General features: G+C 71.8%; 55 protein-coding genes and 3 pseudogenes (1 of these 58 only partly in view). 23 read left to right on the top strand and 35 right to left on the bottom strand.

From position 1 onward, the window contains the following. Window positions 1-208: 208 nt before the first annotated feature. The gene (locus ABZ396_RS21345; RefSeq protein ID WP_358920462.1) at window positions 209-874 is read left to right on the top strand and encodes a TMEM175 family protein; all 666 of its coding nucleotides are present in this window, start codon (window positions 209-211) and stop codon (window positions 872-874) included. 48 nt (window positions 875-922) lie between these two features. On the opposite strand, the gene ABZ396_RS21350 is transcribed toward ABZ396_RS21345, so the two are convergent. The 9 genes and pseudogenes from ABZ396_RS21350 to ABZ396_RS21390 form a co-directional block, all read right to left on the bottom strand. After that, complete coding sequence (locus ABZ396_RS21350) at window positions 923-1180, bottom strand: hypothetical protein (protein WP_358920464.1); 258 nt, start codon at window positions 1178-1180, stop codon at window positions 923-925. 276 nt (window positions 1181-1456) lie between these two features. Then, window positions 1457-2257: a thioesterase family protein gene (locus tag ABZ396_RS21355; protein ID WP_358920587.1), complete on the bottom strand. Its 801-nt coding sequence runs from the start codon at window positions 2255-2257 to the stop codon at window positions 1457-1459. Between the two features lie 414 nt (window positions 2258-2671). Beyond that, window positions 2672-4504 carry an alkaline phosphatase family protein gene (locus ABZ396_RS21360; protein ID WP_358920465.1) on the bottom strand — a complete coding sequence of 611 codons (1833 nt, stop codon included), beginning with the start codon at window positions 4502-4504 and terminating at the stop codon, window positions 2672-2674. A 176-nt stretch (window positions 4505-4680) separates the two neighbouring features. Further along, on the bottom strand, window positions 4681-5916 hold the full coding sequence (gene efeB, locus ABZ396_RS21365; protein ID WP_358920467.1) for an iron uptake transporter deferrochelatase/peroxidase subunit: 1236 nt from the start codon (window positions 5914-5916) through the stop codon (window positions 4681-4683). Then, a complete protein-coding gene (locus ABZ396_RS21370) occupies window positions 5913-7109 on the bottom strand; it encodes an EfeM/EfeO family lipoprotein (protein ID WP_358920469.1) in 1197 nt (398 codons plus the stop codon). The genes efeB and ABZ396_RS21370 overlap by 4 nt, the downstream gene beginning before the upstream one ends. A gap of 129 nt (window positions 7110-7238) precedes the next feature. Continuing rightward, window positions 7239-7580 (bottom strand): annotated as a pseudogene (locus ABZ396_RS21375) (amidohydrolase); the annotation flags it as partial. A gap of 190 nt (window positions 7581-7770) precedes the next feature. Beyond that, complete coding sequence (locus ABZ396_RS21380) at window positions 7771-8250, bottom strand: MarR family transcriptional regulator (protein ID WP_358920471.1); 480 nt, start codon at window positions 8248-8250, stop codon at window positions 7771-7773. Between the two features lie 55 nt (window positions 8251-8305). Continuing rightward, window positions 8306-8740: a (2Fe-2S) ferredoxin domain-containing protein gene (locus tag ABZ396_RS21385; RefSeq protein WP_358920473.1), complete on the bottom strand. Its 435-nt coding sequence runs from the start codon at window positions 8738-8740 to the stop codon at window positions 8306-8308. Further along, the gene (locus ABZ396_RS21390) at window positions 8737-10713 is read right to left on the bottom strand and encodes a heavy metal translocating P-type ATPase (protein ID WP_358920474.1); all 1977 of its coding nucleotides are present in this window, start codon (window positions 10711-10713) and stop codon (window positions 8737-8739) included. The genes ABZ396_RS21385 and ABZ396_RS21390 overlap by 4 nt, the downstream gene beginning before the upstream one ends. Window positions 10714-10805: 92 nt before the next feature. Between ABZ396_RS21390 and ABZ396_RS21395 the strand changes: the two genes are divergently transcribed. The 3 genes and pseudogenes from ABZ396_RS21395 (at window position 10806) to ABZ396_RS21405 (ending at window position 12624) form a co-directional block, all read left to right on the top strand. After that, complete coding sequence (locus ABZ396_RS21395; protein ID WP_358920476.1) at window positions 10806-11192, top strand: metalloregulator ArsR/SmtB family transcription factor; 387 nt, start codon at window positions 10806-10808, stop codon at window positions 11190-11192. Between the two features lie 91 nt (window positions 11193-11283). Beyond that, window positions 11284-11551 (top strand): annotated as a pseudogene (locus ABZ396_RS21400) (acyl-CoA dehydrogenase family protein); the annotation flags it as partial. Next, complete coding sequence (locus ABZ396_RS21405; protein WP_358920478.1) at window positions 11548-12624, top strand: enoyl-CoA hydratase/isomerase family protein; 1077 nt, start codon at window positions 11548-11550, stop codon at window positions 12622-12624. The pseudogene ABZ396_RS21400 and the gene ABZ396_RS21405, both read left to right, overlap by 4 nt. A 107-nt stretch (window positions 12625-12731) precedes the next feature. On the opposite strand, the gene ABZ396_RS21410 is transcribed toward ABZ396_RS21405, so the two are convergent. Then, complete coding sequence (locus tag ABZ396_RS21410) at window positions 12732-12950, bottom strand: hypothetical protein (RefSeq protein ID WP_358920480.1); 219 nt, start codon at window positions 12948-12950, stop codon at window positions 12732-12734. A 110-nt stretch (window positions 12951-13060) separates the two neighbouring features. On the opposite strand from ABZ396_RS21410, the gene ABZ396_RS21415 reads away from it, so the two are divergent. Next, window positions 13061-13654: a dihydrofolate reductase family protein gene (locus tag ABZ396_RS21415; protein WP_358920482.1), complete on the top strand. Its 594-nt coding sequence runs from the start codon at window positions 13061-13063 to the stop codon at window positions 13652-13654. 260 nt (window positions 13655-13914) lie between these two features. On the opposite strand, the gene ABZ396_RS21420 is transcribed toward ABZ396_RS21415, so the two are convergent. Further along, window positions 13915-14082 carry a hypothetical protein gene (locus tag ABZ396_RS21420; RefSeq protein ID WP_358920484.1) on the bottom strand — a complete coding sequence of 56 codons (168 nt, stop codon included), beginning with the start codon at window positions 14080-14082 and terminating at the stop codon, window positions 13915-13917. Window positions 14083-14142: 60 nt separating this feature from the next. Between ABZ396_RS21420 and ABZ396_RS21425 the strand changes: the two genes are divergently transcribed. Together ABZ396_RS21425 and pgm are read left to right on the top strand one after the other, a co-directional pair. Next, the gene (locus ABZ396_RS21425; RefSeq protein WP_358920485.1) at window positions 14143-14301 is read left to right on the top strand and encodes a hypothetical protein; all 159 of its coding nucleotides are present in this window, start codon (window positions 14143-14145) and stop codon (window positions 14299-14301) included. 120 nt (window positions 14302-14421) lie between these two features. Then, window positions 14422-16062: a phosphoglucomutase (alpha-D-glucose-1,6-bisphosphate-dependent) gene (gene pgm / locus ABZ396_RS21430; RefSeq protein WP_358920487.1), complete on the top strand. Its 1641-nt coding sequence runs from the start codon at window positions 14422-14424 to the stop codon at window positions 16060-16062. 102 nt (window positions 16063-16164) lie between these two features. On the opposite strand, the gene ABZ396_RS21435 is transcribed toward pgm, so the two are convergent. From ABZ396_RS21435 to ABZ396_RS21450, 4 genes are all read right to left on the bottom strand, one after another. Further along, window positions 16165-17496, bottom strand: coding sequence for an RNA polymerase sigma factor (locus ABZ396_RS21435; RefSeq protein WP_358920489.1), 1332 nt, complete (start codon window positions 17494-17496; stop codon window positions 16165-16167). Next, the gene (locus tag ABZ396_RS21440; RefSeq protein ID WP_358920491.1) at window positions 17493-17834 is read right to left on the bottom strand and encodes a YciI family protein; all 342 of its coding nucleotides are present in this window, start codon (window positions 17832-17834) and stop codon (window positions 17493-17495) included. Before ABZ396_RS21440 ends, ABZ396_RS21435 begins: the two co-directional genes overlap by 4 nt. After that, a complete protein-coding gene (locus ABZ396_RS21445) occupies window positions 17831-18577 on the bottom strand; it encodes a nuclear transport factor 2 family protein (protein ID WP_358920493.1) in 747 nt (248 codons plus the stop codon). The genes ABZ396_RS21440 and ABZ396_RS21445 overlap by 4 nt, the downstream gene beginning before the upstream one ends. A gap of 111 nt (window positions 18578-18688) precedes the next feature. After that, a complete protein-coding gene (locus ABZ396_RS21450; RefSeq protein ID WP_358920495.1) occupies window positions 18689-20035 on the bottom strand; it encodes an FAD-binding protein in 1347 nt (448 codons plus the stop codon). A 179-nt stretch (window positions 20036-20214) separates the two neighbouring features. Between ABZ396_RS21450 and ABZ396_RS21455 the strand changes: the two genes are divergently transcribed. From ABZ396_RS21455 to hypE, 8 genes are all read left to right on the top strand, one after another. Next, on the top strand, window positions 20215-21411 hold the full coding sequence (locus ABZ396_RS21455) for an acyltransferase family protein (protein ID WP_358920497.1): 1197 nt from the start codon (window positions 20215-20217) through the stop codon (window positions 21409-21411). A gap of 20 nt (window positions 21412-21431) precedes the next feature. Beyond that, on the top strand, window positions 21432-23102 hold the full coding sequence (locus ABZ396_RS21460; RefSeq protein ID WP_358920499.1) for a hydrogenase maturation protein: 1671 nt from the start codon (window positions 21432-21434) through the stop codon (window positions 23100-23102). Further along, window positions 23099-23680, top strand: coding sequence for a hydrogenase maturation protease (locus ABZ396_RS21465; protein ID WP_358920501.1), 582 nt, complete (start codon window positions 23099-23101; stop codon window positions 23678-23680). The genes ABZ396_RS21460 and ABZ396_RS21465 overlap by 4 nt, the downstream gene beginning before the upstream one ends. A 64-nt stretch (window positions 23681-23744) precedes the next feature. Next, a complete protein-coding gene (gene hypB, locus ABZ396_RS21470; protein ID WP_358920503.1) occupies window positions 23745-24467 on the top strand; it encodes a hydrogenase nickel incorporation protein HypB in 723 nt (240 codons plus the stop codon). Then, complete coding sequence (gene hypF, locus ABZ396_RS21475; protein WP_358920505.1) at window positions 24464-26827, top strand: carbamoyltransferase HypF; 2364 nt, start codon at window positions 24464-24466, stop codon at window positions 26825-26827. Before hypB ends, hypF begins: the two co-directional genes overlap by 4 nt. A 3-nt stretch (window positions 26828-26830) precedes the next feature. Beyond that, entirely contained in the window at window positions 26831-27121 is a 291-nt protein-coding gene (locus tag ABZ396_RS21480; RefSeq protein WP_358920507.1) for a HypC/HybG/HupF family hydrogenase formation chaperone, read from the top strand. Beyond that, window positions 27118-28245, top strand: coding sequence for a hydrogenase formation protein HypD (hypD, locus tag ABZ396_RS21485; RefSeq protein WP_358920509.1), 1128 nt, complete (start codon window positions 27118-27120; stop codon window positions 28243-28245). Before ABZ396_RS21480 ends, hypD begins: the two co-directional genes overlap by 4 nt. A 67-nt stretch (window positions 28246-28312) precedes the next feature. Further along, window positions 28313-29302 carry a hydrogenase expression/formation protein HypE gene (gene hypE, locus ABZ396_RS21490; RefSeq protein WP_358920589.1) on the top strand — a complete coding sequence of 330 codons (990 nt, stop codon included), beginning with the start codon at window positions 28313-28315 and terminating at the stop codon, window positions 29300-29302. A gap of 65 nt (window positions 29303-29367) precedes the next feature. Here hypE and hypA read toward each other — a convergent pair whose 3' ends face one another. From hypA to ABZ396_RS21550, 12 genes are all read right to left on the bottom strand, one after another. After that, the gene (gene hypA / locus ABZ396_RS21495) at window positions 29368-29706 is read right to left on the bottom strand and encodes a hydrogenase maturation nickel metallochaperone HypA (protein ID WP_358920591.1); all 339 of its coding nucleotides are present in this window, start codon (window positions 29704-29706) and stop codon (window positions 29368-29370) included. A 7-nt stretch (window positions 29707-29713) separates the two neighbouring features. Continuing rightward, window positions 29714-29884, bottom strand: a complete 171-nt coding sequence (locus ABZ396_RS21500) for a hypothetical protein (RefSeq protein ID WP_358920511.1) — start codon at window positions 29882-29884, stop codon at window positions 29714-29716. A 32-nt stretch (window positions 29885-29916) separates the two neighbouring features. After that, window positions 29917-30123, bottom strand: a complete 207-nt coding sequence (locus ABZ396_RS21505; RefSeq protein ID WP_358920513.1) for a hypothetical protein — start codon at window positions 30121-30123, stop codon at window positions 29917-29919. Window positions 30124-30152: 29 nt separating this feature from the next. After that, complete coding sequence (locus ABZ396_RS21510; RefSeq protein WP_358920515.1) at window positions 30153-30749, bottom strand: DUF5947 family protein; 597 nt, start codon at window positions 30747-30749, stop codon at window positions 30153-30155. Continuing rightward, window positions 30746-31294: a NifU family protein gene (locus tag ABZ396_RS21515; protein WP_358920517.1), complete on the bottom strand. Its 549-nt coding sequence runs from the start codon at window positions 31292-31294 to the stop codon at window positions 30746-30748. The genes ABZ396_RS21510 and ABZ396_RS21515 overlap by 4 nt, the downstream gene beginning before the upstream one ends. Continuing rightward, entirely contained in the window at window positions 31287-33080 is a 1794-nt protein-coding gene (locus ABZ396_RS21520) for a nickel-dependent hydrogenase large subunit (RefSeq protein WP_358920519.1), read from the bottom strand. Before ABZ396_RS21520 ends, ABZ396_RS21515 begins: the two co-directional genes overlap by 8 nt. A 63-nt stretch (window positions 33081-33143) precedes the next feature. After that, entirely contained in the window at window positions 33144-34238 is a 1095-nt protein-coding gene (locus tag ABZ396_RS21525; protein ID WP_358920521.1) for a hydrogenase expression protein HypE, read from the bottom strand. A gap of 3 nt (window positions 34239-34241) precedes the next feature. Then, complete coding sequence (locus ABZ396_RS21530) at window positions 34242-35732, bottom strand: hypothetical protein (RefSeq protein ID WP_358920523.1); 1491 nt, start codon at window positions 35730-35732, stop codon at window positions 34242-34244. 122 nt (window positions 35733-35854) lie between these two features. After that, entirely contained in the window at window positions 35855-38038 is a 2184-nt protein-coding gene (locus tag ABZ396_RS21535) for a PQQ-binding-like beta-propeller repeat protein (RefSeq protein WP_358920524.1), read from the bottom strand. Between the two features lie 129 nt (window positions 38039-38167). After that, window positions 38168-38992, bottom strand: a complete 825-nt coding sequence (locus ABZ396_RS21540; protein ID WP_358920526.1) for a maleylpyruvate isomerase family mycothiol-dependent enzyme — start codon at window positions 38990-38992, stop codon at window positions 38168-38170. 267 nt (window positions 38993-39259) lie between these two features. Beyond that, the gene (locus tag ABZ396_RS21545) at window positions 39260-41617 is read right to left on the bottom strand and encodes an FUSC family protein (protein WP_358920528.1); all 2358 of its coding nucleotides are present in this window, start codon (window positions 41615-41617) and stop codon (window positions 39260-39262) included. A 53-nt stretch (window positions 41618-41670) separates the two neighbouring features. Then, window positions 41671-42453: a polysaccharide deacetylase family protein gene (locus ABZ396_RS21550; protein ID WP_358920530.1), complete on the bottom strand. Its 783-nt coding sequence runs from the start codon at window positions 42451-42453 to the stop codon at window positions 41671-41673. 235 nt (window positions 42454-42688) lie between these two features. Between ABZ396_RS21550 and ABZ396_RS21555 the strand changes: the two genes are divergently transcribed. After that, window positions 42689-43384: a TetR family transcriptional regulator gene (locus tag ABZ396_RS21555; RefSeq protein WP_358920593.1), complete on the top strand. Its 696-nt coding sequence runs from the start codon at window positions 42689-42691 to the stop codon at window positions 43382-43384. A gap of 141 nt (window positions 43385-43525) precedes the next feature. Here ABZ396_RS21555 and ABZ396_RS21560 read toward each other — a convergent pair whose 3' ends face one another. After that, window positions 43526-44617, bottom strand: coding sequence for a LysR family transcriptional regulator (locus ABZ396_RS21560; RefSeq protein WP_358920532.1), 1092 nt, complete (start codon window positions 44615-44617; stop codon window positions 43526-43528). A 268-nt stretch (window positions 44618-44885) separates the two neighbouring features. Here ABZ396_RS21560 and ABZ396_RS21565 point away from each other — a divergent pair, with 268 nt between their 5' ends. From ABZ396_RS21565 to ABZ396_RS21580, 4 genes are all read left to right on the top strand, one after another. Further along, on the top strand, window positions 44886-45542 hold the full coding sequence (locus tag ABZ396_RS21565; RefSeq protein ID WP_358920534.1) for a CatB-related O-acetyltransferase: 657 nt from the start codon (window positions 44886-44888) through the stop codon (window positions 45540-45542). A 26-nt stretch (window positions 45543-45568) separates the two neighbouring features. Beyond that, window positions 45569-46465, top strand: coding sequence for a virginiamycin B lyase (locus tag ABZ396_RS21570; protein ID WP_358920536.1), 897 nt, complete (start codon window positions 45569-45571; stop codon window positions 46463-46465). Then, window positions 46462-46809: a YciI family protein gene (locus ABZ396_RS21575; RefSeq protein ID WP_358920537.1), complete on the top strand. Its 348-nt coding sequence runs from the start codon at window positions 46462-46464 to the stop codon at window positions 46807-46809. The genes ABZ396_RS21570 and ABZ396_RS21575 overlap by 4 nt, the downstream gene beginning before the upstream one ends. 115 nt (window positions 46810-46924) lie before the next feature. After that, window positions 46925-47860: a GNAT family N-acetyltransferase gene (locus ABZ396_RS21580; RefSeq protein WP_358920539.1), complete on the top strand. Its 936-nt coding sequence runs from the start codon at window positions 46925-46927 to the stop codon at window positions 47858-47860. Between the two features lie 173 nt (window positions 47861-48033). Here ABZ396_RS21580 and ABZ396_RS21585 read toward each other — a convergent pair whose 3' ends face one another. From ABZ396_RS21585 to ABZ396_RS21605, 5 genes are all read right to left on the bottom strand, one after another. Beyond that, on the bottom strand, window positions 48034-48165 hold the full coding sequence (locus tag ABZ396_RS21585) for a hypothetical protein (RefSeq protein ID WP_358920541.1): 132 nt from the start codon (window positions 48163-48165) through the stop codon (window positions 48034-48036). Window positions 48166-48352: 187 nt separating this feature from the next. Further along, window positions 48353-49327 (bottom strand): alpha/beta hydrolase, encoded by a 975-nt coding sequence (locus tag ABZ396_RS21590; RefSeq protein WP_358920543.1) that lies wholly within the window; start codon window positions 49325-49327, stop codon window positions 48353-48355. A 181-nt stretch (window positions 49328-49508) separates the two neighbouring features. Further along, window positions 49509-50567, bottom strand: a complete 1059-nt coding sequence (locus ABZ396_RS21595; protein WP_358920545.1) for an LLM class flavin-dependent oxidoreductase — start codon at window positions 50565-50567, stop codon at window positions 49509-49511. After that, complete coding sequence (locus ABZ396_RS21600) at window positions 50567-51073, bottom strand: SRPBCC family protein (protein WP_358920547.1); 507 nt, start codon at window positions 51071-51073, stop codon at window positions 50567-50569. Before ABZ396_RS21600 ends, ABZ396_RS21595 begins: the two co-directional genes overlap by 1 nt. Before the next feature lie 83 nt (window positions 51074-51156). Continuing rightward, the gene (locus ABZ396_RS21605; RefSeq protein WP_358920549.1) at window positions 51157-51657 is read right to left on the bottom strand and encodes a helix-turn-helix domain-containing protein; all 501 of its coding nucleotides are present in this window, start codon (window positions 51655-51657) and stop codon (window positions 51157-51159) included. Window positions 51658-51882: 225 nt separating this feature from the next. Here ABZ396_RS21605 and ABZ396_RS21610 point away from each other — a divergent pair, with 225 nt between their 5' ends. Together ABZ396_RS21610 and lpdA are read left to right on the top strand one after the other, a co-directional pair. Continuing rightward, window positions 51883-52581 (top strand): SDR family oxidoreductase, encoded by a 699-nt coding sequence (locus ABZ396_RS21610; RefSeq protein ID WP_358920551.1) that lies wholly within the window; start codon window positions 51883-51885, stop codon window positions 52579-52581. Between the two features lie 53 nt (window positions 52582-52634). After that, on the top strand, window positions 52635-54032 hold the full coding sequence (gene lpdA / locus ABZ396_RS21615; protein ID WP_358920553.1) for a dihydrolipoyl dehydrogenase: 1398 nt from the start codon (window positions 52635-52637) through the stop codon (window positions 54030-54032). 71 nt (window positions 54033-54103) lie between these two features. Here the strand turns inward: lpdA and ABZ396_RS21620 are convergent, their stop codons facing one another. Both ABZ396_RS21620 and ABZ396_RS21625 read right to left on the bottom strand, forming a co-directional pair. Further along, a complete protein-coding gene (locus ABZ396_RS21620) occupies window positions 54104-54475 on the bottom strand; it encodes a VOC family protein (RefSeq protein WP_358920595.1) in 372 nt (123 codons plus the stop codon). Between the two features lie 399 nt (window positions 54476-54874). Then, a pseudogene (locus tag ABZ396_RS21625) lies at window positions 54875-55233 on the bottom strand (TetR/AcrR family transcriptional regulator); the annotation flags it as partial. Window positions 55234-55564: 331 nt separating this feature from the next. On the opposite strand from ABZ396_RS21625, the gene ABZ396_RS21630 reads away from it, so the two are divergent. Beyond that, window positions 55565-55842, top strand: the 5' portion of a protein-coding gene (locus ABZ396_RS21630; RefSeq protein ID WP_358920555.1) for a hypothetical protein. The gene runs 88 nt beyond the window's last position; 278 of the gene's 366 nt are visible here — the first part of the coding sequence; its start codon is at window positions 55565-55567; its stop codon lies beyond the right edge, outside the window.

Raw genomic sequence — 55842 nt, forward strand, 5'->3', positions numbered from 1 at the left:
GGGTGCCGGGTGCAAGCCCTCGTACTGGACGTACTTGGGTTTGTGCCCGGTGCGGCGAGAGTGCGTGCCGGGCGTCGCGGGGCAGGCGGGACTTTGGCCACAGGCCCTAGGCCGTCCCGCCTTGGGGCCGTCCCCGCTCCGGGCGTACATGGCGGTGTGGTAATCCTTCCGTCGTCCGTACGCCGAGGAATGCCGTGGTGCCGCCGACATGAACCATCTCAGCCCCCTTGCCCTCCGTCGCCGCGAGATATCCGTGGGACCGGAGCGACTGGTGATGCTCGGCGACGCCGTGTTCGCCATCGCCATCACCCTGCTCGCCCTCGACATCACCGTCCCCGAGGGACTGCACGAATGGGAAGTCGCCCACGCCGTCCGGGAGGTGCTCCCGGCGGTGGGCGCGTATCTGCTGAGCTTCGCCGTCATCGGCGTGCTCTGGCTGACCCAGCACGCTCTGTTCGCGCTGGTCGCCACCGTCGACCGCTGGCTGCTCTATCTCTACTTCGCCCTGCTCGCGGTCGTGGCCGCGCTGCCCTTCCCGACCAAACTGCTCAGCGAGTACGGCGAGACGACCACGGCGACGGCCTGCTACTCGGGTGCGATCGCCCTGTCCCTCGGCCTCCTGTGCGCCATGTACCTGCGGTTGCTGACCGCGCCCGCCCTGGCCACCCCGGACGCGGACCCCGAGCGGCTGAGGCAGGCGGTCCGCCGTAACCTCCTGCACGTCCTGGTCTTCGCCACGGCGATCCCGCTGGCGTTCTGGTCACCGGACCTCGCCAAGTACTGGTGGCTGCTGACGATCCCGGTCCGCACCGTGCACCGCAGGCCTGCGGAGAGCGCCGACCGGGTGCCCGCCGAGGGAGAGCCCGGGAGCTGAGGGCAGCGGGAAACCCCGGCCCGCGGGCCGGGGCGGTGGGTCGGCTGGTCAGCAGGTCGCCTTGACGGCCGTCTCGACGAAGCGCGCCGTGGTCTTCGGGTGGCTGATCATCGGCACGTGGGACGCGCCCCCGAGCGCACCGAGCAGCAGCCCCAGGGCGTCCTCGACGGTCAGCGGCCGCAGGGACATGCCGAACAGGTCGAGGGAGAACACCTCGTCGGCAAAGCCCGGCCGCACGGCGTGGGCGGCGCGGATGGCGAAGGTGGTCTTCCCCAGCCCGGCAGAGCCGGTGACGACCCCCACCACGGCGACACCGGGCGCCCGTCGCTCTGCACGAGCCCGTCGGCCCAACCCAGTTCGGCCGCCCGCCCGGTGAAGTCGTCGACGGACCGGGCAAGTTCGCGCAGCGGTCGGACGCGTCCAGTGATCCCGCAACCGGGCGTCCCGCGCCAGTTGCAGGAGCTGCTGCCGGGCGTCGCAGGCCAGGGAGAGCGCGTCCACGACGGCGGTGACCGTCCGCTGCTGGGGCCCTTGCAGGGTCCAAGCCCCGTCGCCCGCAGGGCCCAGTTGGCTGCCGGGCTCCTACGCCCCCGGCAGCGGCCGGACCGTGAGGATCTGCGAGGCATGGCCGACCGGGCCGTCCACGTCGTGCAGGACCGTGCCGGTGAGGCCCTGCCCGGTGGGGCCGAAGGTGACCTTGGTGTCCAACCCGGTCCAGGGGCCCCGGGGTTGGCGGTGGAGGTGGATGGTCAGGTCGACGTTCGGGAACATCCACTCGGTGGGCTGCTGCCGGACGGCGATGCCGTTGGCGGTGTCCACCAGGGTGAGATACGAGGCGAGCGGGCTGACCGGAACACCGGCGACCAGTTCCAGGGGCGTGGAGATCCAGGCGGCCGTACGGCCCGGCCGCCGCGGTTCGACCGGACGGATCTCCACGGAGTCGATGTAGCCACCGGGCCAGAGGTCGCTCGCCGGCCACGGGGCGAGGGACTCCGGCGGCACGAGACGGTCGTCGGGGCCGCCCGCGACCGCGGCGGTGTCGAGTTCGGCCAGGTACCAGGCGCGGGCGCGCAGGACCGAGCGGCCGGAGATCCGCACGACCGCTTCGAGGAGTTCGATGGTCCGCCCGGGACGGACGGTCTCCACCTCGATCTCGCACTCGTCCAGGGCGAGACGGCCGAGGATGTCGTAGCTGATCCGGGACAGCAGCAGGCCGTTGGCCGGGCGGGCGGCCCGGTACCGGTCGAGGGCGTGGACGACGAGCCCCGACAGCGGACCGACGTGCTGCTCGTCCGGCGCCCAGGCCCCGCCCGCGTGGGGCGTCGGCTTGTAGCGGCGGTCATCGACGGCCTCGAAGTAGCTGCCCTGGGACACGGTCGGCATGGACAACGGACTTCTCTCCTTAAGAAGTGAACACTCCGGACACTGGAGGACACCCCGACGCGGTCGGAGGAGGCGCCGGCGCGGCCCAGGCGGCCCGGCCGAGCCGGCGTCCGAGATCCGCATGGCGACCGCGCAGGGACACGCCCACAGGGTCGTGCAGTGCCACGGCCTCCCCGCTCGTCATCGTGCCGCGCGCCCTTCCGCCGTGTCGGTGTACCTGCCACCGATCATCGTATCCACTGCGCGGGGAGACGTCCGCGGCGATCCGCGGAGGCTCAGCCGGTAAGGGACGGGTGGGACGGGCAACGGCGCCCGCAGGAATCCCGAGGGTGAAGGATTTGAGCCATGTCCAGACGCACCTCGGCACGGTCCGGGGAGGAGGACCGTGCCGAGGTGGTTGGAGCCGTGCGGAGGTCAGGCGGTGGTGCGCTGCTTACGGCGCAGCGTCAGGTACGTGCCCGTGGCGCCGACGGCCACGAGGGCGCCCACGCCGAGGCTCACCGGGACGGTGGGAAACCCGGCGGAGCCGGTCGTCGCGGCCGTGACCTCCAGCGCCGGACCCGGCGTGATGTGCGTGCTGACCGGAGCCACCTGGTGGATCGGGCCGACGTGCTTGACGGAACCGTCCGAGTTCAGCAGCACCTGCTTGTTGTTCGGGTGCCGGAAGTCGAACATGTTCGTCAGCGAGCCCGCGGTGGCGTCGAAGGAGTGGTCACCGACGCGGCCGGTGCGCCAGTTGTCCTCGATGAAGCGGGTGACCGAGGCCTGGTCGGTCTGCGTGTGGTCGACTTTGTTCACCTTGCTGTACGGCGAGATGACCAGCAGCGGCTGCCGGGTGCCGGGGCCGCAGCGGTCGGCGTAGCCGCCGGACGCGGCCGGGCCCGCCTGGCAGGCGGCGCTGTCGACGGTCTTGCCGTTGGAGCCGACCGTGGTGTCCTTGGAACCGTTGCGGGGCTTGGCGTAGGCGTGGTCGTACCAGCCGTCGGAGTCGTCGTAGGCGACCACGATCGCGGTGGACTTCCACTCCGGCGAGCTCTGGATCGCGTTGATCTCGTTCACCAGGAAATGCTGCTCGTCGGTCGGGTCGGAGTAGCCGGCGTGGCCGTCCTGGTACTGGCCGGCCTTGACGAAGCTGACGGCCGGGAGCTTGCCCGCCTTGGTGGCCGCGGTGAAGTCGGTCAGGTCGTAGTTGTGGTTGGCCTGGCCCTGGTGACCGATCTCGTCAACGTTCTTCGGCGCCACGTGGTGCGGGTTGGACGTCGACTTGTAGTACGAGAACGGGTTGTGGTGCGGGCTGTAGTCGACCACGGAGGCGCCGCCGACGTTGGTGTGCGTGGTGTCGCACTTGGCGAAGTCGCCCGACTTGCCGTCCCAGGCGGTGGTTGCGCGGAAGCCGCCCTGGAACCAGCCCCACGTCACGTTCTTGGCGTTGAGCTGGTCACCGATGTTCTTGCCCTGCAGCGCCGCCAGCGCGCTGGTGCTGGTGTGGTCCTTGTCGGAGCAGTCGTCGTAGGCCGGGTCGGGGTCGTTGATGACCGTGCCGACACCCTTGGCGTCCGGGGAGGCGATGGCGTACGAATCGGGGGTCGACGTCTGCTTGCCGGTGACCGAGTCGACGGAGATCGCGCCGTGCGTCTGACCCGAGACCAGGTTGAGCGCGCCCGGCGTGGACGGGCCGTAGACCGAGCTGTAGGAGCGGTCGTTCAGGGTGTACTGCTGGGCGTAGTTCCACAGCGCGGTGACGGTGTTGCCGTCATAGTAGTCCATCACCAGGCCCGGCTCGCCGAACAGGCCGCCGCTGCACTTGTTGACCTCGGTGTCCTGCACGAACTGGTCGGCCTTGCCGCCGTTGTAGGCGTACTGCTCGGCCCCGTAGGAGTGGTTCTGGTCGCAGGTCATGGCCTGCGCCGGGGTGAGCCGCTTGGGCGCGTACTGGTTCGGGTTCTTCGTCAGCAGCCCGGCGTGCGCGAGGGTGTCGATGTCCTTCGGGGTCGTCTTGGACGCCGTGAACTTCGTGCCGTCGGTGTTCGCGGCCTTCGGGTAGGTCGCGAAGTAGTGGTCGAAGGAGATGTTCTCGTCGAACAGCACGACCACGTGCTTGATCGGCGTCGTGGTGGACGAGCCGCCGCTGTGCCCGGCCGGTACGGCCGCCCAGCTGGGCGCGGTGCCGCCGAGGACCGTGAGCGCGGCGGCACCCGCGAGCGCCCCCAGGCTCCTGATCGCCGTTCGTCTTCCAGTGCTGGTCATGCTGGTTCACCCTTCGGGCATGAACGTCATTGCGTCGTACAGGCAGGGATGCTTCGCCCGCTGCGGGGCGTCGTGGCGGAGCCATGATGGCGCGGGCGTGAACACCCGGTCAGGGATACTGGGGCAAACCTTGACCGTGTATTGACCGATCGCGCCCATGAGTTGTCCAGACAGGTTCAGGTCAGAAGGGCTCTGCCGTACCAGTCGTTCCTGTCCCGGACGCCGGGCAGGGTGAAGAAGTACCCGCCGCCGAACGGCGATATGTAGTCGACGAGCGGTTCGCCGGCCAGGCGCTTCTGCACGGTCTCGAACTGCCGGGCCAGGTCCTGCTGGTAGCAGCAGAACAGCAGGCCCATGTCGAGGTTGCCGTTGCTGTCCATGCCCCGGTCGTAGTTGTAGGCACGGCGCAGGATCCGCTGGTCCGCGGTGGCCGCGGTGCGCGGGTTGGCCAGCCGGATGTGCGCGTCCAGCGGGATGACGTCGCCCTTGGGATCGTCGGCGTAGTCGGGGGTGTCGTGCTCGGCGTCACCGTCCAGGGGCGCCCCGGACTCGCGGGAGCGGCCGAACATCCGCTCCTGTTCGCCGAGCGAGACCCGGTCCCAGAACTCCACCAGCATGCGGATGAGCCGCACCACCTGATAGCTCCCGCCGACCGCCCAGTCCGGCTCGCCGGAGTCCCCGCCGACCCACACCAGCCGGTCCATCTCGCGGGCGCTGGTGGTCTGCGGGTTGGCGGTGCCGTCCTTGAAGCCCATCAGGTTCCGCGGGGTGCCGGACGGCCGCGGCGGGCTGCTGAACCCATCCATCCGCCAGCGGACCTGCGTTCCGCCACGGGTGTGCCGGGCGATGTCGCGCAGGGCGTGCAGCACGGTGTCGGTGTCGTCCGCGTGCAACTGCAAACTGAGGTCCCCGTGGCACCATTCGGGCCTGAGGTCGTCGTCGGGGAAGGCCGGCATCGTCGTCAGCCGACGGGGTCTCAGTTGGCCCAGCCCGTACCGGTCGTCGAAGAGCGAGGCGCCGACGCCGACGGTCACCGCCAGCGCCCCGGACGGCAGTTCCCCGCCGAGGACGCCGGAGTCGGCGGGCGGAGCGGTGACGCCCACCGGGTCGGGGGTGCCGCCCGAGGTGAGGAAACGGGCGCGGTCGGTGAGCGTGCGCAGCAGTTCGGTCAGCTCGGCCCGGCTCCCCGCGGTGACGTCGAGCGACGCGAACAGGGCCGTCCGGCGCGGCGCCGCGATCGCCGACTGCTGGCGGGCGCCGTGGAAGGGCGCGATGGCGGGCGTCGCCGTGGCGGTGTCCGTGATCGGGGCGGCCGCGCCTCCGGCGGCCAGCCCCGCGCCCGCGAGTGCCGCGCCCCGCAGGAACCCACGGCGGCCGACTCCGCCCCTGCCCGTCGTCTCGTTCGTGCTCACACCGTCCTCCGCGGATCGCACAGGGTCGCCACCGATGCCAGGCGTTCCACCAGGTCCCCGAGCGCGGCGTCGACGTTCTCGCGCTGCCGGTGGCTCAGTTGGCCCAGGGGTGTCCAGCCCCCGTCGTGCTCGAAGGCGTCGAGCGTCCTGCCGGCCCGGTCCAGTTCGCTCTCCAGACCGGACAGACCGGCGTACCGGGTGGCCAGCAGCGGGTGCAGCCGGGTCATGACCTGCACCGTGCCGTCCAGGTTGGCGCGGGCGGTGGCGAGGTTGCTGCCGCTGCCGTAGTCGGTACGGCCGGTCAGCTCGAACTGCACCGTGTTCTCCAGGATCTCGTGCGCCCGCAGCCCCAGCTGGGCGGGGTCCATCCGGGTCTGCGCCCAGTCGTCGCGCAGCGCGGTGACCGCCTTCACCAGGCCGGCCGCCGGGCCGCGCAGGCCGTCGGCGGACTCGCCGTGCCACAGGCCGTACTCGATCCGGTGGAAGCCGGTGAAGTCCTTGTCGTGCACCCCGCCGGGCAGGCCCGCGTCCGTGCCGTTGATCGCGCCGTCCGCGTCCCCGAAGGCCTCGTACGCCGCGCCGAGCCGCTCGTACTCCAGGTGCGCCGGCAGCCAGGCGGTACGGGCGGCGGCGACGTCGCCGCCGTCGACCGCGTCCCGCAGTGTCGTCGTCAGCCGTACGACGTCGGACAGGCCGCTGCCGACCCACTTCTGGTAAGCGAGCGCCGACGGGATCAGATCGTGCTCGGTGACCGGGGCCGCGGCCGGCCCGCTCGTCCCCTTGGTGATGTGAACCGTGGGCCCGGTGACGGCGTCGGCGTCATCGGGGACGCACTTGAACGCATACGCGCCCTTGCCGAGGCGGACGGTCAGTTTCCGGGTCGTGCCGGGGCCGATGCCCTCCACCTCGCCGTAGACGGCTTGGCTCCTCGGGTCCTCCAGGAAGACCTCGGCGGGGCCGTCGGCCGTGTTGCGCAGGTCGAAGACCTGGAGACCGGACCGCGGCGTGCTCCAGCCCCGGCCGCAGCGGCTGTGGGACACCTCCACCGTGGTGTGCGGCAGGGCGGCCGGGCCGGCGTGTGCCTGGCGTGAGTCGTGCGTGAGCGCCAGGACTCCGGCCCCCAGACAGACGACGGCGACCGCGACGACCGCCCAGGGACGCAACGACCTCCAGCTGAGGCCGGACAACACCATCCCGAGCTCCCGGGTTCGCAACCGTCGTGATCGCCCCATGTTAGGCAGGGCTTCGCACTCGAACGGCCGTCCAGAGAAACCCATGACCAAGAGTTCCCTGCCGGTTCACCGGACCTCCCGCAGAGGCCCTCAGTGGGTTCCGGGCTGGACGAGCCTGAAGAAGGAGCGGGCGCCGGCTCGCCGTGCGGACTGCCGCGGCCGCGGCGGGAGCGGACGGGAGACGGGCGCGGGCGCGGGGGCGTCGGCCAGGCGGGGGAAGAGAGCTTCGGCGTCGGTGCGGTTGACGGCGGTGAGGATGCCGGGGTCGACACCGCTGTCGAGACCGTGGGCGAAGTACTGGCCGGCCGCGGCCGGCGCGAACGGCCAGTCGCCGCCGAACAGGACATGTCCGGGGCGGGCGAAGGCGAGCAGCGTGGGCAGGGCGGCGGGGCCGGCGGACAGTGCGGTGTCGAAGCAGAAGCCGCGGAAGTCGCCGTTCCGTCCGGGCGCCCGCTCCCTGGCCCACCCGGAGCGGACCGTGCCCGCGCTCAGCGGAGCGGGCGTCCCCGACGACTGACGACGCGGCGCCCCGCCTGGAGCACTCCGAGGACCTGTGCGTCGCGCTGGACGCCGACTTCGGGTCCCGTCCCGCTGCTGGCCGGCGCGGGCTACCGCGTTGGGTCTAGCCCAGGGGCCTGCCGGAGTCGTCGGTCGCCGCCAGGATCCGGCGGCCGATCTCCCGCAGCTGCCGGACCTGTGTCTGGGGCAGCGGGTCCAAGACCAGCCGGCGTACGGCCGCCACGTGCCCCGGCGCCGAGCCGACGACCTTGGCCCAGCCCGTCCCCGTCAGCGTCGCCACGGTGAAGCGGCCGTTGTGCCGGTCCGGCTCGCGGCGCAGCCAGCCCCGGGCCTCCAGGCGCTTGGCGACATGGGAGAGCCGGGACAGCGACCCGTTGGCGAACAGCGCCAGTTCGCTCATCCGCAGGGTACGGCCGGGCGCCTCGGAGAGTCCCGCCAGTACCTGGTACTCGAAGTGACTGATCCCCGCGTCGTGCTGCAACTGCGCGTCCAGTTCCACCGGGAGCCTGGCCAGCACACCGGCGAGGGCGAGCCAGGACTGTCTCTCGTCGTCGGTCAGCCAGCGCGGCTCGGGAGTGACCATGGGGGAAGCCCAGCTTTACGTCTCAAGTGACTTTACCGACGGCTTGGTTGACGCTTCAATCCGGGAGGTCCCGGCTTCGGGCGGCACCCGCGCGTACCCGGCGGGAGGGGCTGAAGGCGTGGAGGTCGAGGATGGCGGGCGGTTCGACGAGATCGGGGCCGCCGCCCGCGATCCAGGTGGCGATGGCGGCGGTGGCGTCGGGATCGTTGACCAGCCCGAGCCAGACGGGGCGCCCGCCGGCCTCGCGGCCGCAGGCGGAGGGCTGGACGACGATGACGTTGGCGCGCTCGCAGGCGTCGAGGCAGTCGGTGACCCGTACGGTCGCGGAGCCGTTCAATGCCTCGCGCAGCTCGCGGAGTTGGGTGGTGTGATCAAGGCCGGGGACCTTGGACGTGCCACAGCAGCACCCGCGGCAGACGGTGACCGTGGGCCGTGCCGCTTCCGCTCCGGCGGCCGGGGCGGGAGCAGCACGACCGGAGCGTTTGCTCATGCGGTACCTCGCTGGACGGGGTTCTTCCAGGCCGCTTCGCGCAGCAGGCGCAGGCCGTTGAGGCCGACGATGACGGTGGAGCCCTCGTGTCCGGCGACGCCGAGCGGGAGGGGCAGGGTGGCCATGAGGTCCCAGGCCACCAGGGCGGAGATGAACACGGCGGCGATGACGAGGTTCTGGACGACCAGGCGCCGGGCGGCCCGGGAGAGGGAGACGACGGTGGGGATGGCGGCGAGTTCGTCGCGGACGACGACGGCGTCGGCGGTTTCCAGGGCGAGGTCGGAGCCTGCCTTGCCCATGGCGATTCCGGTGTGGGCGGCGGCCAGCGCGGGGGCGTCGTTGACGCCGTCGCCGACCATGAGGACCCGGCGGCCCTCGGACTCCCACTCCCTGACCGCTACGGCCTTGTCCTGGGGCAGGAGTCCGGCGCGGACGTCGGTGATGCCGACCTGCCCGGCGAGGTGCTTGGCGGCGCGTTCGTTGTCGCCGGTCAGCAGGACCGGGAGGCGGCCGGTCAGCTCGGCGAGGGCGGCGACCGTGGCGGCGGCATCCTGGCGGAGTCGGTCGGCCGTGCCGATCACACCGGCCGGGATCCCGTCGTGCAGGACCACGACCGCGGTGCGCCCGGTGCCTTCCAGTTCCGCCACGAGGTTGCGCACGGTCTCGGGGGGCTCGGGCAGGAGGCGGGCGGGTGAGCCGACCTGGACGGTGCGGCCGTCGACGGTGGCGCTCACGCCCCGGCCGGGAGCGGAGGTGAAGTCCAGCGGCTCCGGCAGCGACAGACGGCGTTCGCGGGCGGCGTCGACCACCGCGCGGGCGAGCGGGTGCTCGCTGGGGTGCTCGGCAGCGGCGGTCAGGGCCAGCAGCGTGTCCTCGGTCAGGCCGGTGCCGGGCAGGGGGCGGATGTCGGTGACGCGCGGGGTGCCTTCGGTCAGCGTGCCGGTCTTGTCCAGGGCGACGGTGTCGACCTGACCGAGGCGTTCCATCACGACGGCGGACTTGGCGAGCACACCGTGGCGGCCGGCGTTGGCGATCGCGGAGAGCAGCGGCGGCATGGTGGAGAGCACCACTGCGCACGGGGAGGCGACGATCATGAAGGTCATCGCCCGGAGCAGGGCGGGCTGGAGGGCGGAGCCGAAGGAGAGCGGGACCGCGAACACGGCGAGGGTGGCGATGACCATGCCGATCGAGTACCGCTGCTCGATCTTCTCGATGAAGAGCTGGGTGGGAGCCTTGGTCTCGGAGGCTTCCTCGACCATCTTCACGATCCGTACGATCACCGAGTCCGCCGGGTCGCGCTCCACCCGGACGCGGAGGGCACCCGTGCCGTTGACGGTGCCGGCGAACACCTCGTCGCCCGTCTCCTTGGTCACCGGCAGGGGCTCGCCGGTGATGGTGGCCTGGTCGACGTCGCTCGCCCCGTCCAGAACCCGCCCGTCGGCGCCGACCCGCTCACCGGGCCGCACCAGGATCGTGTCCCCGACCTTCAGGTCCTCGGCGGCGACCGTCTCCTCGGTGCCGTCGGGCAGGATCCGGCTCGCGGTGGCGGGGGCGAGGCCGAGGAGGCCGCGCACGGAGTCCGCCGTGCGGGCGGTCGCCACGGCCTCCAGGGCGCCGGAGGTCGCGAAGATGACGATCAGCAACGCCCCGTCGAGGATCTGCCCGATGGCGGCTGCGCCGAGCGCGGCGACGACCATCAGGAGATCCACGTCCAAGGTCTTGTCCTTCAGGGCCTTCAGGCCCTCCCAACCCGGCTCCCAGCCGCCCGTGACGTAGACGGCGACATAGAGCGGAGCCCACAGCCAGGCCGGGGCATCGAGGAGGTCCAGCGGGAGGGCGATCAGGAACAGGACCAGCGCGGCCAGCGCCCACCGCGCCTCCGGCAGCGCCAGAACCCGCGTCCGGCGCCATGCGGGCGCCGGACGGGGGCCGGCGGCGGCAGGCGCGGGCCGCTGATCCAGGACGGAAGACATGGCAGAACAACCCTTCGCGGGCGGACGGGCAACACGTCCACCGTACAGGAACGTCTGAATAGGTCTTCATGTGTCATGGGTATGATGTCTCAATGGGCCACGGAACCGACACCGCCAGCAGCACCACCGCCCGCGAGCGCCTCGACGCCGTGGGGACCGCCGACGTCGCCGCCACCCTCCAGGCCCTCGCCACCCCCTCGCGGCTCTACATCCTGGCCCGGCTCCAGGAGGGACCCTGCTCGGTCGGCGAGCTGGCCGACGCGGTCGGGATGGAAGCCTCCGCCTGCTCCCACCAGCTGCGCCTCCTGCGCAACCTCGGACTGGTCACCGGCGAACGCCACGGGCGTTCGATCGTGTACGCGCTCTACGACAACCACGTCGCCGAACTCCTCGACCAGGCTCTCTACCACGTGGAGCACCTGCGGCTGGGCGTCCGCGACGTCCCCGCCGCCGTGGCCGAGCCCGTCGCCGCCGACTGAGGCGGGCGGCCGGCACGGCCATCGCGGCAGCTTCGCGACGGCGGTGCAGGCGCGTACCGCCGGCCGGCCGCGCCGGCTTCGACCTGGTCCCGCCCGCGCCCGGGTGCGGCAGGCCGCCCAGGATCTGGGCCGGGCGATCCGCAGGCGCCGTACCCGTGCGCGGTGGCCGAAGCGGTTCACCACCGACACCGGGTACTCGGTCGCCGACCTCGCCCCAGCCCCACGGCGGCTGCGGCCACCCCAGCGCGTACGGTGTCCAGGAGATCGTCCGTGGCCCGCGGGTCCACCAGACCCTGGAAGGAACCAGCGAGATCATGCGTGTCATCGTGGCCGGCGGCCTGACGGAGGCGTTCGAATGACCGGGGCGGCAGACGACGTCCTGGTGCAGGTCACCGGACGGTCCGCACATCTCACCCTCAACCGGCCCAAGGCGCTCAACGCCCTCTCGCACACCATGGTGCTGCGCATCGCCGAGGCCCTGACGGAGTGGGAGCACGACCCGGCCGTCGAAACCGTCGTCATCACCGGCGCGGGGGAGCGCGGCCTGTGCGCGGGCGGCGACATCCGCGCCGTCCACGACGACGCCCGGGACGGCGACGGCACCGCCTCGGCCGCCTTCTGGCGTGACGAGTACCGCCTCAACGCCAGGATCGCCCGCTACCCCAAGCCCTATGTCGCGATCATGGACGGCATCGTCATGGGCGGCGGGGTGGGCGTCTCCGCGCACGGCAGTGTCCGCATCGCCACCGAGCGCTCCCGGATCGCCATGCCGGAGACCGGCATCGGCTTCGTGCCCGACATCGGCGGCACCCATCTGCTCGCCCTCGCCCCCGGCGAACTCGGCACCCATCTCGCCCTGACAGGCGCTCAGATCGGTGCCGCCGACGCCTTGTCGTGCGGACTCGCCGACCACTGTGTTCCGTCGGACAGGATCGGGCGGCTGATCGCCGACCTCGCCGACCGACCCGTGCACGAGACGCTCACCCGGCATGTGCGACCGGCCCCGGAGGGGGAACTGGCCCGCGACCGGCACTGGATCGACGTCTGCTACGCCGCCGACACGGTCGAGGAGATCGTCCAGCGGCTGCTCGCCCACGGCGACCCGGCGGCGAAGGAGACGGCGGAGACCCTGCTCACCAGGTCGCCGACGGCCCTGAAGGTCACCTTGGCGGCACTGCGCCGGGCCCGGCGGCTCGGTTCGCTGGAGCGCGTCCTGGACCAGGAGTACCGCGTCTCCTGCGCCGCGCTCGCCACCCACGACCTGGTGGAGGGCATCCGCGCCCAGGTCGTCGACAAGGACCGGAACCCGCGCTGGTCCCCGGCCACCCTCGCCGAGGTCAGCGACGCCGACGTCGACCGGTTCTTCGCTCCGCTCGGCGAGCGCGAACTGGGCCTCGCCGGATCCGGCACCGCTTCGGAGGTGGCCAGGTGAGCCGTACTGCGCCCGGAGCGCGTAGACGGATCCTGACGGCGATCAGCGACACGGGAGCGTCTTGAAAACAGGTGGCCCCACCCGGATGTCACCGGGGGTCGGGGGTGTCACCTGCGTGTGCTGTCGCGCGGACCGCCGTATTCGGCGTCGGTCACGTGGTCGAGCCAGGTGACGTCGTCGGTCTCCCACAGGGCGAGGTGGGCCATGAACTGGCCGGGACCGGCGCCGTGCCAGTGCTCCTCGCCCGGCGGCGTCCAGATCACATCGCCCGGATGGGCCTCCACGATCCGGCCGCCACGGGACTGGACCAGGGCGATTCCCTCCACCGTGCAGCGTGACGTGTGGTGCCGTTCACCGACCCATATTCCGTCGCGGCGATGAGTCCTGCCGCGTCCGGCGGTCGTACTGTCGAACCCGTTACGGAGGAGGACTTCTGTTGCGCAGCGTGACGTATTCGATGGGCGTCTCACTTGACGGCTACATCGTCGGGCCGGACGGCGACTTCGACTGGGCGGCGCCCGACGTTGAGGTCTTTCGCTTGGCCACCGACGAGATGCAAGAGGTCGGCGTCCACCTGTTGGGGCGACGGCTGTACGAGACGATGCTGTACTGGGAGACCGCCGACCAGGATCCCTCGCTCGACGACTCGCTGCTCGAGTGGGCCGCGATCTGGAAGCCGCTCCCCAAGGTGGTGTTCTCCACCACGCTGTCGGCGGTGCTGGGCAATGCCCGCCTGGCCTCCGGGGGCCTGGCGGAGGAGATCGAGCGGTTGCGAGCCGAGCCGGGGGAGGGCGACATCGCGATCGGCGGCGCGACTCTCGCCGCCGAGGCGGCCGCGTCGGGTCTGATCGACGAGTACCGGGCCAGGGTCTACCCGGTGCTGGTCGGCGGTGGCGTTCCGTTCTTTCCCCGGCGCGAGCGCCGGGTGGATCTCGAACTCGTCGAGAGCCGCACCTTCAGCTCAGGAGTTGTCTACCTCCGCTACCGCGTGGCGCGCCAGGGAGTGTCGTCTGGATCAGGTCGGCAGTGAGGAACAGTGTTCCTTGACCGAGCCGAGCGGGGTCTGGTGCGTGCAGCTGCGAGGCGGAGGAGGCGTGGACAATCAGCCGCTGCCGCGGCGGGCGACGCGGTGGCGGCACCTCCGGCCGAAGGCTGGGGGACGTCGGGGAGTGACGACAACGCGGCTGGGGGCACCCCCTCTGCTGAGTGCGTGCCAGACCCCGCGACGCCGGCATGATCCAGACGACACCCCCTAGGCCGGTGGCTGTGAGGGGCCGCCGTCCCTTCGGCTCAGTGCTTGCGGGCGTCCGGGCGCTCCGCCCGCGTGGTCGCCAGATAGGCGCGCACCAGTGCCTGGCCGGTCCGGCAGCGGACGGGACGGCAGTCGGGGCAACGCTTCACATGGTCCAGATAGGTGTCGTAGCGATCCTGGGCGGCGGGCGAGAGGGAGTTCTCCACGGTGCGGCCTCTCGTGACTGCCCGGGGGCGCGGGAGTTGACTGATGTTCAGTATGTCCCGATGCGGGCCTTCCGGAACGTCCGCCGCGCCCGTGGGGGAGCCGTTCGGCCGACCGCCCGCTCCCGGCCGTACGCCCGCCGTATCTTGCGGGGCGCGACGGCGACCCACGTCCTGGACGGTACCGGGATCAGAACGCCCAAGGGCTTCTGGCTGCTGTGAATCAGCCGGGAACCCGCCGTGTCTTCGGCGTCCGGGCCGGTGCTGCACTCGCGCGCACCGGACCTGAGAAGGAAGGATGGGTGTCGAGCGATCGATCAACGACTGCGGAGGAATGAACTCATGCCGCATGAGCGAGCGGGCCAGCCGGCAGCTCCGGAGGACCTCGTCGACGTGGCCCGGCTGGTCACGGCGTACTACGCGCTGCACCCGGACCCGGCCGACCCGGCCCAGCGGGTGGTGTTCGGCACCTCGGGACACCGCGGATCGTCCCTGGCGACCGCGTTCAACGAGGACCACATCGCGGCCACCAGCCAGGCCATCTGCGAGTACCGGAGCGGCCAGGGCACCGACGGCCCCCTCTTCATGGGCGCCGACACCCACGCCCTGTCCGAACCCGCGAAGGTCACCGCCCTGGAGGTCTTCGCCGCCAACGGCGTCACCGTCCTGATCGACATCGCCGACGGCTACACGCCCACCCCGGCCGTCTCGCACGCCATCCTCACCCACAACCGCGGCCGCACGACCGGTCTCGCGGACGGTGTCGTGGTCACCCCCTCGCACAACCCGCCCTCCGACGGCGGCTTCAAGTACAACCCGCCCAGCGGCGGCCCCGCCGCCTCCGACGCCACCTCCTGGATCCAGGACCGGGCCAACCGGATCATCGCGGACGGGATGAAGGACGTACAGCGCCTCACCTACCAGCGCGCGCTCGCCGCCCCCACCACCGGCCGGTACGACTTCATGGGCGTGTACGTCGACGACCTGCCCAGCGCCCTCGACCTCGACGCGGTCCGGGCGTCCGGGCTGCACATCGGCGCCGACCCGCTCGGCGGGGCCTCCGTCGCCTACTGGGGCCGGATCGCCGAACGGCACAGCCTCGACCTCACGGTGGTCAACCCGTACACCGACCCCACCTGGCGCTTCATGACGCTGGACTGGGACGGCAAGATCCGCATGGACTGCTCCTCGCCGTACGCGATGGCCTCGCTGATCGAGAAGCGGGACGAGTTCCGCGTCGCCACCGGCAACGACGCGGACGCCGACCGGCACGGCATCGTCACCCGCGACGCCGGCCTGATGAACCCCAACCACTACCTGGCCGTCGCCATCTCCTACCTCTACCGCCACCGCGAGCAGTGGCCGGCGAACACCGGCGTCGGCAAGACCCTCGTCTCCTCCTCGATGATCGACCGGGTCGCCGCCGACCTCGGCCGCCAACTGATCGAGGTCCCGGTCGGGTTCAAGTGGTTCGTCGACGGACTGCTCAGCGGCGCCATCGGGTTCGGCGGCGAGGAGTCTGCCGGCGCCTCCTTCCTGCGCCGGGACGGCTCGGTCTGGACGACCGACAAGGACGGCATCCTGCTCGCCCTGCTCGCCTCCGAGATCACGGCGGTGACGGACAAGACCCCGTCCGAGCACTACGCCGAACTGACCGCCCGCTTCGGCGATCCCGCCTACGCCCGTATCGACGCCCCGGCGACCCGTGAGGAGAAGGCCCTCCTCGCCAAGCTCTCCCCGGCCCAGATCACCGCCGAGACGCTCGCGGGTGAACCGGTCACCGGGGTCCTCACCGAGGCGCCGGGCAACGGCGCGCCGATCGGCGGCATCAAGGTGACCACGGAGAGCGCCTGGTTCGCGGCCCGCCCGTCCGGCACGGAGGACGTGTACAAGATCTACGCCGAGTCCTTCCGGGGCCCCGAGCACCTGGCCCGGGTACAGGAGGAGGCCAAGGCGGTCGTGATGGCCGCGCTCGGCGGCTGACGCCCTGGGACGGAGGCGGTGGTCAGACCGGCTGGACCATCGCCTCCAGCACCGGGTGGATGGTGACCATGCACCATCACGCTGGGCACGACGGGCCGCGCGTCACTCCGGTGGGCTGCCGCATTCGGGGTGGGGGCGAACCCGCGGCGGAGCCTGAGGCGAACCCCGGGTGCCTACGCGGACCCGGCACTCCGCGAGCCGCTTCTCCAGGAACCTGCGTTCCGCCGCGTTCTCCACCAGCTCCAGGGCCCGCTCGTAGGACTCGGCCGCCTCCCCCGTACGGGCCATGCGGCGCAGCAGGTCGGCGCGGGTCGCCGGCAGCAGGTGGTAGCCGGCCAGGTCGTCCTCCGCCTCCAGCTCCGCCACCAGGGCGAGACCCGCCTCCCCGCCCTCGTCCATGCCCACGGCGACCGCGCGGTTGAGCCGGACCACGGGCGAGGGCACATACCGCTGGAGCTCGCCGTAGAGGCCTGCGATGTCGGCCCAGTCGGTGTCGGCGGCGGTGGCCGCGGTGGCGTGGCAGGCCGCGACGGCCGCCTGGATCTGGTACGGGCCGGGGCGGCCGCGGCGCAGAGCGGCCTCCAGAAGAGCCGCGCCTTCGTCGATATCGGCGCGGTCCCATGCGCTGCGGTCCTGGTCCTCCAGGGTCACCAGGTCGCCGGCCGCGTCAACCCGGGTGTCCCGGCGTGCGTCGTGCAGCAGCAGAAGCGCTAGCAGCCCGACGACCTCCGGTTCGTCGGGCATCAGCCGGGCCAGCAGGCGGGCCAGGCGGATGGCCTCGGCGCAGAGGCCGGTCCGCATCAGGTCGGCGCCGGCCGTGGCCGCGTACCCCTCGTTGAACAGGAGATAGATCACGCCGAGAACGCCCGTCGTGCGTTCGGGCAGCAGATGCGCGGGCGGCACCCGGTACGGGATGCCGGCGTTGCGGATCTTCCGCTTGGCGCGCACCATCCGCTGCGCCATCGTCGCCTCGGGCACGAGGAAGGCGCGCGCGATCTCGGGGGTGGTCAGCCCGGCGAGCGTGCGCAGGGCCAGCGCGACCCGGGCCTCGATCGGCAGGGCCGGGTGGCAGCAGGTGAAGATCAGCCGCAGCAGGTCGTCCGCCACACCGCTGTCGTCGCCCTCGTGGTCCGGGTCGTACGGCCCTTCGTCCCGCGCCAGCACCGCCGCCTCCCGCAGCTTCTGCGCCCCCACCGCCTCCCGGCGCAGCACGTCCAGGGCGCGGTTGCGGGCGGTCGTGGTGAGCCAGGCGCCGGGGCGGCGCGGCACTCCGTCGCGCCGCCACCGCTCCAGCGCCTGGGCGAAGGCGTCCTGCGCGCACTCCTCGGCGAGGTCCCAGTCGCCGGTCACCCGGATCAGGGTGGCGACGACCTGGGCCCACTCCTCACGGAAGGCGGCGGCGACGGCCTTCTCGACGTCGTCCGTGGCACTCACTCCCAGACCGGCCGCACCTCTACCGAGCCGCCGGCGAGCGCCGCGGGGTGCCGGGAGGCCAACGCGATCGCCTCGTCGAGATCGGCGACCTCGATGATGTCGAGGCCCGCGACGTACTCCTTGGTGTCGGCGAACGGCCCGTCGCTCAGCAGCACTTCGTCGCCCTGGACGCGCACGGTGGTCGCGTCGGCGGCAGGCCGCAGCCGGGCGCCGCCCCTGACGATGTCACGGCTGCGGACCTCGTGGATGTACGAGGTGAAGCGCGGGTCCTCGGCGATCTCGGCGGGGCTGAGCTCCTCGCCGCCGACGGGCGTGCAGATGAACAGGACGTACTTCATGACCGCTCCTTCCCGGCCGTCGCGTCCAGCGGCACCGAGATGTGCTCGTGGGCGATCAGCCAGCCGAAACCGGTGTCGCGGTAGCCGGTGGTGACGCGGACCACCTGGTCCAGCGGCTCCCCGGTCACCCGGGTGCCGCGCATCCGGACGAGGGCATGGCTGAAGGCACTGCCCTCCCCGGGGCGAACGTGCAGTTCGAGCACCTCGCGGTGCACGGGCCCGCTGAGCGTCGCGAACCACTCCTCGACCGACTTGCGGAACGCGGCGATCCCCGACTGCCCCTGGACGCCGGCGGGTTGGAAGGCCTCCACGTCGGGCGCGTAGCAGGCCGTCATCCGGTCGGTGTCCCGGTCGTGAACGGCCGCGGTGAGCTCGGCGTCGAGATGGCGGATGGCCGTCGCGGCGTCCTCCATGAGCCCCTCGTCCCAGAACGGGCGCACCTCCATGGCGCCGATGGTGGCCACGGGGTGCTGGGCGGCGATCCGTACGGCCTCCTCCAGGCTGTCGCAGTCGACGACGTCGAATCCGGCGACGTACTCCTTCGTCTCCGCGAACGGCCCGTCGGTCCGCAGCACCTCACCGTCGCGTACCCGCACGGTGACCGCCGTGTCCGGCAGCCGCAGCCGGTGGCCGTACAGCCGGGCCCCGCGCCGGACGCCGTGCTCCTCCACCCAGGGTTCGACCGGCGCCATCCCCGAGGCGTCTGCGGTGTCGTCGCCGCAGACCAGCAGCATGTACTTCATGGTTCCTCCCGGACCTCAAAGAGCTTCCTACACCCCACCGACGAACGGCGCCGCGCGCAATCGACACCCCGGCGCGGACCGAATCCGGCCCGCGCCGGCCGGTGGCGGTGCTCACCACGCCATCCCGTGCCCCCTGCCAAGGATGCCGTGCGGGTCGTGGACGCTCTTGGCCGCGGCCAGGGTGCCCCACTGGCTGCCGTAGTGCTCCCGCCAGTCGGCAGGGGACATCGGCAGCGCGTTGACCGGATAGGCGACGGCCCCCTTCGCCCGCGCGTACTCGTACGCCGTGCGGTTGGCGGCCACCATCGGGTCGGCCGCGCCCGGGGCGGCCGTGCGCAACAGGGCGAGCAGGTGGACGACTTCGCCGCGCGGGCGGCGGAACAGCGGGGCCCGCAGGGTGCGGGTGAGGAGGGGGTAGAGCAGGACCAGGCCGTTCTCGCGCAGGTCCTGGAAGCCGGGGTCGGCGAGGACGCCGGTGACGACGGACGCCGCGGTGTCCTCGGGGAGCAGCAGGTTCAGCCAGGGATGCGGGTGCAGCCACTCGCCGGTCGCGCGCAGGATCTCCTCGTCCTGCGCGACCCGGTTCGCGAACTCGGCGAATCCGAGGTCCGTGATCTCGGTCGTGTCGAAGGAGAGGTCTCCCAGGAGGGCCTCGTCGTCGGGCGGGGTCGGCCCCTGGTGGTCGGCCACGGCCTCGATCATGTAGTGCCAGCCGCCGGCGGTGTCGTCGGCGGGGCGGGCCTGGCCTTCCAGGTAGGAGAAGCGCCGGTCGGTCGCGAGCCGGTGCTGGTCGGCCAGGTAGGCGTCGAGACAGGGGTAGTACAGGCAGTAGCGGCGCACCAGGGCGGGCGCGGCCGACAGGCGCAGGGTGGCCCTGATGATGACGGCCACCTGTCCCAGGCCGGCCAGGACCGCGTGGAAGAGGGCGCCGTGGTGTTCCGGCGAGCAGACCACGTGCTCGCCGGCCCCGGTCATCACCTCCAGCTCCAGCACCGAGTCCGCGACCAGGCCGTACCGGTGGCTGGCGCCGCCCAGCCCGCCCGCGCTCAGCACACCGCCGACGCCGGCACCGAGGTAGTCGGCGAGGACGGGCGGCGCGAGCCCGTACGGCAGGGTCGCCGCCAGCACGTCCCGCCACAGCGCCCCGGCCGGCACCTCCACCCGGTCCCGGGTCACCGGCCCGACCCCGCTCAGCGCACCCAGGTCCAGGACGATCCCGCCCGGCGCCTGACCCTGGCCGTACAGGGAATGCCCCCCGGCCCGCGCCGCCACCGGGATCCTTCGCGGTCCCGCGTACGCCAGCGCGTCCTTGACCTCGGCCGCGGACCGGGGCCGCAGCACGCCCCGGGGCGGCAGGTGCACGAGGTGGCCGAAATCGTCCGCCGCTTCCTGAAGGGTTTCCGGGCGGGTGTCCAGCAGTTCCACGAATCGTGCGGAGACAGGGTCCGGCGACGTCACGCGGCACGCTCCAAAGGGGCATCGGTCGACACGGGCGGAACCATCTTCGCGACGCAGAATGACGGATGGACCCCGTTTCCCGCTTTGACACCTGAGCGTCGTGACGGGTTTACTCCGCGGGAATCCGGAGAGCAGCGTGACCGGAGTACTGCCCCACCCCCCCTCGCTCCCTGGAGCGCATGTCGTGTGAGAGGTGTTCTGGTCTGTCCGGCTCCCGCGAGACAGCGACCGCAGTCGACGCGCCGCCCGCCGGGGCCGCCGACCGGACACCGGTCCCGCCGCCCCGCGACGGCGCGGCTTCCCGGAGCGGCCCGCCCGCCGGGCGGCGCGACGCCTACTTCGACAACGCGAAATACCTGGCGATCGTGCTCGTGGCGGTAGGGCACGCCTGGGAACCGCTGCGCTCGGACAGCCGCACCGTCACCGCGCTCTACACGTTCGTCTACGCCTTCCACATGCCGGCGTTCATCATCATCTCCGGCTACTTCTCCCGCAGCTTCGACGCCGGCCCGACCCGCGTCAAACGGCTGGTCACCGGGGTCGCCGTGCCCTACGTGGTGTTCGAGGTCGCCTACACCCTCTTCACCCGGTGGAGCGACCACGCCCCCGACCGCGAGATCAGCCTGCTGGACCCCCTGTATCTGACCTGGTTCCTGGCGGCGCTGTTCATCTGGCGGCTGACGACGCCGATCTGGCGGCTCGTGCGGTGGCCGCTGCCCCTCGCGCTCGCCGTCGCCATGCTGGCGAGTCTCTCGTCGTCCATCGGCAACGACCTCGACCTGCAGCGGGCCCTGCAGTTCCTGCCGTACTTCGTGCTGGGCCTGTGCCTGCGCCCGGAGCACTTCAGCCTGCTGCGCCGCCGGCGCGTGCGCCTGTGGGCCGTCCCCGTCGCCCTGTGCGCCCTCGCCGTCGCGTACTGGGCGGGGCCGCACCTGGCCTACCGCTGGTTCTTCCACCGGGACAGCGCCGAGCAACTCGGCGTGCCCGCCTGGTACGGGCCCGTCATGACCCTCGCCACCTTCGGCTGCTCCCTGGTGCTGGTCGCCTGCTTTCTCGCCTGGGTGCCGGGCCGCCGCACCTGGTTCACCGCCCTCGGCGCGGGCACGCTCTACGGCTACCTGCTGCACGGCTTCGTCGTGCAGGGCGCCAAGCCCGCCCACTGGTACGACCCGGCCTGGATGCACGGCCCGCTGGGCGCGGTGACGGTCACCCTCGTCGCCGCCGTGGTGGTGACCCTGCTGTGCACACCACCGGTGCGCCGGGTCTTCCGGTTCGTGATGGAGCCCCGGATGGACTGGGCCTTCCGGGCGGGAGAGGGCCGAGTGGTCCAGGACGGCCGGCGAAACGCCGCCGGGGTCCTTCCCGGAGACCGCTGAAGCGGCGAACATGCCGCACCATGGACATTCTGCTCGTCGCCAGCGCGTTCAACAGCCTGTCCCAACGGGTGTACGCCGAACTGTCCGACCTCGGCCACCACGTGGCCGTCGTCCTCGCCGCCCACGGCCCCGACGCCGTCCGGTCCGCGGTGCGGGACCGGCGCCCTGACCTGGTCATCGCGCCGATGCTGAAGACCGCACTCCCCGTGGACGTCTGGCGGGAGCACACCTGCCTCATCCTGCACCCGGGACCGCTCGGCGACCGAGGTCCCTCCTCGCTCGACTGGGCCATCGCCGGACAGGCGCCCCGCTGGGGCGTGACCGTGCTCCAGGCCGAGGCGGCCATGGACGCGGGCGCCGTCTGGGCGAGCGAGCCCTTCCCGGTGGAGCCGGTCGGGAAGAGCGACCTCTACCGCAACGAGGCCGCGGACGCCGCCCTCACCGCGGTCCACCAGGCCGTACGACGGTATGCGGAGGGCTCGTACAAGCCGGTGCCGCAGAGCGATCCGGCGATCCACGACCAGATCGTCTGGCGTGACGTCTTCCGCCAGGCGCGGCGGCGGATCGACTGGGCGGCCGACGACACGGACACGGTGCTGCGCAAGCTGCGCGGCGCCGACTCCCAGCCGGGGGTGCTGGACGAACTCCTCGGCCGGGAGGTGTTCCTGCACGGCGGCCACCCCGAGGACCAACTGCGGGGCCGGCCGGGCGAGCTGCTCGCGACCCGCGCGGGCGCGGTCTGCCGGGCCACCCGCGACGGCGCCGTCTGGATCCCGGAGCTACGCCCCCGCAAGAGCTCCGGTGACCCGGCCCCCTTCCGCCGCCCCGCCGCCGAGGTGCTCGGCGCCCCGGCCCTCCCGGAGGCCCCCGCCCCGCTCGAACTGCCCCCGGACCGCCGCACCTGGACCGACGTCCGCTACCGGCAGCACGGCGACGTCGGCTTCGTCACCTTCTCATTCCCCGGCGGCGCGATGAGCACCGACCACTGCCGGCGCCTGCTCGCCGCCTACGAGTACGCCCTCGCCCGGCCGACCCGGGTTCTCGTGCTCGGCGGCCGCCGGGACTTCTTCTCCAACGGCATCCATCTGAACGTCATCGAGGCCGCCCCGGACCCCGCCGAGGAGTCCTGGACCAACCTGAACGCGATGGACGACCTGGTCGAGGCCGTACTGCGGACCACCGACCGGCTGGTGGTGGCGGCGCTCGGCGGGAACGCGGCGGCCGGCGGCGCCATGCTCGCCCTCGCCGCCGACGAGGTCTGGTGCCGTACCGGCGCCGTCCTCAACCCGCACTACCGGCGGATGGGCCTGTACGGCTCGGAGTTCTGGACGTACTCGTTGCCCCGCCGCGTCGGAGCGGAGACCGCCCGGCGGCTGACGGAGGAGGCACAGCCGGTGAGCGCCGCCACGGCCGCCCGGCTCGGGCTCGTCGACCGGCTGCTGCCGGTCCCCGCACAGCGCTTCGCCGCCGAGGTCGAGGAACTGGCGGTCGCACTCGCCGGCACAACCGATCTCGGCCGGCGTCTCGCCGCCAAGGCCGCGGCGCGCCGGGCCGACGAGGCGGAACGACCGCTCGCCGAGTACCGGAAGGACGAACTCGAACGGATGCACGCCGTGTTCTTCGACCCCACCGCCGCCTACCACTCGCTGCGCTCGGACTTCGTCCGCAAGGTCCCGGGCGGTGCCCGGTGACGCGGCTGCTGGTGGCGGGCGTCGGCAACATCTTCCTCGGCGACGACGCCTTCGGACCCGAGGTGATCCGTGCCCTGGACCGGCGCCCGCTGCCCCCCGGGGCACGGGTCCGGGACTACGGCATCCGGGGCATGGACCTCGCCTACGAACTGCTCGACGGCTGGACGGTCGCCGTACTCGTGGACGCCGCCGCCCGCGGCAGGCGCCCCGGGACGCTCTCCCTGATCGAGCCCGAACTCCCCGACGGCGTTCCGGCGGCCCCGCCCGAGGCACATGGCATGGACCCGGCGAAGGTGCTCGCCCTGGCCGCCCACCTCGGCGACGAACCCCTGCCGCGCGTCCTCGTCCTCGCCTGTGAGCCCGGGGAGCTGCCACGCGGCGACGAGGACATCGCCCCCGGCCTGAGCGAGCCCGTCCGGGACGCGGTCGAACGGGCCGTCGAAGCGCTGCACACCCTCGTCCCGGCACTGCTGGCCGATCCCCTGGTCACGCCCTCGTTGGACCGCCCGGAGGAATCCACGGGCCCCGCTTCGGCCGGGCTCCCGCACCCGGCCGCCACCGGCGCGGAGGATCGCTGACGGACCAGGACGGGACCCACCCGATCCGACGGTCCTTCCAGGACTCAGCGATCGAGGAGCGCCCATGTGTCAGTCCGAGGAGGTCACCCGGGCCGTCCTGGCCAGGAACGACGGCTTGGCCGCGAGCCTGCGCGACGACCTGGCCGCGCGCGGGGTGAGCATGGTGAACCTGCTCTCCAGCCCCGGCAGCGGCAAGACCGAACTGCTCGGCCGGGTGCTGGCCCGGGCACTGGAGCGGGACGTGCCCGTCGCCGCGTTCACGGCCGACCTCGCGACCGAGAACGACGCCAGGCGGCTGGCCCGTTCGGGAGCGCCGGTGAAACAGTTGCTGACCGACGGGCTGTGCCACCTGGAAGCCCGGCAGGTACGCGGCCACCTGGAGGGCTGGCTGCCGCCGGACACCGCTTTGCTGTTCGTGGAGAACGTCGGCAATCTCGTCTGCCCTGCCTCCTACGACCTCGGCGAGCAGCTGCGGATCGTGCTGATGGCGGTGACCGAGGGCGAGGACAAGCCCTCGAAATACCCCACCGCCTTCGGCTCCGCGCACCTGGTCGTGCTCACCAAGGCCGACCTCGCCGGGCCGGCCGGCTTCGACGACACCGCCTTCGCCGACCATGTGCGGCGGGTCAACCCCGGGGTGGAGATCGTCCGCTCCTGCGCCCGCACCGGCGAAGGCGTCGACACGGTCCTGGACCGGGTGCTCGCGGTACGGGACGGCGCTCCCGCGCACCGTCCGCCCCTCGCCCCGCATCCGCACGGTCACGTCCACGCACCCACCGCCTCGTGACCGCCCCCGCCACGGTAGCCGCGGTCCGCCGGCGCATCACCGTGCGGGGAACCGTGCAGGGCGTCGGGTTCCGCCCGTACGTCCACCGCCTCGCCGCCGGTCTCGCGCTCACCGGATTCGTCAGCAACACGTCGAACGGCGTGCTCATCGAGGTCGAGGGAGCGGCGAGCGGCGTCGAGCGGTTCCGCGAGCTGCTCGCCGCCGAGCCGCCGCCGCTGGCCACCGTCACGGCCGTCGGTGTCGAGGAGGTACCCGTCACCGGGGCGGACCCCGGCTTCACCATCCGCGCCACCGCGCAGTCGTCCCCGGGCCGCACCCTGCTCCCGCCCGACACCGCGACCTGCGCCGACTGCCTGCGGGAGCTGGCCGACCCGGCCGACCGCAGGCACCGTCACCCCTTCATCACCTGCACCCACTGCGGACCCCGCTTCACCATCGCCACCGGGATGCCGTACGACCGCGCGGTCACCACCATGTCCGGCTTCCCCATGTGTCCCGGCTGCGCCCGCGAGTACGACGCCCCGGCCGACCGCCGCTTCCACGCCCAGCCCGTGGCCTGCCCGGACTGCGGACCCCGGCTGCGGCTGGTACCCGCCGCGGGCAGCGGAGTGAGGGCCGCTCGCGATGGTGATGCCCTCTCACGGGCACGAGAGCTGCTCGCGGCCGGACGGATCGTCGCCGTGAAGGGCATCGGCGGCTACCACCTGGCCTGCGACGCCTCCAACCCCCGGGCCGTCGACACCCTGCGCACCCGCAAGGCGCGAGGGGACAAGCCGTTCGCCGTGATGTGCGCGGACCTGGACGAGGTGCAGCGGATTGCCGTGGTCGGGTCCGCCGAACGGGCCACGCTCACCGGCCCCCGGCGCCCCATCGTCCTGCTGCGCCCCCGCGACGACGTACGGCTGGCACCGGGCGTGTGCCCCGGCAGCCCCCACCTCGGTGTGATGCTGCCCTACACCCCCGTCCACACCCTCCTCTTCGGACTCCCCGGCGACCCGCCCGGCCCCCGCGTGCTGGTCATGACAAGCGGCAACCGCTCGGGCGAGCCGATCGTCACGGACGACGACGAGGCGCTGACCCGGCTGTTCGGACTGGTCGACGCCTGGCTCGCCCACGACCGGCCCATCGCCTCGCCCTGCGACGACTCCCTGCTTCGGGTGCGCGCCGACGGCACCGAACAGGTCCTGCGCCGCTCCCGCGGATATGTGCCACGCCCGCTGCGCCTGCCCGTCCCCGTGCGGCCCGCGCTGGCGGTGGGCGGCGACCTCAAGAACGCGCTGTGCGCCGGCGAGGGCGAGCTGGCCTGGTTCGGGCCGCACATCGGCGACATGGGCGACCTGGCAACGCTGGAGGCCGCCGCCCGCGCGGAAGAGCATCTGCACGGGCTGACCGGAGTCCGCCCCGAGCTCATCGCCGCCGACCGCCACCCCGGCTACCACTCGTCCGCCTGGGCTCGCCGCCGCGCCGCTCAACTCCTGGTGAAAAAGCCGGTGTTCGTCCAGCACCACCACGCCCACATCGCCGCCGCCATGGCAGAGGCCGGCCTCGACGGCACCACACCCGTCATCGGCGTCGCCTTCGACGGAACCGGCTACGGCGACGACGGCAGCATCTGGGGCGGCGAGCTGCTCATCGCCGACTACACCGGCTACCGCCGCTTCGCCCACCTCACCCCGGCTCCGCTCCCCGGCGGCGACGCGGCAGTCGCCAACCCCTGCCGGACGGCGCTGGCCCGGCTGTGGGCGGCCGGAGTGCCGTGGGATACGGACCTGCCCTGCGTCGCCGCCTGCTCGCGCGAGGAACTCAGGCTGCTCGCACGGCAGTTGCCCAGTCAGGTCGGCTGTGTGGCCACCTCCAGCATGGGCCGGCTCTTCGACGCCGTGTCGTCCCTCGCGGGCGTGTGCCACCGCGCCGGGTACGAGGCCCAGGCCGCCCTGGAACTGGAGGCACGGGCCTGCCTGGCCTGGGACGAGGACGCGGCCGCGTACCCCTTCGGCTACCGCTTCGACCCGGCCCCCGCGCTGCGCGCGATCGTCACCGACCTGCGGCGCGGCACCCCGGTACCGGTGATCGCGGCCCACTTCCACCGCGGTGTCGCCCGGGCGGTCCTGGACCTGTGCCGCGGCGCGCGCCGCGCCACCGGCCTGACCACCGTCGCTCTCACCGGAGGCGTCTTCGCCAACACGCTTCTGGAGCAGGCCGCTTGCGACCTGCTGCACGGCTTCGGGTTCACGGTCCTCCGGCACCGCGAAGTCCCGCCGAACGACGGCGGGCTGGCGCTCGGGCAACTGGTGGTCGCGGCCCATGAACAACGACCCGACGACGGCCGGCGTACGGCAGTCAGCGACGAGACGGAGTGACCCATGTGTTTGGCAGTGCCCGGCAGAGTCGTGAGCATCGACAACACCGCCGATCCGCTCACCGGCCTGATCGACTTCGGCGGTGTGCAGAAGCAGGCGTGTCTGGAGTACGTGTCCGACGTCCGCGTCGGGGAGTACGTCATCGTCCATGTGGGCTTCGCCCTGCAGCGGCTCGACGAGGAGTCGGCCCTGGCCTCCCTCAAGCTCTTCGAGGAACTGGGGCTGCTGGACGAGGAGTTCGGCGACGCCTGGCAGCAGGCGGCACAGCAGGCCGAGGGAAGTGAGACCCGGTGAAGTACCTCGACGAGTTCAACGACCCTCAGCTGGCGCGCCGGCTGCTGGACGACATCCGGGCCACCGTCACCCGGCCCTGGGCCCTGATGGAGGTGTGCGGCGGCCAGACCCACTCGATCATCCGGCACGGCATCGACCAACTCCTGCCCGAAAAAGTGGAGTTGATCCACGGGCCGGGCTGCCCGGTCTGTGTGACCCCGCTGGAGTGCATCGACAAGGCGCTGGAGATCGCCGCCCGCCCCGACGTGATCTTCTGCTCGTTCGGGGACATGCTGCGGGTGCCCGGCACCGACCGGGACCTGTTCCGGGTCAAGGGCGGGGGCGGCGACGTCCGCGTGGTGTACTCGCCGCTCGACGCGCTGAAGCTCGCCCAGCGCCACCCGGACCGCCAGGTCGTCTTCTTCGCCATCGGTTTCGAGACCACCGCACCGGCCAACGCCATGGCCGTCCACCAGGCCAAGCGCCTGGGCCTGACCAACTTCACCCTCCTGGTCTCGCATGTGCGTGTCCCCCCGGCCATCGAGGCGATCATGACCGCCCCCGCCTGCCGGGTGCAGGGCTTCCTGGCCGCCGGGCACGTGTGCAGCGTGATGGGCATGACCGAGTACCCGCAGCTGGCCGCGCGCCACCGGGTCCCCATCGTCGTCACCGGCTTCGAACCGCTCGACATCCTGGAGGGCATCCGCCGCACGGTCCGCCAGCTGGAGCGCGGCGAGCACCGGGTGGAGAACGCCTACGCCCGTGCCGTGCGCGAGGACGGCAACCCGGCCGCCGTCCGCATGATCGAGGAGGTCTTCGAGGTCACCGACCGTTCCTGGCGCGGCATCGGCCCGATCCCGGCCAGCGGCTGGCGGCTGAGCGAGGCCTACCGCGCGTACGACGCCGAGCACCGCTTCGACGTCACCGGCATCCGCACCGAGGAACCGGCCGAGTGCCGGGCCGGCGAGGTCCTGCAGGGGCTCATCAAACCCGTCGAGTGCGCGGCCTTCGGCACCACCTGCACCCCGCGCACCCCGCTCGGCGCCACCATGGTCTCCAGCGAGGGTGCCTGCGCCGCCTACTACCTCTACCGCCGGATGTCCGAACCGGCGCTCCCGCGCGAGGAGATGAACCCCGTTGGCTGAGCAGACCGTCGTCGACCCGGCGAACTGGAGCTGTCCGGCGCCGATCCGTGACCAGCCGGTCGTGGTGATGGGCCACGGCGGAGGCGGCGCCCTCTCCGCCGAACTGATCGAGCAGGTCTTCGCCCCCGCCTACGGCAACGCCCTGCTCGCCGCGATGACCGACTCGGCCGTCCTGCACCTCGGCGGCACCCGGCTGGCGTTCTCCACCGACTCCTACGTCGTACGGCCGCTGTTCTTCCCCGGCGGCTGCCTCGGCGACCTCGCCGTCAACGGCACGGTAAACGACCTGGCGATGAGCGGCGCCCGGCCCGCCTACCTCTCCGCCGCGTTCGTCCTGGAGGAGGGCGTGGAGCTGGCCGTCGTCGAACGCGTGGCGCGGGCCATGGGCGCGGCGGCCGAGACGGCCGGAGTCACCATCGCCACCGGTGACACCAAGGTGGTGGAGGCGGGCCACGGTGACGGGGTGTATGTCACCACCGCCGGGGTCGGCCTCGTCCCCGAGCTGGTGGACATCCGGCCGCAGCGGGCGCGGCCCGGTGACATCGTCATCGTGAGCGGGCCGATCGGGCTGCACGGGGTCGCCGTCCTGAGCGTGCGCGAGGGGCTGGAGTTCGGGGTCGAGATCGCCAGCGACACCGCGTCGCTGGCCGATCTCGTCGCCACCATGCTCCACGTCACCCCGGACATCCACGTCCTGCGCGACCCCACGCGCGGTGGCCTGGCCGCCTCGCTGAACGAGATCGCCCGCGCCTCGGGAACGGGGGTGCGGCTGACCGAGCGGGCCATCCCGGTACCGGACGCGGTCACCAACGCCTGCGGGTTCCTCGGGCTCGACCCGCTCTACGTCGCCAACGAGGGCCGGCTCGTCGCCTTCGTCCCCCCGACGGAGGCCGAGGCCGTGCTGGAGGCGATGCGCGCCCATCCGCAAGGGGCGGGCGCGACCCGGATCGGCGAGTGTGTGGCCGACCATCCCGGGATGGTCGTGGTCGCGACCGGACTCGGAGGCACGCGGATCGTGGACCTGCCGCTCGGGGAGCAGCTCCCGCGGATCTGCTGAACGCGGAACCGCTGAACAAGGCGAAGACCCCGCCGGTGCCCGGTCCGTTCCGGGCACCGGCGGGGTCATTCGACCGCGGTGATCTCCAGCTCCCGGCCGCTGCGCAGCTCGGTGCAGGGCCGGTCGCAGCGCGGGCACCAGAAGAACGGCGGCATACCCACCGCGAACTCCTCGGCGCACGGCCCGCACCAGGCCTGCGCGGTCACGTGCTCGACCACGAGATGTGCCCCCGCCAGGGCGGTGCCGTCGCGGGCCACCTCGAAGGCGAAGGTCAGGGCGTCGGGTACGACCCCCGACAGCTCGCCGACCCGGACGGACACCGCCGAGACGGTGTCCGGCCCGTCCGCCCGGGCCCATTCGCCGGCCTGTTCCACGATCGCGGTCGCGATCGACAGTTCGTGCACGCCCGGCTCACGGATACCGGCGACGGGCACCCAGCCCGCCGGCGATACGCCAGATCTTCAGCTCGCGGATCAGGCTGGGGATCTCGCTGACGAGCAGCGCCGCGCACAGGGCGCCCACCACGGCGACCTCGGCGGCCAGCACGCGCTGGGCCGTCTTACCTCTTCTTCGTTGCCTCATGTGGGGAAACTCCCAGTTCTCTCTCGTCCGGTTCAGCCGGGAGGGATGTTCGGCATGACGTCCAGCAGGGCGTCGTGCCGCTTCCAGTGGATGCCGGTGGAGCGCCGCGCGTCGGCGGTGCCGTCCCGGTGATGCCCTCTCTGGGCGGTGTTCGGCCCCCGGTTGCCCTGGTGCATACCGGGCACGTGGGACGGCGTGTCGGGCTTCGCCTGGGCTCGGCCGACTCGGATGCTGCCCATGGGGTTGCTCCTTCCTGTGTTTCCGTTCCTCAAGACCGCTCGGTGAGCTCCTCGAAGAAACGCTCCACGGCCGGCCACATCCGGCCGCCACCGGACAGGCCGCGCCATTCCCGGCGGACCACGGCGAGCATGCGGAAGCAGTCGTCGACCGGGACGATCCAGTGGTGGTCCAGGCCGTGGACCGTGTTGACCAGCAGTGCCTCGACATCGGGGGTCATGCCGGCCAGGGGCGGGCAGCCGGCGACCGCCCGCTGCCATGCCGCCGCGTCCACCTCCCAGCGCATGGCACCCGCCGGGCTCGGCCCCTCGGCGGTGACCGAGCCGTCGGCGCGCGGTACGAAGAAGACCAGGCCGACCGGGACCCCGAGGGCCGCGGTGTCGACCTTCGGGAGACGGACCCGGCGGGTGGGGATCAGCCGGAACTGGGCTTCGCCGCTGCCCTGGCCGGGGAACAGCACCGAGCAGGGGCGGCAGGCGCAGCGGACCTCGGCCTGCCCGGTGTCGTACAGATGCGGATGGTTCGCGGGCACCGGGGCGGCGCACAGGTCGCACACCTCCGCCTCGGCCGCCGGCCGGTGGTCGGCGGCCGTACGGATGAGGCGGGCCAGGGCTCCGTCGGTGCTCACCGGGTCTCCTGTGGCCGGCGCAGGGAGTCCAGGGGGACGAAGGCGGGAGCCGGGGCCTCGGGCACCGGCTGCACGTCGGCCAGCTCGGGAGCCGCGGCGAGCACCGCCTCCCGGACGACGTCGGTCACATCCGTAGTACCTCCGCCGCACCCGGAGCCGCAACCGCCGCCCGTGGTCAGCCGCACCCGGCCCACCTGGTCCTCCACGCCGGCCCACTCGACGTCACCGCCGCGTTCGCGCACGGCGGGCCGCAGCCGCTCGACGGCGCGGGCGGCGCGGCGCTCGGGGGATTCGGGGTGGATGTCGTGCAGGACCAGAAGGTGGTCAAGCAGTTCGTCGTCGGCGAGCCGTTCGGCCAGCGGCTCGTCCGCGCGGTCCAGGACGCGGGCGAGCGCCTCGCCGTAGACCTCGGTCAGCAGGCGCACCGCCTCCACGGCCGAGCCGCCGGTCGGGCCGGGGACCGACGCCAGCTCCTCCAGCAGTGTGTCGAGGCGGGCCAGCCGGGCCTCGACCGACGCGCCGTCGAGCCGCCCGGGCTCAGCCATGATTGGCCCCGTACGTCGGCGAGTGGGTGACGGTCAGCGTCTTGCCCTTGCCCGTGTACATATGGACACCGCACGGCAGACAGGGGTCGAAGCTGCGGACCGTGCGCATGATGTCGACGCCCTTGAAGTCGTCCGGGCCGTTCTCCTCGAAGATCGGCTGACCCATGACGGCGTCCTCGTAGGGGCCGGGGGTGCCGAACTTGTCGCGGGGGCTGGCGTTCCACGGGGTCGGCGGGTACGGGTGGTAGTTGGCGATCTTCTTGTCCTTGATCACCAGGTGGTGGGAGAGGACCCCGCGCACGGCCTCGTGGAAGCCGCAGCCGATCGCCTCGTCCGGCACCTCGAAGTCCTCGAACACCTTGGTGTCGCCGGACCTGACCAGCCCCATGGCCTCCTCCAGGAACTGCAGGGCCATGGCCGCCGCGTAGGCGACGAAGTACGGCCGGGCGCGGTCGCGTTCCAGGGTGTTGGACCACTTCGGGATCTTCCACTCCAGCACGGTCTCCGGCAGGCTCTCGCCCTTGGGCAGCGAGATCCGCACACTGGTGCCGGTGGCCTTGATGTAGGGCGTGTCGACGATGCCGTTCAGCGCGGTCGACCACAGCCGGGCCAGCGGGCCGCCGCCGGTGTCGAGGGCCAGGTGGTCGCCGCTGCGCTGGTCGAACCAGCGCGGGCTCATCACCCAGCTGTAGTTGCCCTCGAAGTCCCGCTTCTGCGGCACCGGAAGGGTCGTCTGGTTCCACGGGTGGCGCATGTCGACGGGGTTGCCCAGCGGGTCGTGGGTGACGAACGGGTCCTCGTTCACCCAGTCCTCGTAGAACGAGCTGCCCAGCATGATCCTGAGGCCCAGGTTGATGTCGACCAGGTTGTTGGTGACCAGTTCCCCGTCGACCACGATGCCCGGGGTGACGTACATCGCCTTGCCCCAGCGGTCCATGTTCTCGTAGCGGTAGTCGACGACCTTCGGGTCCTGCCAGGCGCCCCAGCAGCCGAGCAGGATACGGCGCTTGCCGACCTCCTCGTAGCCGGGCAGCGCTTCGTAGAAGAAGTCGAAGACGTCGTCGTTCATGGCGACGGCCTTCTTCACGAAGTCGATGATGTGCATCAGCCGGCTGAGGTAGTCGGTGAACACGGTCGGCTGCGGCATCGTGCCGACACCGCCGGGATACAGCGTGGAGGGGTGGACGTGCCGGCCCTCCATCAGGCAGAACATCTCGCGCGTGGTCCGGGAGACCTTCAGGGCCTCCTTGTAGACCTCGCCCTCGAAGGGGTTGAAGGCCTTCATGATGTCCGCGATGGTCCGGTACCCGTGGATGTCACCGCGCGGGGCGTCGGTGCGCTGGGCGCGGGCCAGGACAGTGGGGTTGGTGGCCTTGACCATCTGCTCGCAGAAGTCCACGAAGACCAGGTTGTCCTGGAAGATCGTGTGGTCGAACATGTACTCGGCCGCCTCGCCGAGGTTGACGATGTGCTCGGCCAGCGGCGGCGGCTTCACTCCGTACGCCATCTGCTGCGCGTAGTCGGAGCACGTGGTGTGGTTGTCGCCGCAGATCCCGCAGATCCGCGAGGTGATGAAGCCCGCGTCGCGTGGGTCCTTGCCCTTCATGAAGACGGAGTAGCCGCGGAAGAGGGAGGAGGTGCTGTGGCACTCCACCACCTCCCGGTTGGCGAAGTCGATCTTCGTGTAGATGCCCAGGTTTCCGATGATCCGGGTGATCGGATCCCAGGACATGTCCACGATCTGCGCGGGCTTGCGCGCCTGCTGCCGGGCCTCGGTTGTGCTCATCGGCGTTGCTGCCCCTTGCTGTGGGTGGTTCTCGGGTCGGTGGAGGGTGTGTGCTGAACCGCGTCAGGGCCGCCACCGCGGGGCGTACCCGCTGGTGAGCTTGCGCTTGTTGTGGCGCCACTTGGGCTCGTGGTTCACCAGCTCGTTGGTGAAGCCGCGCAGCCGGCGGATGACCGCGCCGTACGGCTTGATGGCCAGCGAGGAGAGGGTGCCGCCGGGCGGCTCGTCCATGAACGGCATGAACGCGTCCGGGAAGCCCGGCATGGTGCAGCCGATGCAGATGCCGCCGACATTCGGGCAGCCGCCGATGCCGGCCATCCAGCCCCGCTTGGGCACGTTGCAGTTCACGACCGGACCCCAGCAGCCCGCCTTCACCAGGCACTTGGGCGAGTTGTAGTCCGTCGCGAAGGTGGCCTGCTCGTAGTAGGCGGCGCGGTCGCAGCCCTCGTGCACCGTTTTGCCGAACAGCCACTGCGGACGCAGCATGTGGTCCAGCGGGGGCGGGGGAGCGCTGCCGGCGGCGTGGTAGAGGACCCAGACGAGGGTCTCCATGAAGTTCTCCGGCTGCACCGGGCAGCCCGGCACGTTCACGATCGGCAGCCCGCCCTGGGACTTGAAGTCCCAGCCCAGGTAGTCCGCGAGACCCATGGAACCGGTCGGGTTGCCGGCCATCGCGTGGATGCCGCCGAAGGCGGCACAGGTGCCGATCGCGACCACCGCCCAGGCCTTGGGCGCCAGCTGGTCGATCCAGTCGTTGAGGGTCTGCGGCTGGCCGGTGTCCGGGTCGTTGCCGAAGGACGTCCAGTAGCCTTCGCCCTCGATGATGTTCTGGTTCGGGACCGAGCCCTCGATGACGAGGATGAACGGTTCCAGCTCGCCCCGCGCGGCCGCCCGGTACGGGGCGAGGAAGTCCTCGCCGCCCAGGCTCGGCGAGAGCACCTTGTTGACCAGGTTGACCTTCGGCAGACCCGGGATCAGGCCGAGGACCAGGTCCTCGATGGAAGGCTGGTCGGCCGCCGTCACGGAGACGGTGTCGCCGTCGCAGCTCATGCCCTCGGAGATCCACAGAATGGTGATCTCGTCGAACCCCTGGCGTTCCCCGGCTCGGCTGGGTTCTCCGCCGACGGCGGTGGCGGTGGTGCCGTTCTTGGTGCTCATGCGCTAGGCCTCCGATGGAGTAGGTCCCGGGGACGGCTCGGCGGCCGCCGCTGGGTCCGGGACGTCGGTGCCCCCGAGCGGCTCGACTTCGTCGGGCCGGAAGTAGTGGAAACGGCCGTACCAGCCGTGCAGTTCGGCCGCCGGGTCGTCGTCGACGGTGACGGCGAGATGGGTGCTGCCGTCCACGTCGTGGAAGACGGCCGCCACGGTCGCGGTCCGTCCGGCCAGGAACATGTCCTGGGCGTCGGCGCCCCTGCCGCGCGGGCGGAGCCGTACCGCGCTGCCGCCGCCCACCCGCACACTGTCGACCAGGACCGTGTCGGTGGCCGGGGAGAGCCCGTCGTCGGCGCCTTCCTGCCACCAGGCGGGGCGGTCCGCGACGGGCTTCAGCGAACGGATGGCGCCGTGCAGCCGCCCGAAGACCTCCGGCGGCATGGAGTCGACCCGGTCGAGGATCTCCGCGGCCCGCCGGTCGGTGGCACGGGCCTCCCGCTTCTCCTCGTCCGTCAGCAGCATGGTGCGCAGGGTGAGGATCTCGTCGATCTCGCCGGCGTCGTGCAGGTCCCCGGGGCTCTCCGGTGCCACCTGCGGATGGTCGGGGAGGATGATCGGCGAGGAGAGCAGCAGGCCGGAGGCCGAGCCGTCGGCGGGGGCGTCGGCCGGGGGCGCGCCGCCGAGCACCGGGAACGTGAAGTCGTTACGACAGCTCAGCGCTGCTTCCTGGAGGGCCGTGCCCGGGTCGATCAGGGAGACGAACTCCGCGCCCTCGGCGGCGAGCAGGGTGTGGGTGGCGATGAGGGCGTGGCGCAGCGCCTGGTCGCGGGGGGCGTGCGGATCCCCCGTACGCCCCTCGTGCTCGGTGCGTACCCGGAGCCGGAGGAGGCCCTCGCCGAACCGCTCGGCCACGAGCGTGGTGCTTGCCCGTACCTCCTCCCGGCGCCTGACGACCCGTCCGGCGCCGGACGGCAGCGCCTCCGTGTCGGCACCGGCGGGGGAGCCCACCGGAAAGGTGTGCTCGCCCTCGTCCAGGGCGACCGTGAGCGCGGCCTCGCGCGGCACCGCCTCCTCGAAGGTCAGCTGCACGGTCCCGTCGTCGCACGTCAGCGACTCGACCGGCCGCCGTTCGCCGTCCTCGACCTGCTTGTGCTGCATCTGCAGATACCGCACGCGCACCCGCACGGCCGCGTCCGGCCGGTGCACCCGCACCAGGCACTCCGTCTGCTGGTACCAGGAGTCCGCCGAGCCGGACACGCCCGGGCAGACCGGGCCGTCGGCCTCCACCCAGTCCCTGGGGAAAAGGACCCCGAACTGCCAGCGGGCACGGTTCTTCGGCGAGGACCGCCGATAGGGGTAGAGGAGGTAGCCCTCGTAGAGGACGGCATCGGCGACGGCGCTCAGCTGCCCGAACGCGTCCCCGGAGCGCTCGGGCGGCCGCGTCGGGCCGTTCACCAGGGCAGTGCGGGGCGCTCTGCCGTCGACCAGTCCCTCGGCCATGCAGCCTCCTCGGATCCGTACGCGCGCCCATACCTTCCACCACGGTCACATCGGTCACGCCCGCTCGCCTCTTCTGGCCGAGCGGCGTTAGACCGGACGGGGGTGCCTGGGCGTACGCCGGGTCAGCCGGCGGAGGCGGCCTGCGCGGGACGGTCCGGGCGGACCGAGAAGACGATGTCGCCGACCTGGGCCACGATCGCGTCCCGCACCAGCAGCAGGCTCGGCACGGTGGTCTCGGCGGAGGGCCCGGGGTTGTCCACCTTGGCCGTGCTCCAGCGCTCGGCGCCGGTACGCCGGTCGAGGGCGAGCAGCCGGCCGTAACGGTTGACGAAGTACAGCTCGTCGTACGTCGACGAGTACACCGGCTTGGACAGGTTCTCGATCTGCGTCTCCCGCTGCCACACCTGGCTGCCGTCGCCCGAACGCAGCGCGGTGACCGTGCCGTCGGGCCCCACGATGTACACGACGCCGTCGGCGAGGGTGATCGTGCCGCGCCGGACGCTCCCGAAGGGGACCTTGACGACGGCGCCGGTGGCCGGGTCCACCCGGATCAGGCCCGTGTACGGCAGGTTCTGCAGGTCGGTCGACTCGTAGCCGTCCCCGGCCGGCCTCTGCACCGCGAAGAGCAACTGCCCGGCCACGCTGCCCAGCGGCCGCGACAGCGCGGGCACGGTGGCGAGTTCACGGGCGGTGCCGTCTCCCGGGTCGAGGCGCAGGACGCTCATCGAACCGTGGGTGGGATCGGCCTCGTCCGAGCACAGCCCGTACGGCACACCGTCCACGACCGCCGGGTCGCAGGCGGTGCCGGACGTGGAGCTCGCCGGGGTCTGCCACAGGGGCCGGCCGGTACGGGCGTCGAAGGCGGCCAGATGCGACCTGTCGTTGGGCAGCACGAGAACCCCGCCCTTGAAGAGCTGGGCGGGGTGGTCCTGGCCGGTGTCGACATCGGTCGACCACAGCTGCCTGCGGTTGCCGGGGTCGAGGGCGACCACCCGCTGGGGGTAGAACGTGGCGTCCGAGTTCTTCTTGTCGTATGTGTAGAGGATGCCGTCGCGTGCGCCGGCGGCCAGCGTGGTCTGGAGGTTGGCGCCGTACCGCCACGCCACGCGTCCGGTGGCGGCGTCGATCCGGGCGGTGGTGAAGCCGGTCCCCGCACAGTACAGCGAGGAGGCATCGGAGACGCAGCCGCTCTGCGTGCTGTCGAGGAAGCGGGGCGCGGAGCCGCCGCGCACGGTCTTCAGGAGGCTCGCCCGCCAGGGCCGGTAGCCGGTGGGCAGCGCGGGGGAGAGCGCGGCGGAACTCCGGTGGGCAGCGGGGGTCTTGGCGGGGGTGCCCGAGTGCGACGCCACGTGGTACACGGTCACGGACACGGCGGTCACGGCGAGGACCGCACCGAGGACGGCGAGGGGGTGCCGGCGTCTGCGGACGGGGACCGCCGTGGTGTCGGTCTCGCGCGAGAGCCGCGGGCCGGGCACCGGGGGCGCCGTCCCGGAGTCCGGCAGGGTCGCCAGCAGCCTCTGAAGTTCGGCCAGTTGGGGCCGGACCGCCGGATCCTTGGCCAGGCACCGCTCGGCGATGTCGCGCAGCGGCCGCGGGACCCCGTCGAGGGCCGGTGCCTCGTACATCACCTGATAGCCCGTCAGATACGGGCTGCCGCCGTCGAAGGGACGGTTGCCCGTCGACGCGTACACCAGGAGCGAGCCCAGCGAGAACACGTCCGAGGCCGCCGTGACGTCACGCGGTGCCGTGAACTGCTCCGGGGACATGAACGGCGGGGTGCCGATCAACCGGCCGGTCACGGTGAGGAGTTCGTTGTCGGCCGCCCGGGAGATGCCGAAGTCGATGACCCGCGGCCCGTCCTCGGCCATCAGCACATTGCTGGGCTTCAGGTCCCGGTGCACCACCCCGGCCTGGTGGATGTCCCGCAGCGCCTCGACCAGCCCCAGTCCCAGTGTGCGCAGCTCGCGGCCGCCCAACGGGCCGTCCTTCGCGACGGCTTCGGCCAGCGTGCGCCCGGGCACGTACAGTGTGGCCATCCACGGCTGATCGGCGTCGGGGTCGGCGTCGACCACGGGCGCGGTGAATGCGCCGCTCACCCGGCGGGCCGCCGCGACCTCCTGCTTGAAACGGGTGCGGAACTCGTCGTCCAGTGCGTACTGCGCGTGGACGACCTTGACGGCGACCTGCCGTCCCGAGGGCGAGTGCGCGAGATAGACGACGCCCATCCCCCCACTGCCGAGCCTGTCGACGAGCGTGTAGCCGCCGACGGATCCGGCGGACCCCGATTCCCCGGTGCTCAGCGGCATTCCCGGTCGCCCTTCCCGCTTCCCTTGCGCCCCATGGCCGTGCAGGGCCCTCAGCCTAGGCCCTGCCGGATCCGGACTCGGACGTCCCTGGCGTTTCGCCGGGCGGCCGGGGGGCTCCGGCGGGGCGCGTCAGGGGGCGACGAAGAGGCTGGGGAAGCGTGGTGCGAGCCAGGGTTTGCGGCCCGTGGCGAGTACCTGTCCGCGGGCCATGGCGAACCACGGGTTGCGGCGGCCGAGGGCGATGAGCAGGAAGGCGACCGGATCGATGAGGATCGTGCAGTCCGGGCGGTCCTGCGGTTGCGGAACCACCCGGACGGCACCGTCGGCGAGCGTGACCCCGAAGGCCCCGCCGCCACCGCGCAGCCGGACCGTGTAGCGGGCGGTCACTCCGGCGACGGCCGAACCGTCCGCCACGGCCGGCATCACCGAGAGCATGAACGGCATGCACAGCTCGACCCGTTCGGCGTCGATCATGTGCGGACGCCGCAGCGCGCGAGCGAGATCGTAGCCGTGGCCCAGCATGTGCGTGAGCAGATAGGAGGCGAGGACGGACCGGTCCATCGGGCCGAGCGGGGTGGTCGGCGCCGGACCGTCCGCCGCCGTGGCCAGCGCGTCGACGCAGCGCGCGGCCTGCTCGGTGATCATCGCCGCGAGCGGCTCGGCCCGGCGCTCCCCGAACGCGGCCAGCGACTCCGCGTTGGCCGCCGCGAGGCTCCGCGGTGTGCCGTCCCCGTAAGGGCGTTCCCTCCCGAGGGCGAGGTCGGCCATCAGCTCGTTGGCCAGCGCCAGATGGGCGGCCGCCTCGCCGACCGTCCACTCCGACCCCGGCACGGCGACACCCGTGTCGGCCACGCCGTCCAGCACGGCCGCGATGTCGTCGCCGGCCTGCCGTATCGCCTGCCCGAGCCCATCGGGCAGCGCCCCTCGGACGTCCTGCCGTGCCGCCTGGTCCACGTCGGTTGCTCCCGTTCCGCCGGGCGGTACCCAATCAGACGCACGGGCCGCACCACAAGCCCCGTGACGGTCACCGCGGCCGAGGCCGCGCGGGAGCAACGCGGCCGCCCCCGGCGACGTCCTCCTCGCACTCCCTGGCGGCGGCGCGGCCTGCGGAACCGGGAGGCGGTAGGCGGGGCGGATCCGGCGCACCGTGAGCTGAACCCGTGGACACCCCAACCTCAGCGGCACGGGGGCTTGAACCGCCGGTGCGGTCCTTCGCCGTGCTCAGCCGGTGGACCTCGTACGGGTCCAGCTGTGGCGTGCGCCCGCCTGCCTCCTCGCCGCGTCCGCGAGGCCGGGCTGGAGGCGGCGGGCCGCGTCGACGTGGTCGTCGGTCCAGATGATCCGGACCGCGACGGGGGTGGCCCGGCCCTGACCGTCGGTGAGTTCGGTGCGGACGGACTCCACAAGCCGCGCGGCACCCTCGGGGTGCAGCGGGACGACGTCGGGGACGGGCGAGCGGTCGCCGAGACTCGCCGCGAGCCCTTGATACCAGTCGGTGACAAGGGCCGCCGACCTGAGGACGGCACGGTGGGCGTCGGCCCGCACGGCCTGGACGCGCGCCAGATCCTCACCCTGCCACAGGGAGACGACGGCGTCGGCGGCCAGCCGCAGCCCGACGACTCCCGAGACGAGGGACGTCGTGCCCGCCAGCGACAGTGGCTTGGCGCCGCGTTCGGCCAGGAAGCTGCGGAACGCGTCGTCGAGGCGGCGGGCGGAGGCCGCCGCCGCACGGCTCTGCGGATCGGGGTCGGCGGGGTGGCGATGGCCCAGGGCGTAGTCGACGGCGACTCCGAGGTAGCGGGCGCTGTCGTCGTACGCCTGGGCGAGCGCCTTGTGGACGGCGGCCCGGGCGCCGCGCGGCCAGAAGAACACGGCGACCAGGATGCTGACCGCGCACCCCAACGCGATGTCCTGGACCCGCAGCAGGGCGATGTGCCAGTTGGGGTCGCGGCCGACGTTGAACAGCACCACCAGCGTGACGGTGAACGCGGCCTGCCCGGCGGCGAAGGAGATGGCGGCGGGCGCGATACCGGCGAGCAGGATGGCCACGGGGAGCACGAACCACAGCGCGGTGCCGTGATGGCCGATGAGATGCAGCAGCCCAGCCCCGACGACGGAGCCGACCACCGTGCCGAGGACGGCCCGAGCGGCGTTCTGCCCGGTGCTGAGCGCGTTGGAGCGCAGCACGGACAGAGTGCCCAGCAGGACCCAGAACGAGTGCCCCACGCCGGTCACACCGGCCAGGAGCACGGCGATGCCGAGGCCGGCGGCGCCGCGCAGGCTGTTGTGCAGCCACACCGAGTCGGCCCTGAGATGGGCGGCGGCCCGTTCCCATGCGGAGGCCAGCGGCGCGGCCATCGCGCCAGGCTCACGCCCGAGCAGCCGCTCCCGCCAGCTGCGCTGCCAGGCGGTGGCCGCCACGTCCACGTTGCCGGCGATCTGCAGCACGTCGAAGCCGAGCTCCTGGGCGCGGAAGGACACGTCGAGCGTGGCGATGAACCCGTAGACCTCGGCCGTGCTGCTCCCACCCGGGTGTTCGGCGGGCACACGGACGGTGGAGCTGTGCTCCATGCCGGTCAGGGCCGCCCGCAACCGCTCGGCGCGGGTCCGCAGCGGGCCGGTGTCGCCGCCCAGGTCCGTGAGCAGGTCGCAGGCCGCCTCCAGGACGTGAGCGGCGGCGCGGCGCACACTGTGCGCGGCCGGATCACAGCCGGGAGGCTCGTCGGTGTAGTCGGACCGGTCGACGAGGACGGCGCACAGCCAGGTGAGTTCGTCGACCAGCCGGACCAGGGCACGTGAGGTCGCGGACAGGCCGGTGGGGCGATAGGGGGTGGCCTCGAAGGCTTCCCGCAGGTCCGCGCCGGTACGGGCGGTGTGCTCCGCGGCCGCCGCGCACCGCTCGGCGTCGGGCACCGCCCCGTCCGGGCCCGGCACGGAGGCGCGGGTGCGCAGATACCCTGCGGCGGCGTGACAGACGGCGGCCGCCGGGGCGCTGAGCGGATCGGCGACGGGACGCGGCCACAACAGGGCGACGGCCGGCAGCGCCAACGCCGCCGCCAGGCCCGCCCCCGCGAGGCGGTCGGGCAGCTCGGACAGCGGGACCGGTGCGCTGACCGGCAGCACGAAGGCCAGCAGAAGCGCCGTCGCGCTGCCGGCCAGGACGGAGCTGACCACACCGGAGAACAGGACCACGAAGCCGACCACGACCGTGGCCAGTACGGCGAGCCAGAGCTCCACGGCCGCCACTGTCCCGACGCAGATCAGCACCAGCCACGCCACCGCGAGAGCCGCCTGCGCCCGCAGCCGTTCCACCATCGGACCGGAGTAGTCGACCAGTAGCAGCATCGAGAACGATCCGAACGCGGCGAAACTCGCCATCGTCGGGGAGTGGAACACCTCGGTGCACAGGGCGAACAGGGCGGGCATCACCAGCGCCGTACGCCCGGCCCGCCGGGTCGCCGCGAGGTCCGGGTCCTTGCGCCGCAACCACGTCACCCAGCGTGGTGCCCGCCCCGACATGTACACCTCCCGCTGGCCCAGGGCAGCCGGCCCCGCCGCCGCACCGCGTACACCACCCATATGCGGCCACCCCCGGGCGGTCCGCAACATTTACCCGGCTGGCGCGGCCCGGCTCACCGCACCGGGAAGCCGAACGCATACCCCTCTTCCTTGAGCCAGGGCAGCACCTCGCGCAGCGCGGCCACGGTCTCCGAGCGGTCGCCGCCGGCGTCGTGGAAGAGGATGGTCGGGCCGTTGGGCATCTCGTCCTTGACGGTGGCGACGATGGCGGCAGTGCCGGGGCGTTCGAAGTCCTTCGAGTCGACGTTCCAGCCGAGCGGCCGCATGCCGTGGGAAGCGGCGAGCTTTCTGCTGTACGGGGTGAAGGCGCCGCCGGGTGCGCGGTAGTAGACCGGCCGTACACCCCCCGACGCCTCGGTGATCATGCGTTCCGCGTCGAGGATCTGCTGGGACTGGTAGGCCTCGGACTCGTGGTCCATGCTGACGTCGTGGGACACCGTGTGGTCGCACAGCCGGTGCCCGGCCGCCACCACAGCCTTGACCAGGTCCGGATGCGCCTGCGCCTGCGGGCCGATCATGCAGAACGTGGCCTTGGCGCCGTACTCCTTGAGCACCTGGAGCACCTGCGGCGTCCAGACCGGGTCCGGCCCGTCGTCGATGGTGATGTTCACGCCCCGGGCGCCCCGGTCCGAGGCGTGCGCGATCTCCACCGACACCGCGGCCGCCTTCCGGCCGGCGCCGGGCACGGCGCGGTGCGACGAAGTCCCGGTTCCCGCACTCTCGTTGACGGGACCGGCCTGCGCGGTCCACAGCGATGCGGCCACGGCCACCGCTGTGACCCCCGTCGCCGCCGCGGCCACCTGGCCGTACCATCCTCGTCCGCCGCGCCGTGCCATCGTCCGCCCCGATTCTTGTAGTTGCGTTATCTCGCACCCGTCAGGACGGAAGGCGGCGGGCACCGGATCCGTCCGTTACCGATCACGGACAATTCCGCGGGAGATCTGCGACAGGCTCTCTGTCTTTCCTTTAACGGCGAGCGGGGCGATCGGTGTTGGCGGCTCGGCCGGTGAGTCCCGGCAGGGGTCGGCCGGTCGGCTCGCAGGCATGGGCGGAGCAGGCGTTGCGCAATTAATGCAACCGGGTTGTGCTAAGCTTCCGGCCGTGAGTTCGACCGGACCCCGGCGCGCCCGCAGTGCGGCGGCCAAGCAACAGCGTGAGCGGGAGATCCTCGACGCCGCCCGATCGCTCGGTACCGGGCGCAGCGTGCGTGAGGTCACGCTGACCGACATCGCCGCCGCCGTCGGCATGCACAAATCCGCGATGCTGCGGTACTTCGAGACACGGGAGCAGATCTTCCTGACACTCACCGGCGAGGGCTGGCAGGAGTGGTCGGCGGCGCTGCGCGCGCGCCTGGGCGAGCTCACCGGAGCCGGCCATGACGAGATCGCCGCGGCCATCGCCCGGTCGCTTGTGGCGCGGCCGTTCTTCTGCGACCTGCTCGCCCAGGCGCCGCTGAACCTGGAGCGCAATGTGTCGCTCGACTCGGCCTACGAGTTCAAGACGATCGCCCTCGCCGAGGTCGCCTCGATCGCCACCGTGCTGCGCGGCCTGCTCGGGATCGGCGAGGGCGCGGCCGTGGACGTGATCGCCACGGCCACGGGCATGGCCGGGGCGCTGTGGCAGATGGCCGCACCCGGCACCGGCCTTCGCGAACTCTATGAAACCCACTCCGAGTTGGCGCATGCGGTGGTCGACGTCGAACCTCGGCTGACCCGTATCCTGACCGGCCTGCTGAACGGAGTACGCGCGACGGCCGTGGAGCCCTGAGGCGCCGGTCCCGGGCGCGACGTCCCGTGTCGCCGGAGCCCGGAGCCCGGAGCCCGGAGCCCGGAGTCGTCCGCGCCTACCGGCTGACGTCGTTGTCCGGCTTGAACGGCAAGGCGTAGACGGTGCTCCCGTTCGCTGCCACTAGATCGATTTACCTGCCCCTGGCCGGAGGATAGCGAAACACTGCGGATCCACAGCCGGACCGGATTCGCGTCCAGCCGTGCAAGCAATGAAGAACGGATTGGTCAGACCCGATCGAGGTCTGGACGCTGCTCGAAGATGACACGAAGACGGTACGGAACAAGTCCGGGGCCACTCGGCTCGGCTTCGCGCTCTTCTCTGACGCGGGGTTGAGTCCCCGTAGTCAGACGCCGCCTGGGAGAGTGCCCGTACCAGCGGGGTCGCTCGGTCCGTGCGCCAGATCAGGGCCCACTGGACGGGCGGGGCATCGTGGAGGGGGAGATAGACGACGTCGGTCTGCGCGTTGTAACGCCGCCCCTCGTCGGGGACGGTGCAGACTGCGTCGCCTGCCGCGACGAGTGCAAGGATCTCGTAGAAGGTGGTGACGGCCGGGCCGCGACGGACGGGGCGTCCGGCCGGAGTGCGGACCGGCAGGACGGCGGCCTCCCAGTAGGCGGGTATGGGGCCATTCAGGCGCGGCACGATGTGATCGCCGAGCACCTCCATGCTCACCGACTCCTGCCGGGCAAGCGGATGATCCGCGCACACCATCAGGTTGAGAGGTTCCTCGCGCAGCACCACGCCGACGGTCAGGTCCGGCTCGCGAACCGGCAGCCAAGTGGTCACCGCGTCAACCTCGCCGGCCCGCAATGCTCCGAACGGATCGCTGAAGAACACTTCCCGGAAACGGCGTTCGACGGACGGGTGCCGGGTCCGGAAGCGGGTCAGGAGCCGGGCCATGTCGTGCATCTGTGCGCCCATGACCCCCACTGTCAGCGTGCCGGCCGCGTGGCGGTCGACGGTGGTCACCTCAGCTATGGCGTTCTGGATGTCCTCATATGCCGGCTTCAGTCGCTGGAGCAACACCTCTCCGACGGGGGTAATCCGCACGTGGTGGCTGGTGCGCTCGAAGAGTTGGGCGCCGATGGCGCGTTCCTGTTTCTTGATCGCCTGGCTGACACGGGCCGGGGAGACATGCAGGCGTTCGGCGCTGCGGCCGAAGTGGAGCTCCTCCGCGAGCGTCAGGAAGATCTCTATGTCCCGCAGTTCCATCCTGTCCCCCGATTCCGTTCTGGTCCCCGGAGTCGTGAACCTCTGGGTTAACGACCATAACAAGATCGGCCGTTGCTCCTGGGCTGCCCCGGTATGCATGATGGGGCCAGGCCGGGAGGCTTCCCGCTGGTGACATGAGCCGGCGCGAGGCGGCAGGACCGGCCCGCTCCATTCGGCCGACGGTCCGGGAGGCGCGTACCTCATCGGGCGCGAGACCGCGCCGCCCTGCGCTCGCCCGCCGAGTACGAACCCCCACGGAGATCGCCGCGTGACACCTGACCCGAGCACCGTCCATCCCCTGCCCGCCCACGAGCGGGTCGTCTTCCTCAAGCCACTGGTTGACGGTACAAACGTCGTGGTGGGTGACTTCACCTACTATGACGACCCCGACGGGGCGACCGACTTCACGCAGCGAAATGTGCTGTACGCCTACGGTGCGGAACGGCTGATCATCGGCAAGTACTGCGCGATCGCGACGGGCACCCGGTTCCTGATGGCCGGCGCGGACCACCCGTCGATGGGGGTGTCCACCTTCCCCTTCGCCATGTTCGGCGGGGAGTGGGCCGAGCAGACCCTCGACCTCGTGACCGGCATGCCCAGCCGCGGGGACACGGTGGTCGGCAACGACGTGTGGTTCGGATACGGAGCCACCCTGATGCCGGGGCTTCGGATCGGCGACGGCGCAGTGATCGCGGCCGGAGCGGTGGTCACCGCCGACGTGCCGCCGTACACCATCGTGGGCGGAAACCCGGCCCGGACGATCAGACAGCGCTTCGGCGACAGCGACATCGAACGGCTCGCGCGCGCCGCCTGGTGGGACTGGCCCGTTGAACTGGTGACCGCGCACGCCCGGACCATCATGGCCGGATCCCCGCAGGACATCGAGCGCATCGCCGCCGCCGAAGGTCTGGGGCAGCAGCAGTGACGCGCCCGGCCATCGAGGAGTATGCGGTGTCCGGTCGCGACAGCGGTCCGTACGCGATCACCACCGGCCCGGACGGCGCGCTGTGGTTCACCATGGTGCACAGCGGCAGGATCGGCCGGCTGAACCCGGGACAGGAGCCGACGAGTCATCAACTCGCCCCGGACAGCGGCCCGACAGCCATCAGCAACGGGCCGGACGGCGCGTTGTGGTTCACGGAGTACCGGGCGCACCGGATCGGGCGGATCACGCTGGCCGGCCGGGTGACCGGGTTCACGCTGCCGACCGCGGAGTGCGGGCCTTTCGGCATCGCCGCAGGGCCGGACGGCGCGCTGTGGTTCACCGAGACCGCCGCCGACCGCATCGGCCGCCTCACCACCGACGGAGCGGCCACGGAGTATCCGCTGCCGCTCACCGGAGCGTTCCCCTCCGCGATCGCCGCTGCCGGGGACGCGATGTGGTTCACGATGAACCAGGCCAACGCCATCGGCCGTATCGGCATGAACGGTCGCATCACGGTGCACGAGCTGCCCACCGAGGCGGCCGCGCCGGTGGGTATCGCCGTGGGCCCGGACGGAAGTGTCTGGTTCACCGAGATCGCGGCCGGTCAGATCGGCCGGATGGCACCGGGCGGCCAGATCACCGAGTACCCGTTGCCCGACCGTTCCGCCCGGCCGCACGCCGTCACCACCGACGCCCACGGCACGGCGTGGTTCACCGAGTGGGGCGGCAACCGCGTCGGCTCGGTCACCTCGGACGGCACGGTCGCAGTCCATGACCTGCCCACCCCGGCCTCCGAGCCGCACGGCATCACAGTGGGCCCGGACGGTGCCCTGTGGACGGCCCTGGAGGTGGGCGCACTGGCCCGCATCGAACCGGACACCACCAGAACCACCAAGAACACCGACGAGAGGAACGCCTCATGAAATACGCCCTCGTGATCTTCGAGACGCATGCGTCACGCGCCCGGATCCAGGCCGACCGCGACGGCTACCGGAAGGCATACCAGACCTGGATCGGTGAACTCGCGGCAGCGGGCAAACTGGTCGGCGGAGACGCCCTCGACACCGAGCACCGAGGCACCGTCACTGTGCGCAAGACGGCGGACGGGCCCGCAGTGGTGACCGAGGGGCCCGTGCACAGCGGCGAGGAGACCCTCGGCGGCTGGTTCGTACTGGAAGTTGCCGACCACGCCGAGGCCGTCGAACTGGCCTGCGGCTTCCCCACCCCGGAGGCGCTGGAAATCCGTCCGATACTCGAATCGGCCTGAGCGCCATGCGGCCCGCGACGCCCTCTGTCCGGACACCCGGCGTGCCTGACCAGCACGACACACCGGGCCCGGAGCGCTGTATCCCTTCACAGGAGCTGACTTGAAACCGACGTCGGTGAGCTACCGACCTCTCACCGGTCCCGAGGAGATCGATCTCTTCTGCCGGCTCTCCTACGTCCTCGACCACGAACTGACCGGGGACTTCGCCGGCGGTCGCCGCCGCCCCGAGTGGTCATGGGTGGCCCTGGACGGCGACCGCCTGCTCGCCCGGCTCGCCTGGTGGACGGCCCCGGGCGGTGACGTCCCGCTGCAGTTCGACTTCTTCGACATCGACGACACGCTGCCCCGGGCCGACCGCGACGAGATCGGCCTGCGGCTGTTCGAAACGGCGACGGCGACCGTCTTCCCGGCTGGGGCGAAGCTGCCGGAGTACTGCCGCTTCGTCCCGCCCGACTGGCACGAGGACCCCGTGGCGCGCGAGGTGGTCGAATCCCGCACGCGCGTGCTGGAGAGCACCGGCGCACGGCTGCTGGTCGAGCGGCTGCGGCTGCAGTGGACCCCGGCGTCCCTGCTCCCGGAGCCCAGGAGGCGTCTCGTCTTCCGCCCGGTGGCCCACCGTGAGGACCTCCTCGGCCTGATGACCCCGGTCATGGAGGGCACCCTCGACGCCCACGGCCAGGCGGACCTGTCATCCGGACTGAGCCCGCGCGAAGCGGCGGAACGACACTACGACGGAGAGTTTGCCGGGTTCAGGAGCCCGCACGAGTGGTGGCGCATCGCCGAACTCCCCGGCGGGGGCGCTCCGGTGGGCTTCGTGGTCCCGGCCCGCAACAGCTACCACCCGATCATCGCGTACATCGGTGTCCTGCCCGCACACCGCGGCAATGGCTACATCGACGAGATCCTCGCCGAGGGTACCCGCATCCTGGCCGCCGAAGGTGTCGACCGGATAAGGGCATCGACGGACCTCGGCAACGTCCCCATGGCAAAGTCCTTCGCCCGCGCGGGATACGTCAACTTCGAACGCTCCCTCAACCTGGTCTGGGACTGACCCTGCCACAAGTCCGGCCGTCGTCGATGCGCATCGCCACGACCGTGGCGATCGCACCGTGGAGCCGGACCAGCGGCGCCGGGGCGCCATTGCAGGTGCGGCGTACGTATTCCGGCACCGCAAACGCCGAGGTGCCCGTCGGCCGTCTGCCGGCGGGCACCGCGTGCGTCGGGTCACAGAGACTGCTTCATGATCCAGTCACGGATCCCGGGGATGGAGTAGGCGATCTGCCAGGTGCCCATGTGCGCGCTCGTGGCGCCGGTGGTGCCGGTGACCGTGCCGGTCTGGAAGGTCGCGTAGTTCACGGGCGTCCGCTGCTTCTCCAGGTTGCGTACGTCCGCCGCACTGCGCGGCGGTGGAGCCCGCGTCCCACACCGCCGTGCCGACCTTGGTTCCCTGTATGTCGGTCGACGGATCGTGCTCAATCGAAACCTGGACACAACAGTCGCAGGCCCTCTGTGTGAGGACCTCCGACCATGCGGCGAGGGCTGGTCAACTGCCGTGCAGGGCCTCCTTGATGACGCCGACGGCGATGCGGCGCGCGAGATTGGTGGCGTAACAGTCGCGGAGGCTGTCGAGCATCATGAAGTCGTGCACGATGCCCAGGACGCGGGTGGCGGTGACGGGGACACCGGCTTCCAGGAGACGGCGGGCGTACGCCTCGCCCTCGTCGCGCAGGACATCGGCCTCGTCGGTGATCACCAGGGCCGGTGGCAGTCCCTTGAGGTCGTCGAGGGAGGCGCGCAGCGGGGACGCGTAGCGCTCCTTGCGCTGGGCCTCGTCGCTCGTGTACTGGTCCCAGAACCACATCATGCCGTCCCGGGTGAGGTAGTAGCCCTCGGCAAACTGCAGGTAGGACGCCGTGTCGAAGTTGGCGTCGGTGACCGGGTAGAGCAGGATCTGCCCGGCGAGCGGGACGCCGCCGCGGTCCTTGGCCATCTGGGCGAGAACCGCCGACATACAGCCGCCGACCGAGTCGCCGCAGACGACCATGCGCGACGCGTCGAGACCGTGCTCGGCACCCTGGGCCACGACCCACTGGGCGACGGCGAAGTTCTGCTCGATCTGGGTGGGGTAGCGGGCCTCGGGCGCCCGGTCGTACACGGGGAAGACGGCCGCGGCCTGGGCGCCCACGGCCAGTTCCCGGACGAGGCGGTCATGGGTTTGCTCGTCGCCGAAGACCCAGCCGGCGCCGTGGATGAAGAAGATCACCGGGAGCGGTCCGGTGGCGCCCGCGGGTTTGACGATACGGGTGCGGACGGTTCCCCATTCACCGGCGTCGACGTCGGCCCAGCTCTCGTCGATCGGCGGTTTGGGCACGCCTTCGCCGGCCTGCAGTCCGGCGAGGATGTCCCGGCCCTGCTCGGGCGGCACCTCGTAGATCCGGGGGTGGGGTGCCGTGGCCTCGGTGAGCTCCTTGGCCGCCGGCTCCAGGACGGGGGTGGGCGGCGGGGGCAGATCCTTCATGATGAACCTCCAGAACGTGTCGACGCCGTCACGGCGCGGCCGTTCGGTCGCTCGCTTCCACAGCTCATCCTGCCCGAGGACCGGGCAGAGGGCGCGTCGGCGGCCCGGGGCCGGACAGCTGCCGTCGGCATCCGGGCCGCCGTCACCACCAGATGTGCCGACGCCGAAGGGTCCTGCCTGCTCAGGCGGCCCCGCCGACCTCGTGGACCAGCTCGATCGCCCTCCCCAGTGTGGTGAGCCGGTCCTCCAGGGTCCCCCCGGCCGGATACAGCCGGACCGTGTCGACGCCGGCGTCGCGCCAGACGGTCAGCCGCTCGCGCACCATGGACTCCGTGCCGATCAGTGTCGTACCGAGCACCATCTCGTCGGTCACCAGGGCGGCCGCGCCGTCCCGGTCGCCGGCCTGCCAGCGCTCGTGGACCTCGGCGGCGACCTCGGCCCAGCCCTGGCGGCTGTAGGCGCCGTTGTAGAAGTTGGTGGACGCCGATCCCATGCCGCCGAGGCTGAAGGCGAGTTCCTTCTTGCGTCCGGCGACCATCGCGCCGAGCGCCTCCTCGTCGGGTGCGAAGGCGACCTCGGCGCCCTGGCAGACGTCCAGGTCCGCGCGGGTGCGACCGCTGCGGGCCAGGCCCTCGTCGAGGTGGGTGAAGTAGGCGTCGGCCGCGCCCTCGGGCACGAAGCTGGTGCCCAGCCAGCCGTCGGCGACCTCACCGGTCAGCCGCAGCATGGCCGGGGAAAGGGCGGCGAGATAGACGGGGATCTCGTGCTCGGCGCGCATCGACAGCCGCATCGGGACGGCCTCGCCGCCGGGCAGCGGGACGGTGAACTCGGTGCCGGAGTAGGCGAGTCGGCCGCCGTCGAGTACCCGCCGCACGATCTCAACCGTCTCGCGCATGCGCCGCAGCGGCCGGGCGAAGGGCACACCGTGCAGCCCCTCGATCACCTGCGGGCCGGAGGCGCCGAGGCCGAGCAGGAAGCGCCCGCCGGACAGGTTGGAGAGGGTGATGGCCGTCTGGGCCACCGCTGTCGGGGTCCGGGTGCCCAACTGCATGACGCCGGAGCCGAGCAGCATCCGGTCGGTGAGTGCCGCGTAGTAGCCGAGTGCGGAGGGTGCGTCGGAGCCCCAGGCCTCGGCGACCCAGCAGATGTCCAGACCCAGTTTCTCCGCCTCGACGACGAAGTCGCCCTGCTGCGGCCAGTGTTCGCCGCCCGAGGCCTCGACCGTGGTGGCCGTCCGCATCATGCCTCCGCCCGCTGCTTGATCTGCGCGAGGGTGGCGGTGATGCCGCGCTCGAACTCCCGCAGCCGTACGAACACGATCTTCTGTTCCTTGTCGGGCATCCGGTCGATCGCCACGGACAGTCCCGAGCGCCCCGGTCCCAGCTGCATCCACTCCGACAGTTCGGTCCCGCCGTTCTCCGGGCGCAGCCGGAACCGCCAGACCGCGGAGGGTTCGGCGGGGTCCTGCACGGCCCAGGCGAGGACCGACCCCGGTTCGCACTCGATCACATGGGACGTGGTCTCCCACTTGCCGAGCGCCTCGTGCTGACTGCGGCCGACGAACCTGGCGCCCACCGCCGGCCCGGTGGCGCCGTCCAGCCAGGTGGCGGACCGGAGTTCCTCGCTCATGTCCGGCATCAGCTCGATGTCGCTGACCAGGGCCCACACCTTCTCCGGTGGGGCGTCGATCCAGGTCCGCACCTCGATCGTGGGTTTGTCCGCGTAGCGCGCGCCCGTCCACTCCAAGGTCGTCGGCCTCCTCCGCCGTCAAGGGTCTGACCTCTAGAGTTGCTTCGTGAAACTCTCTCTGTCAAGGGACCGCGCCGTGCTCAGCCGGCGTCGAACCGCCGCAGTACGTCCGCCCGCTGTTTGAGCCGCTCGGGATATCCGGGCCCCATCCGCATCGAGGTCTCCTCGGCCCGCAGCGGTGTCCGGCACTGGGAGCAGACCACCTCGGCACCGGTGTCGTGGCCGCACGCGTCGTGATGGAACACCACGGGGACCCCCCGCTCCCCGGCCAGCCAGCGGTCGCCCCACGCGGACATCGCGGCGAGCACGGCGAACAGGTCCCGCCCTTTCTCCGTGAGGACGTAGTCGTAACGCGGCGGCTCGGCCTCGTACAGCCGCTTCTCCAGGATCCGCTCGTCCACCAGGTGGCGCAGCCGGTCGGTCAACGTGTTGCGGGCGATGCCCAGTTCCCGCTGGAACTCGTCGAAGCGACGGATCCCGTAGAACGCCTCCCGCACCACCAGCGGCGTCCAGTGGTCACCCAGCAGATCGACGGTCCGTGCGATGGAGCATGGCCACTTGGCGAACGACGTCCGTTTCATAGCCTTACGATAGCGAGTCTCATGAAGAAACTCAGCTGACGGCGACCTGAGCCATCAGCACCCCGCCGACCGACCGCACACGGGCCGCGTGGACAGCGATGCCCCGTGCGCTTTGACTGGTCATGACGGGTCCTTGCGGCCCCCGTGACGCTCGTGGCGGACCCGGGCCGGGATTCCGCGGTTTCCCACTCGACGGCAGCGAACCCGGAAACGAGGTGTCCGACGATGAAGATCGAAGGATCGGTCGCGGTGGTGACCGGTGCGAACCGGGGGATCGGGCTGGCGTTCTCGCGTGCGCTGTTGGCCCGGGGCGCCGCCAAGGTGTACGCGGGCGTCCGCCGGCCTGAGGACTTCACCGAGCCTGGCCTGGAGCCGCTGCGCCTCGACGTCACCGACCACGACCAGGTCGCGGACGCCGCGCGGACGGCGTCCGATGCGACCATCGTGATCAACAATGCGGGCATCCAGGCCGGGCCGGCCCTCTTGGAGGGCTCCCTGGACGGCGCGCGGCGGGAGCTGGAGGTGAACTACCTCGGCACCTGGGCCGTCTCCCGGGCCTTCGCGCCGGTCCTCGCCGCCAACGGAGGCGGAGCCCTGGTGAACATGCTTTCCGTGGCCTCCTGGCGGCCGAACAGCCGGTTCCCCAGTTACGCTGCGTCGAAGTCCGCGCAGTGGTCGCTGACCAACGCGTTGCGTCTCGCCCTGCGGGAGCAGGGGACCCTGGTCGTCGGCGTGCACGTCGGCTGGGTGGACACCGACGCCACCGCGGAGATCGACGTGCCGAAGACCGACCCGGCCGAGGTGGCGGCGCGGACCATGGACGCCATCGCCCGTGACGAGCCCGAGGTACTGGTCGACGACACGGCCCGCCAGGTCCGCGCCGCACTGTCCGGGCCGCTCGATCTCATCAGCCCGACCGCCTGACCGTGCGACGGTGGAGTCAGCAGACCGACTCAACCCGATGGTGAGGTGGAGCCATGCAAACCGACTTCGATGTCGTCGTCCTGGGCGCCGGGCCGGGCGGGTATGTGGCCGCGATCCGTGCCGCCCAGCTGGGCCTGCGCACCGCCATCGTGGAGGGCCGGTTCTGGGGCGGTGTCTGTCTGAACATCGGCTGTATCCCGGCGAAGGCGCTGCTGCGCAACGCCGAGGTCGCCCAGCTGATCCTGCACGACGCGGAGAAGTTCGGCGTGAAGATCAGCGGCGAGGTGGACCTGGACTACCGCGCCGCCTACGAACGCAGCCGCGTGGTCGCCGACGGACGCGTCAAGGGCGTCGGCTATCTCATGCGCAAGAACAAGATCGAGCAGTTCGAGGGGCAGGGCACCTTCCTCGACCCCCACACCCTGCAGGTGCGCATGCGGGACGACGAGACGACACTCTCCTTCCGCTCCTGCATCATCGCGACCGGCTCGACCGTGAAACTGCTGCCGGGCACGGCGCTGGGCCGGCGCGTGGTCACCTACGAGGAGCAGATCCTCTCCGACAGCCTCCCGTCGAGCCTGATCATCGCGGGGGCGGGCGCCATCGGCGTCGAGTTCGCCTATCTGCTGCGGTCCTACGGTGTCGAGGTCACCCTGGTGGAGTTCCTCGACCGGATCGCACCACTGGAGGACGAGGAGGTCTCCGCCGAACTCACCAGGCGCTTCAAACGGCAGGGCATCCGTGTGATGACCTCGACGGCGGTGCGGGCCATCGAGGAGACCGAGGCGAACGTCCGGGTGACGGTCCGCCAGGGTGATGCGGAGCAGGTCCTGGAGGCGGAGAAGGTCCTGCAGGCCACCGGCTTCCAGCCGCGCACGGCCGGCTACGGACTGAACAGCACCGGAGTACGGCTCACCGAGCGCGGTGCCATCGACGTCGACGGGTACTGCCGGACCAGCCAGCCGCACATCTACGCCATCGGCGATGTCACCGCGAAGCTGATGCTGGCGCACACCGCCGAGGCGATGGGCATCGTCGCCGCGGAGAGCATCGCCGGCGCGGAGACCATGGAGCTGGACTACCGCATGATCCCGCGCGCCACGTTCTGCCAGCCGCAGATCGCCAGCTTCGGCTGGACCGAGGCCGAGGCCCGCGCCGAGGGCTTCGACGTGCGCGTGGCGAAGTTCCCCTTCACGGCCAACGCCAAGGCCCACGGCTTCGGCGACACGGTCGGGTTCGTGAAACTGGTGAGCGACGCCCGCTACGGCGAACTCCTCGGCGGCCACCTGATCGGACCGGACGTGACCGAGCTGCTGCCCGAGCTGACGCTGGCTCAGAAGTGGGACCTCACGGTGACCGAACTCGCCAGGAACGTCCACGCCCATCCGACGCTGAGCGAGGCCGTCCAGGACGCCCTGCACGGACTCGCAGGCCACATGATCAACCTCTGACGGCAGGCCCGGCCGGCCGCGTGCGGGTGTCCGTGCCGTGTGCGAGACGGCACGGAAACACCGTGCGGCCGCTACGGGCGCACGTACGGCCGGGTCATGATCTCCATGTTGTGGCCGTCCGGGTCCTCGAAGTAGGCGCCCCGGCCGCCGAACAGGCCGTTTATGCCGCCGGGTTGGGTGTGGTGGGGGTCGGCGTAGTAGGTGACGCCGTTCGCCTCCAGCCGGGCGATCATGCCGTCGAACCGCCCTTCTGGCACGAGGAAGGCGTAGTGCTGCGACTGGATCGGCTCGTCCCGCTTCTCGTAGTAGTCGAGCGTCACGCCGTTGCCGAGGTCGACGGGCAGGAACGGCCCCAGCGGGTTGCCGACCCGCAGGCCCAGGACGGTGGCGAGGAACTCGGCGGAGCGGTGCCGGTCGCTGGCGTAGACGGCCGTGTGGTTCAGCTGGACGGCGGCCGCGGACGGCTCGGATTCGTGCGGGTCCGTGTGGTCGTGCGGGTCCGTCCGGTGGTGCGGGTCCCGCGGGTCGTACGGGTGCTTCTGGTCAATGGGCAACGGAATCTCCGGTCTTGGGATCTGCTGGGAGTGCGCACCGCATAGGGGCGCCGGGAGCGAAGACGCGGAGAAGGTGGGCGGGCCTCTGGCCCGCCTCGTGCTCACGCCGAGGCCGGGAACCTCACTCGTGCGTGGCCCATGGCCGACCCGGCAGTCACCCGGCGGACTTTAGCGACCGTCACGGGACGGCGCAACGGAGTTGCGCGGTGCCGAACGGCCGTGGTCGCGAGGCGTGCGGTCAGACGCGGGCAGGCCCTATGACCTGACCCTCGTGGGGAGGGCCGGGGCTCACAGGCCGCCGGGAACTCGGTGCCCCGCCTGTGCGGCGATCCTGGCGGCGGCGCCGTAGATCAGCCGGGCGTGCAGCTCGAAGAGGGCCACCAGGTCGACGGAGTTGCCGCTGACCTCGCGTGCACGAACAGTCCGTCGGCACCGGCGACGGCGTAGGTGGCCAGGGTGCGTACGGCGTCCTCGTCCAGGGCCGGGAACAGGGAGGCGATCACCTCGGCGATCCGCTGATGGGAGATGTCGCGGACCTGGAGAAAGACCGTGCGGCCACGGGGCTCGGTGGGGTGGCGCTCCAGCGCGAGCATGAGGCCGGGACGCAGGAAGTCCGGCGCGGCGACGAGCGAACTGGCCACTTTGGCACGCCATCAGGTTCTTGCTGACGCCCCCCGGGACAGGCCCAGCCGCTCGGCCAGGCGTCGGCCGGCCGTGGCCGCCATCGTTTCCATCCGTGAGGGCTCGTCGGCCGCCCGCGGTGATCAGGGTGCGGCGACGCTCCCTGGCACGAACCGAGGATTGCGCCAGGACTGACCGGGGTGTGGCCGCCGACTGCTGCATTGGCATCTCGGGCGTCACCGGGTCGGGGGAATGCGCTGCCGGCTGGCGAGCCGGACTCCCGGACAGGTGTGAGGATCGCAGCACGGTGACAAGGCACCTCCGGGCCGTCACTGCATCCAGTAGGAGGACCAGTCGATGAACCTCACCCTGAAGCGCCTGCTCGGCGCTACCGCGGCGGTGGCCACGGGCGCCACGGCCCTGCTCGGCACCGGCGCCGGCACCGCTGACGCCGCAGGCAGAGCGCATTGCGACCGCGCCGAACGGGCCATCTGGATAGACGACCCCAGTCGCAACGTGACCGGCCACCGCTGCAGCCTGCCGGACAACAAGCGCCGCTGGTACAGAGTCGAGATCGACACCCTCGTAGAGCCCCACCACACAACGGGGTATCTGAACGGACGCGTCGATCGGAC

It is taken from the genome of Streptomyces sp. NPDC005866, from assembly GCF_040629895.1.
Classification (GTDB): Bacteria; Actinomycetota; Actinomycetes; order Streptomycetales; family Streptomycetaceae; genus Streptomyces.

What these genes read in the sequence shown, in the direction of transcription:
- hypE (WP_358920589.1), top strand. Translation starts at nt 28,313, where the DNA reads ATGGGCCACGGCGGAGGCGGCGCCCTCTCCGCCGAACTGATCGAGCAG.
- ABZ396_RS21480 (WP_358920507.1), top strand. Translation starts at nt 26,831, where the DNA reads ATGTGTTTGGCAGTGCCCGGCAGAGTCGTGAGCATCGACAACACCGCC.
- ABZ396_RS21610 (WP_358920551.1), top strand. Translation starts at nt 51,883, where the DNA reads ATGAAGATCGAAGGATCGGTCGCGGTGGTGACCGGTGCGAACCGGGGG.
- ABZ396_RS21555 (WP_358920593.1), top strand. Translation starts at nt 42,689, where the DNA reads ATGCAACCGGGTTGTGCTAAGCTTCCGGCCGTGAGTTCGACCGGACCC.
- ABZ396_RS21455 (WP_358920497.1), top strand. Translation starts at nt 20,215, where the DNA reads ATGTCGTGTGAGAGGTGTTCTGGTCTGTCCGGCTCCCGCGAGACAGCG.
- ABZ396_RS21385 (WP_358920473.1), bottom strand. Translation starts at nt 8,740, where the DNA reads ATGAGCAAACGCTCCGGTCGTGCTGCTCCCGCCCCGGCCGCCGGAGCG.
- lpdA (WP_358920553.1), top strand. Translation starts at nt 52,635, where the DNA reads ATGCAAACCGACTTCGATGTCGTCGTCCTGGGCGCCGGGCCGGGCGGG.
- ABZ396_RS21535 (WP_358920524.1), bottom strand. Translation starts at nt 38,038, where the DNA reads ATGCCGCTGAGCACCGGGGAATCGGGGTCCGCCGGATCCGTCGGCGGC.
- ABZ396_RS21500 (WP_358920511.1), bottom strand. Translation starts at nt 29,884, where the DNA reads ATGAGGCAACGAAGAAGAGGTAAGACGGCCCAGCGCGTGCTGGCCGCC.
- ABZ396_RS21575 (WP_358920537.1), top strand. Translation starts at nt 46,462, where the DNA reads ATGAAATACGCCCTCGTGATCTTCGAGACGCATGCGTCACGCGCCCGG.
- ABZ396_RS21425 (WP_358920485.1), top strand. Translation starts at nt 14,143, where the DNA reads ATGCGGGCCTTCCGGAACGTCCGCCGCGCCCGTGGGGGAGCCGTTCGG.
- ABZ396_RS21525 (WP_358920521.1), bottom strand. Translation starts at nt 34,238, where the DNA reads ATGAGCACCAAGAACGGCACCACCGCCACCGCCGTCGGCGGAGAACCC.
- ABZ396_RS21530 (WP_358920523.1), bottom strand. Translation starts at nt 35,732, where the DNA reads ATGGCCGAGGGACTGGTCGACGGCAGAGCGCCCCGCACTGCCCTGGTG.
- ABZ396_RS21460 (WP_358920499.1), top strand. Translation starts at nt 21,432, where the DNA reads ATGGACATTCTGCTCGTCGCCAGCGCGTTCAACAGCCTGTCCCAACGG.
- hypB (WP_358920503.1), top strand. Translation starts at nt 23,745, where the DNA reads ATGTGTCAGTCCGAGGAGGTCACCCGGGCCGTCCTGGCCAGGAACGAC.
- ABZ396_RS21560 (WP_358920532.1), bottom strand. Translation starts at nt 44,617, where the DNA reads ATGGAACTGCGGGACATAGAGATCTTCCTGACGCTCGCGGAGGAGCTC.
- ABZ396_RS21355 (WP_358920587.1), bottom strand. Translation starts at nt 2,257, where the DNA reads ATGCCGACCGTGTCCCAGGGCAGCTACTTCGAGGCCGTCGATGACCGC.
- ABZ396_RS21595 (WP_358920545.1), bottom strand. Translation starts at nt 50,567, where the DNA reads ATGCGGACGGCCACCACGGTCGAGGCCTCGGGCGGCGAACACTGGCCG.
- ABZ396_RS21370 (WP_358920469.1), bottom strand. Translation starts at nt 7,109, where the DNA reads ATGGTGTTGTCCGGCCTCAGCTGGAGGTCGTTGCGTCCCTGGGCGGTC.
- ABZ396_RS21390 (WP_358920474.1), bottom strand. Translation starts at nt 10,713, where the DNA reads ATGTCTTCCGTCCTGGATCAGCGGCCCGCGCCTGCCGCCGCCGGCCCC.
- ABZ396_RS21345 (WP_358920462.1), top strand. Translation starts at nt 209, where the DNA reads ATGAACCATCTCAGCCCCCTTGCCCTCCGTCGCCGCGAGATATCCGTG.
- ABZ396_RS21445 (WP_358920493.1), bottom strand. Translation starts at nt 18,577, where the DNA reads ATGAAGTACATGCTGCTGGTCTGCGGCGACGACACCGCAGACGCCTCG.
- ABZ396_RS21605 (WP_358920549.1), bottom strand. Translation starts at nt 51,657, where the DNA reads ATGAAACGGACGTCGTTCGCCAAGTGGCCATGCTCCATCGCACGGACC.
- ABZ396_RS21440 (WP_358920491.1), bottom strand. Translation starts at nt 17,834, where the DNA reads ATGAAGTACGTCCTGTTCATCTGCACGCCCGTCGGCGGCGAGGAGCTC.
- ABZ396_RS21550 (WP_358920530.1), bottom strand. Translation starts at nt 42,453, where the DNA reads ATGGCACGGCGCGGCGGACGAGGATGGTACGGCCAGGTGGCCGCGGCG.
- pgm (WP_358920487.1), top strand. Translation starts at nt 14,422, where the DNA reads ATGCCGCATGAGCGAGCGGGCCAGCCGGCAGCTCCGGAGGACCTCGTC.
- ABZ396_RS21360 (WP_358920465.1), bottom strand. Translation starts at nt 4,504, where the DNA reads ATGACCAGCACTGGAAGACGAACGGCGATCAGGAGCCTGGGGGCGCTC.
- ABZ396_RS21395 (WP_358920476.1), top strand. Translation starts at nt 10,806, where the DNA reads ATGGGCCACGGAACCGACACCGCCAGCAGCACCACCGCCCGCGAGCGC.
- ABZ396_RS21405 (WP_358920478.1), top strand. Translation starts at nt 11,548, where the DNA reads ATGACCGGGGCGGCAGACGACGTCCTGGTGCAGGTCACCGGACGGTCC.
- ABZ396_RS21505 (WP_358920513.1), bottom strand. Translation starts at nt 30,123, where the DNA reads ATGGGCAGCATCCGAGTCGGCCGAGCCCAGGCGAAGCCCGACACGCCG.
- ABZ396_RS21590 (WP_358920543.1), bottom strand. Translation starts at nt 49,327, where the DNA reads ATGAAGGATCTGCCCCCGCCGCCCACCCCCGTCCTGGAGCCGGCGGCC.
- ABZ396_RS21520 (WP_358920519.1), bottom strand. Translation starts at nt 33,080, where the DNA reads ATGAGCACAACCGAGGCCCGGCAGCAGGCGCGCAAGCCCGCGCAGATC.
- ABZ396_RS21380 (WP_358920471.1), bottom strand. Translation starts at nt 8,250, where the DNA reads ATGGTCACTCCCGAGCCGCGCTGGCTGACCGACGACGAGAGACAGTCC.
- ABZ396_RS21515 (WP_358920517.1), bottom strand. Translation starts at nt 31,294, where the DNA reads ATGGCTGAGCCCGGGCGGCTCGACGGCGCGTCGGTCGAGGCCCGGCTG.
- ABZ396_RS21545 (WP_358920528.1), bottom strand. Translation starts at nt 41,617, where the DNA reads ATGGGTGGTGTACGCGGTGCGGCGGCGGGGCCGGCTGCCCTGGGCCAG.